This window comes from Rhodoflexus sp. (assembly GCF_053489755.1).
The window spans coordinates 1-56,756 of record NZ_JBRCHD010000009.1 but is presented as its reverse complement, the minus strand read 5'-3'; the positions used below and the strand labels follow the sequence as shown (position 1 = coordinate 56,756).

55 protein-coding genes (1 of these 55 running past the window's edge) are annotated in these 56,756 nt (G+C 45.8%); 29 read left to right on the top strand and 26 right to left on the bottom strand.

What is annotated here, in order from left to right; translation table 11 throughout:
- Both ACWIP2_RS01480 and ACWIP2_RS01475 read right to left on the bottom strand, forming a co-directional pair.
- Positions 1-614, bottom strand: the 5' portion of a protein-coding gene (locus ACWIP2_RS01480; RefSeq protein WP_448518117.1) for a glycosyltransferase family 4 protein. The gene continues 592 nt to the left of window position 1, outside the view; the window shows 614 of its 1,206 coding nt (coding positions 1-614); its start codon is at positions 612-614; its stop codon lies beyond the left edge, outside the window.
- Positions 614-1,831, bottom strand: a complete 1,218-nt coding sequence (locus ACWIP2_RS01475) for an NADH-quinone oxidoreductase subunit D (protein ID WP_448518116.1) — start codon at positions 1,829-1,831, stop codon at positions 614-616. The genes ACWIP2_RS01480 and ACWIP2_RS01475 overlap by 1 nt, the downstream gene beginning before the upstream one ends.
- 78 nt (positions 1,832-1,909) lie before the next feature.
- On the opposite strand from ACWIP2_RS01475, the gene ACWIP2_RS01470 reads away from it, so the two are divergent.
- A complete protein-coding gene (locus tag ACWIP2_RS01470) occupies positions 1,910-2,401 on the top strand; it encodes a TlpA family protein disulfide reductase (protein WP_448518115.1) in 492 nt (163 codons plus the stop codon).
- Positions 2,402-2,452: 51 nt separating this feature from the next.
- The gene (locus ACWIP2_RS01465; protein ID WP_448518114.1) at positions 2,453-3,067 is read left to right on the top strand and encodes a thioredoxin family protein; all 615 of its coding nucleotides are present in this window, start codon (positions 2,453-2,455) and stop codon (positions 3,065-3,067) included.
- On the opposite strand, the gene ACWIP2_RS01460 is transcribed toward ACWIP2_RS01465, so the two are convergent.
- From ACWIP2_RS01460 to ACWIP2_RS01445, 4 genes are all read right to left on the bottom strand, one after another.
- Positions 3,068-4,786, bottom strand: a complete 1,719-nt coding sequence (locus ACWIP2_RS01460; protein WP_448518113.1) for a phospho-sugar mutase — start codon at positions 4,784-4,786, stop codon at positions 3,068-3,070.
- 36 nt (positions 4,787-4,822) lie between these two features.
- Positions 4,823-5,311 (bottom strand): DinB family protein, encoded by a 489-nt coding sequence (locus ACWIP2_RS01455; RefSeq protein ID WP_448518112.1) that lies wholly within the window; start codon positions 5,309-5,311, stop codon positions 4,823-4,825.
- Between the two features lie 127 nt (positions 5,312-5,438).
- Positions 5,439-7,148, bottom strand: a complete 1,710-nt coding sequence (ggt, locus tag ACWIP2_RS01450; protein ID WP_448518111.1) for a gamma-glutamyltransferase — start codon at positions 7,146-7,148, stop codon at positions 5,439-5,441.
- A 26-nt stretch (positions 7,149-7,174) separates the two neighbouring features.
- Positions 7,175-8,905 carry a GAF domain-containing protein gene (locus ACWIP2_RS01445; protein ID WP_448518110.1) on the bottom strand — a complete coding sequence of 577 codons (1,731 nt, stop codon included), beginning with the start codon at positions 8,903-8,905 and terminating at the stop codon, positions 7,175-7,177.
- 77 nt (positions 8,906-8,982) lie between these two features.
- On the opposite strand from ACWIP2_RS01445, the gene rfaD reads away from it, so the two are divergent.
- The 4 genes from rfaD (at position 8,983) to gyrB (ending at position 13,231) form a co-directional block, all read left to right on the top strand.
- The gene (gene rfaD, locus ACWIP2_RS01440) at positions 8,983-9,954 is read left to right on the top strand and encodes an ADP-glyceromanno-heptose 6-epimerase (protein ID WP_448518109.1); all 972 of its coding nucleotides are present in this window, start codon (positions 8,983-8,985) and stop codon (positions 9,952-9,954) included.
- A gap of 23 nt (positions 9,955-9,977) precedes the next feature.
- Positions 9,978-10,769 (top strand): alpha/beta fold hydrolase, encoded by a 792-nt coding sequence (locus tag ACWIP2_RS01435; protein WP_448518108.1) that lies wholly within the window; start codon positions 9,978-9,980, stop codon positions 10,767-10,769.
- A gap of 41 nt (positions 10,770-10,810) precedes the next feature.
- Complete coding sequence (locus ACWIP2_RS01430) at positions 10,811-11,143, top strand: phage holin family protein (protein WP_448518107.1); 333 nt, start codon at positions 10,811-10,813, stop codon at positions 11,141-11,143.
- A 114-nt stretch (positions 11,144-11,257) separates the two neighbouring features.
- Positions 11,258-13,231 (top strand): DNA topoisomerase (ATP-hydrolyzing) subunit B, encoded by a 1,974-nt coding sequence (gene gyrB / locus ACWIP2_RS01425; RefSeq protein ID WP_448518106.1) that lies wholly within the window; start codon positions 11,258-11,260, stop codon positions 13,229-13,231.
- Positions 13,232-14,088: 857 nt separating this feature from the next.
- Here gyrB and ACWIP2_RS01420 read toward each other — a convergent pair.
- Positions 14,089-14,913: a ZIP family metal transporter gene (locus ACWIP2_RS01420; protein ID WP_448518105.1), complete on the bottom strand. Its 825-nt coding sequence runs from the start codon at positions 14,911-14,913 to the stop codon at positions 14,089-14,091.
- Positions 14,914-14,974: 61 nt separating this feature from the next.
- On the opposite strand from ACWIP2_RS01420, the gene ACWIP2_RS01415 reads away from it, so the two are divergent.
- Complete coding sequence (locus ACWIP2_RS01415; RefSeq protein WP_448518104.1) at positions 14,975-16,138, top strand: SPFH domain-containing protein; 1,164 nt, start codon at positions 14,975-14,977, stop codon at positions 16,136-16,138.
- 95 nt (positions 16,139-16,233) lie between these two features.
- On the opposite strand, the gene ACWIP2_RS01410 is transcribed toward ACWIP2_RS01415, so the two are convergent.
- The 6 genes from ACWIP2_RS01410 to ACWIP2_RS01385 form a co-directional block, all read right to left on the bottom strand.
- The gene (locus ACWIP2_RS01410; protein ID WP_448518103.1) at positions 16,234-16,650 is read right to left on the bottom strand and encodes a hypothetical protein; all 417 of its coding nucleotides are present in this window, start codon (positions 16,648-16,650) and stop codon (positions 16,234-16,236) included.
- A gap of 103 nt (positions 16,651-16,753) precedes the next feature.
- Positions 16,754-17,542 carry a DUF1838 family protein gene (locus ACWIP2_RS01405; protein ID WP_448518102.1) on the bottom strand — a complete coding sequence of 263 codons (789 nt, stop codon included), beginning with the start codon at positions 17,540-17,542 and terminating at the stop codon, positions 16,754-16,756.
- Positions 17,543-17,569: 27 nt separating this feature from the next.
- Positions 17,570-19,018: a flavin monoamine oxidase family protein gene (locus ACWIP2_RS01400; protein WP_448518101.1), complete on the bottom strand. Its 1,449-nt coding sequence runs from the start codon at positions 19,016-19,018 to the stop codon at positions 17,570-17,572.
- Positions 19,015-19,674 (bottom strand): hypothetical protein, encoded by a 660-nt coding sequence (locus ACWIP2_RS01395; RefSeq protein WP_448518100.1) that lies wholly within the window; start codon positions 19,672-19,674, stop codon positions 19,015-19,017. Before ACWIP2_RS01395 ends, ACWIP2_RS01400 begins: the two co-directional genes overlap by 4 nt.
- A 125-nt stretch (positions 19,675-19,799) precedes the next feature.
- Entirely contained in the window at positions 19,800-19,931 is a 132-nt protein-coding gene (locus ACWIP2_RS01390) for a hypothetical protein (protein WP_448518099.1), read from the bottom strand.
- A gap of 43 nt (positions 19,932-19,974) precedes the next feature.
- Complete coding sequence (locus tag ACWIP2_RS01385) at positions 19,975-20,955, bottom strand: acyl transferase (RefSeq protein ID WP_448518098.1); 981 nt, start codon at positions 20,953-20,955, stop codon at positions 19,975-19,977.
- A 32-nt stretch (positions 20,956-20,987) separates the two neighbouring features.
- Here ACWIP2_RS01385 and ACWIP2_RS01380 point away from each other — a divergent pair, with 32 nt between their 5' ends.
- The 3 genes from ACWIP2_RS01380 (at position 20,988) to ACWIP2_RS01370 (ending at position 23,192) form a co-directional block, all read left to right on the top strand.
- Positions 20,988-21,551, top strand: coding sequence for a hypothetical protein (locus ACWIP2_RS01380; protein ID WP_448518097.1), 564 nt, complete (start codon positions 20,988-20,990; stop codon positions 21,549-21,551).
- Between the two features lie 98 nt (positions 21,552-21,649).
- The gene (locus ACWIP2_RS01375) at positions 21,650-22,585 is read left to right on the top strand and encodes a helix-turn-helix domain-containing protein (RefSeq protein WP_448518096.1); all 936 of its coding nucleotides are present in this window, start codon (positions 21,650-21,652) and stop codon (positions 22,583-22,585) included.
- A 4-nt stretch (positions 22,586-22,589) separates the two neighbouring features.
- Entirely contained in the window at positions 22,590-23,192 is a 603-nt protein-coding gene (locus tag ACWIP2_RS01370; RefSeq protein WP_448518095.1) for a hypothetical protein, read from the top strand.
- Between the two features lie 7 nt (positions 23,193-23,199).
- Here ACWIP2_RS01370 and ACWIP2_RS01365 read toward each other — a convergent pair whose 3' ends face one another.
- The 4 genes from ACWIP2_RS01365 to ACWIP2_RS01350 form a co-directional block, all read right to left on the bottom strand.
- Complete coding sequence (locus ACWIP2_RS01365) at positions 23,200-24,615, bottom strand: cyclic nucleotide-binding domain-containing protein (RefSeq protein WP_448518094.1); 1,416 nt, start codon at positions 24,613-24,615, stop codon at positions 23,200-23,202.
- 323 nt (positions 24,616-24,938) lie between these two features.
- The gene (gene der / locus ACWIP2_RS01360; protein WP_448518093.1) at positions 24,939-26,246 is read right to left on the bottom strand and encodes a ribosome biogenesis GTPase Der; all 1,308 of its coding nucleotides are present in this window, start codon (positions 26,244-26,246) and stop codon (positions 24,939-24,941) included.
- Positions 26,247-26,465: 219 nt separating this feature from the next.
- Positions 26,466-27,893, bottom strand: a complete 1,428-nt coding sequence (locus tag ACWIP2_RS01355; protein ID WP_448518092.1) for an aldehyde dehydrogenase family protein — start codon at positions 27,891-27,893, stop codon at positions 26,466-26,468.
- Between the two features lie 231 nt (positions 27,894-28,124).
- Entirely contained in the window at positions 28,125-29,234 is a 1,110-nt protein-coding gene (locus tag ACWIP2_RS01350) for a Nif3-like dinuclear metal center hexameric protein (RefSeq protein WP_448518091.1), read from the bottom strand.
- Between the two features lie 122 nt (positions 29,235-29,356).
- Here ACWIP2_RS01350 and ACWIP2_RS01345 point away from each other — a divergent pair, with 122 nt between their 5' ends.
- The 9 genes from ACWIP2_RS01345 (at position 29,357) to ACWIP2_RS01305 (ending at position 41,244) form a co-directional block, all read left to right on the top strand.
- Positions 29,357-30,613, top strand: coding sequence for an LVIVD repeat-containing protein (locus tag ACWIP2_RS01345; RefSeq protein WP_448518090.1), 1,257 nt, complete (start codon positions 29,357-29,359; stop codon positions 30,611-30,613).
- Positions 30,614-30,745: 132 nt separating this feature from the next.
- Positions 30,746-31,321: a YqgE/AlgH family protein gene (locus tag ACWIP2_RS01340; protein ID WP_448518089.1), complete on the top strand. Its 576-nt coding sequence runs from the start codon at positions 30,746-30,748 to the stop codon at positions 31,319-31,321.
- A 48-nt stretch (positions 31,322-31,369) separates the two neighbouring features.
- A complete protein-coding gene (locus tag ACWIP2_RS01335) occupies positions 31,370-33,265 on the top strand; it encodes a DUF349 domain-containing protein (protein WP_448518088.1) in 1,896 nt (631 codons plus the stop codon).
- A gap of 14 nt (positions 33,266-33,279) precedes the next feature.
- Complete coding sequence (locus ACWIP2_RS01330) at positions 33,280-34,506, top strand: acyl-CoA dehydrogenase family protein (RefSeq protein ID WP_448518087.1); 1,227 nt, start codon at positions 33,280-33,282, stop codon at positions 34,504-34,506.
- 78 nt (positions 34,507-34,584) lie between these two features.
- Positions 34,585-36,198, top strand: coding sequence for a hypothetical protein (locus ACWIP2_RS01325; RefSeq protein WP_448518086.1), 1,614 nt, complete (start codon positions 34,585-34,587; stop codon positions 36,196-36,198).
- Positions 36,195-38,234, top strand: a complete 2,040-nt coding sequence (ligA, locus tag ACWIP2_RS01320) for an NAD-dependent DNA ligase LigA (protein WP_448518184.1) — start codon at positions 36,195-36,197, stop codon at positions 38,232-38,234. Before ACWIP2_RS01325 ends, ligA begins: the two co-directional genes overlap by 4 nt.
- Positions 38,235-38,341: 107 nt before the next feature.
- Positions 38,342-39,592, top strand: a complete 1,251-nt coding sequence (locus ACWIP2_RS01315; protein WP_448518085.1) for a hypothetical protein — start codon at positions 38,342-38,344, stop codon at positions 39,590-39,592.
- Complete coding sequence (locus ACWIP2_RS01310; RefSeq protein ID WP_448518084.1) at positions 39,579-40,697, top strand: glycosyltransferase family 4 protein; 1,119 nt, start codon at positions 39,579-39,581, stop codon at positions 40,695-40,697. The genes ACWIP2_RS01315 and ACWIP2_RS01310 overlap by 14 nt, the downstream gene beginning before the upstream one ends.
- Before the next feature lie 61 nt (positions 40,698-40,758).
- Positions 40,759-41,244: a cytidine deaminase gene (locus ACWIP2_RS01305; protein ID WP_448518083.1), complete on the top strand. Its 486-nt coding sequence runs from the start codon at positions 40,759-40,761 to the stop codon at positions 41,242-41,244.
- 4 nt (positions 41,245-41,248) lie between these two features.
- Here the strand turns inward: ACWIP2_RS01305 and ACWIP2_RS01300 are convergent, their stop codons facing one another.
- The gene (locus ACWIP2_RS01300) at positions 41,249-41,734 is read right to left on the bottom strand and encodes a GAF domain-containing protein (protein WP_448518082.1); all 486 of its coding nucleotides are present in this window, start codon (positions 41,732-41,734) and stop codon (positions 41,249-41,251) included.
- 148 nt (positions 41,735-41,882) lie between these two features.
- On the opposite strand from ACWIP2_RS01300, the gene ACWIP2_RS01295 reads away from it, so the two are divergent.
- On the top strand, positions 41,883-43,064 hold the full coding sequence (locus ACWIP2_RS01295) for a trans-sulfuration enzyme family protein (protein ID WP_448518081.1): 1,182 nt from the start codon (positions 41,883-41,885) through the stop codon (positions 43,062-43,064).
- 7 nt (positions 43,065-43,071) lie between these two features.
- On the opposite strand, the gene ACWIP2_RS01290 is transcribed toward ACWIP2_RS01295, so the two are convergent.
- The 3 genes from ACWIP2_RS01290 to ACWIP2_RS01280 form a co-directional block, all read right to left on the bottom strand.
- On the bottom strand, positions 43,072-43,254 hold the full coding sequence (locus ACWIP2_RS01290; protein ID WP_448518080.1) for a hypothetical protein: 183 nt from the start codon (positions 43,252-43,254) through the stop codon (positions 43,072-43,074).
- Between the two features lie 580 nt (positions 43,255-43,834).
- Entirely contained in the window at positions 43,835-44,869 is a 1,035-nt protein-coding gene (locus tag ACWIP2_RS01285) for a nitrilase-related carbon-nitrogen hydrolase (protein ID WP_448518079.1), read from the bottom strand.
- Between the two features lie 57 nt (positions 44,870-44,926).
- On the bottom strand, positions 44,927-45,415 hold the full coding sequence (locus ACWIP2_RS01280; protein ID WP_448518078.1) for a hypothetical protein: 489 nt from the start codon (positions 45,413-45,415) through the stop codon (positions 44,927-44,929).
- 145 nt (positions 45,416-45,560) lie between these two features.
- Here ACWIP2_RS01280 and nth point away from each other — a divergent pair, with 145 nt between their 5' ends.
- The 5 genes from nth to ACWIP2_RS01255 all read left to right on the top strand — a co-directional run bounded on the left by nth (position 45,561) and on the right by ACWIP2_RS01255 (position 51,044).
- Positions 45,561-46,214, top strand: a complete 654-nt coding sequence (gene nth, locus ACWIP2_RS01275; RefSeq protein WP_448518077.1) for an endonuclease III — start codon at positions 45,561-45,563, stop codon at positions 46,212-46,214.
- Between the two features lie 52 nt (positions 46,215-46,266).
- A complete protein-coding gene (locus tag ACWIP2_RS01270; protein ID WP_448518076.1) occupies positions 46,267-47,268 on the top strand; it encodes a quinone oxidoreductase family protein in 1,002 nt (333 codons plus the stop codon).
- A 4-nt stretch (positions 47,269-47,272) separates the two neighbouring features.
- Positions 47,273-48,787 (top strand): DUF5723 family protein, encoded by a 1,515-nt coding sequence (locus ACWIP2_RS01265; RefSeq protein WP_448518075.1) that lies wholly within the window; start codon positions 47,273-47,275, stop codon positions 48,785-48,787.
- 42 nt (positions 48,788-48,829) lie between these two features.
- Positions 48,830-50,197 carry a tRNA uridine-5-carboxymethylaminomethyl(34) synthesis GTPase MnmE gene (gene mnmE / locus ACWIP2_RS01260; RefSeq protein WP_448518074.1) on the top strand — a complete coding sequence of 456 codons (1,368 nt, stop codon included), beginning with the start codon at positions 48,830-48,832 and terminating at the stop codon, positions 50,195-50,197.
- A 295-nt stretch (positions 50,198-50,492) separates the two neighbouring features.
- Complete coding sequence (locus ACWIP2_RS01255) at positions 50,493-51,044, top strand: hypothetical protein (RefSeq protein WP_448518073.1); 552 nt, start codon at positions 50,493-50,495, stop codon at positions 51,042-51,044.
- Between the two features lie 3 nt (positions 51,045-51,047).
- Here the strand turns inward: ACWIP2_RS01255 and ACWIP2_RS01250 are convergent, their stop codons facing one another.
- Together ACWIP2_RS01250 and ACWIP2_RS01245 are read right to left on the bottom strand one after the other, a co-directional pair.
- Positions 51,048-51,464, bottom strand: a complete 417-nt coding sequence (locus ACWIP2_RS01250) for a globin domain-containing protein (protein WP_448518072.1) — start codon at positions 51,462-51,464, stop codon at positions 51,048-51,050.
- A 52-nt stretch (positions 51,465-51,516) separates the two neighbouring features.
- The gene (locus ACWIP2_RS01245; RefSeq protein ID WP_448518071.1) at positions 51,517-52,113 is read right to left on the bottom strand and encodes a DUF4494 domain-containing protein; all 597 of its coding nucleotides are present in this window, start codon (positions 52,111-52,113) and stop codon (positions 51,517-51,519) included.
- A 242-nt stretch (positions 52,114-52,355) separates the two neighbouring features.
- On the opposite strand from ACWIP2_RS01245, the gene ACWIP2_RS01240 reads away from it, so the two are divergent.
- Positions 52,356-52,967 (top strand): cytochrome c oxidase subunit 3, encoded by a 612-nt coding sequence (locus ACWIP2_RS01240; protein WP_448518070.1) that lies wholly within the window; start codon positions 52,356-52,358, stop codon positions 52,965-52,967.
- A 1-nt stretch (position 52,968) separates the two neighbouring features.
- Here ACWIP2_RS01240 and ACWIP2_RS01235 read toward each other — a convergent pair whose 3' ends face one another.
- Entirely contained in the window at positions 52,969-53,553 is a 585-nt protein-coding gene (locus ACWIP2_RS01235) for an LOG family protein (RefSeq protein ID WP_448518069.1), read from the bottom strand.
- 3 nt (positions 53,554-53,556) lie between these two features.
- The gene (locus tag ACWIP2_RS01230; RefSeq protein WP_448518068.1) at positions 53,557-54,315 is read right to left on the bottom strand and encodes a C40 family peptidase; all 759 of its coding nucleotides are present in this window, start codon (positions 54,313-54,315) and stop codon (positions 53,557-53,559) included.
- A gap of 341 nt (positions 54,316-54,656) precedes the next feature.
- Between ACWIP2_RS01230 and ACWIP2_RS01225 the strand changes: the two genes are divergently transcribed.
- The 3 genes from ACWIP2_RS01225 to ACWIP2_RS01215 are packed head-to-tail and all read left to right on the top strand — an operon-like array spanning position 54,657 to position 56,066.
- Positions 54,657-55,649: a glycosyltransferase family 9 protein gene (locus tag ACWIP2_RS01225; RefSeq protein ID WP_448518067.1), complete on the top strand. Its 993-nt coding sequence runs from the start codon at positions 54,657-54,659 to the stop codon at positions 55,647-55,649.
- Complete coding sequence (locus tag ACWIP2_RS01220) at positions 55,646-55,777, top strand: hypothetical protein (RefSeq protein WP_448518066.1); 132 nt, start codon at positions 55,646-55,648, stop codon at positions 55,775-55,777. The genes ACWIP2_RS01225 and ACWIP2_RS01220 overlap by 4 nt, the downstream gene beginning before the upstream one ends.
- Positions 55,761-56,066 carry a nucleotidyltransferase family protein gene (locus ACWIP2_RS01215; RefSeq protein WP_448518065.1) on the top strand — a complete coding sequence of 102 codons (306 nt, stop codon included), beginning with the start codon at positions 55,761-55,763 and terminating at the stop codon, positions 56,064-56,066. The genes ACWIP2_RS01220 and ACWIP2_RS01215 overlap by 17 nt, the downstream gene beginning before the upstream one ends.
- A gap of 264 nt (positions 56,067-56,330) precedes the next feature.
- On the opposite strand, the gene ACWIP2_RS01210 is transcribed toward ACWIP2_RS01215, so the two are convergent.
- Positions 56,331-56,570 carry a transposase gene (locus ACWIP2_RS01210; RefSeq protein WP_448518064.1) on the bottom strand — a complete coding sequence of 80 codons (240 nt, stop codon included), beginning with the start codon at positions 56,568-56,570 and terminating at the stop codon, positions 56,331-56,333.
- Positions 56,571-56,756: the final 186 nt, after the last annotated feature.

Below are 56,756 nucleotides of genomic sequence, written 5' to 3'. Positions count from 1 at the left end.
GGCAGAATACCTACGCGATACAGCAGCACTTGCTTGTCGGGAATGTGGCGGCGGATATATGCCACCGATTCTTCCGACTGCGCCATTACTACGTCTGCACTTTTGTAAAGGGAAAGTTCTACCTTTTTTGCCAATCTGAAAAGCCAATTTTTTCGACTGATTACACCCATTTGCGCCAGTACGTCAGGCCAAAGATCGGAAATATTCAACAGGAATTGTGCGCGATTCTCTTGTGCCAGCCATCTGCCCAGCAGCGCCAGCGGCAGCGGTGGCGATTGCACAAGCACCCATTCGGGAGCAAAGGCTCGGATCTTGCGGCTGTGCGAAAGCATAGAAAAAAAGAGCGTCATTACAGAAAGTAAACGCGGAAAAATCCGAATAGCGGCGGAAGGAAGCAGAGCACATCGCCAGACCTCATAGCCTTGGAAAAAATCGCGATGCAACCACTTGCCCCGAAAACCGGGCGCAATCTTACCTTGAGGATAATGTGGCAAAGCCGTTAGCACCAGCACCTGATGACCTGCCTGCACAAGCCCATCTACAATACCCTGCATGTGGCGCGGACACGCTCCTTTGTCGGGTGGAAAACTTGGCGTAATCAGTAGTACTCTCACTAACGGTCAATTTCCCCCAAAACTATGTCAATTGAGCCTAAAACGGCAATCAAATCGGCAATAAGCCCGCCACGAGCCATTTCTGCAAGTGCAGAAAGATTGGAAAATGAGCAAGAACGGCATTTGATCCGCCATGGCACATCGCTGTTTGGCTGACTGCGGAAAAAGAAACCCAGCTCCCCTTTGGGTGTTTCGGCGCGGGCATAAATATCTTTTTGTTGCTTAACGCGCAGGTTTTTGGGAACAGCCGCCTGCGGATCAAAGTCGCGGGTGCGGACACAATCGGTCGTCAGGCGCTGCAAACACTGGCTGATGATGCGAACACTTTCGCGGCACTCCAACATGCGCACGTAGGTTCTGTCCCAGCAATCGCCTTGCGTACCCATCAGCCCCTGCCCTGTCGGTATGTCGAACTCCAAATCGGGATACACTGAGTATCCATCTACTTTGCGCAAGTCGTATTTCAGCCCCGAAGCCCGCAACATTGGCCCTGTTACACCGTAATTAATAGCAGTTTCTAAGGGTAAGACCCCCACATTGGCGGTTCGCTGAACAAAGATTTTATTTTCTATCAACAGCTTTTCACACTCTGTAAGTTTTGGCTGCAAGTACCGGATAAATTCGGCGCATCGCTCCTCAAAACCAACCGGCAGGTCGTAGTACAGGCCGCCAATCCAGATGTAATTGTACAGCATTCGCGCTCCACTCACCCACTCCAGCAACCGCAGAATATGCTCGCGGTCGCGCATCATCCATAAAAAAGGCGTAACTGCGCCAATATCAATAGCATAAGTGCCGATTGCTACAAAGTGCGAGGCCAAACGGTTGAGTTCTGCCACCAACACGCGAATAAACTCGACTCTGCGCGGTAATTTTCCTTCCAGATCGAGCATTTTTTCAACACCCAAGACGTAGGCATGTTCGCAGTTCATTGCCGCCACATAGTCCAGCCTATCCACAAAGGGAATGATTTGATTATAGGGCAGATTTTCGGCGTGTTTCTCGAAACAGCGGTGCAAATAGCCCAAATGCGGGACTACATCTATTACTGTTTCACCATCAGTAATTACCTCTAAGCGCAAAACGCCATGTGTAGAAGGGTGCTGCGGGCCTATGTTCAAGATGAAATGGCCGGGCGCAAGCGCCTCCATTGCATACTTTGTAGGCTCGGAAACCCTCAGGTTGTCTTCTGCAAAATCGTAGGTAATAGCTGGCATAAACAAAAAATCTAAGTACAAAGTTAATGTGAGAACTATTCTAAATTTGACGGCTGATCTGCTCAAAACATGTATCTCATGAGAATCATACACTGCCTTTGGCTAGCAATTTTGTCTCTGTCGCTTCTTTCCTTTCGCGCACACAGCCAACAGGTTGAAGTAGTAGGCATAGACCAAGTAAAACAACTGCTTCAAAATCAGTCTGATACAGTACACATTGTCAACTTCTGGGCTACATGGTGCGCGCCTTGCGTCAAAGAGTTACCGGATTTTCTCCGCATCAGTGAAAACTACAAGAATAACAATGTACGCCTCTGGTTAGTTAGCATGGATTTTCAATCTGCGCTCAATACTAAGTTGAAACCTCTTTTACAGAAGAGAAATATTACACATCCGGTTTGGCTGCTGAATAACACCGACTACGACAGTTGGATTGGGCAGGTAGATGAACAATGGCAAGGCGACATCCCTATGACGCTCATTTTCAATAATCAACGCAACATGCGCATTAGAATCAATGGAGAAGTTGATTACGAGCGGCTGCTTAAAGTTTTGGAAGAAATGCTGTAACTTGGTACAGATTTAGAATACACATTATTAAACCCAAAAATCTAGAGAAAGATGAAAGCTAAATTTTTACTGCTATCTGTCCTACTGTCAGGGCTTTTGTCAGTGGCAGAGGCACAAAACATAGCAGGCTTGCAACCCGGCGATAACGCTTCTGATTTTCGGTTGAGAAATATTGATAACGAAATAGTTACATTAGCAGACTTCAAGCAAGCCAAAGGATTTATCATTGCCTTTACTTGCAATCACTGCCCTTTCGCCAAGTTGTACGAAGACCGCCTGATTGCACTGCACAACAAGTATGCACCTAAGGGCTTCCCCGTGATCGCTATTAACCCGAACGATGCCACCAAACAGCCTGAAGACAGTTTTGAGATGATGATCCAGCGCGCGCAGGAAAAGTCCTTTCCTTTTGTGTATCTACAAGACGAGACGCAGGAAGTTGCCCGCACTTATGGTGCAGCACGCACACCGCACATATGGATTCTGCAAAAAATTGATAACAACCTCAAAGTTGTTTACGTGGGCGGCATTGACAACAGCCCTGAGGATGCTGCCAAAGCCACCGAAAAATACGTAGAGCGCACCTTAGATGAAATACTCGCCGGACGCGTGGTTAGTAAAAATACTACCAAGGCAATCGGCTGTACCATCAAATGGCGCGAGTAGTTACTTCAAATGCATTTCTTCTATAATCCGCGCGATTTTATCCTTTAACTGCTGTTCTGTCGCATCAAAAGCTGCCTTGTCGCTCAGTTGGGTATTGACACTGAAATAGAATTTAATTTTAGGCTCAGTACCCGACGGGCGGGCAGAAATCTTACAACCATCGGCAGTGTAGAACTGCAAAACATCGCTTTTTTCCAGTGTAATAGGTTTTTCTGTGCCGGCTGCAAGGTCGTATTCTTTTTGTGCCTGATAGTCTAACATGCGTACAACAGGGCTTCCGTCAATTGTTTTGGGCGGATTGCTGCGCCAGTTTTGCATCATTGCTTTGATCTCTTCTGCACCGCTTTTGCCTTTTTTAGTTAATGAAACCAAACTTTCGTAGAAGAATCCGTAGCGGACGAAGTTATCTAACAGCATTTCAAACAATGTCATACCATTATCTTTAGCATAGGCACAGAGTTCAGCCAACATCCCACAGGCAGCTATTGCGTCTTTGTCGCGAACAAAGTCGCCAATCATATAGCCGTAGCTCTCTTCTCCGCCGGCAATAAAAGTCTCTACTCCTTCTTTTTCGCGAATGACCTGAGCGATGTACTTAAACCCGGTCAGCGTATTATAGCATTTTACGCCATTAGCTGCCGCTATGCGATCTATTAGTTCAGAAGTTACGATTGTTTTCACAATCATTTGATTGCCGTCTATTTTACCTGCATTTTTCCATGCCTGAATCATGTAGCCAATCAGCAGGCTGCCGGTCTGGTTGCCGTTCAATAGTACCCATTCGCCTTTGTGATTTTTCACGCCAATGCCTACGCGGTCTGCGTCAGGATCTGTTGCCATTACAATATCGGCATCAATGGCTTTGGCTTTGGCGAGCGCAAGACTCATTGCCTCCTGCTCCTCAGGATTGGGATAAACAACCGTTGGGAAGTTGCCGTCGGGGGTTGCCTGCTCTTCTACCACGTGTACGTTGGTAAAGCCCATTCTCTTCAAAAGTTCGGGAATTAGTGTAATCCCTGTACCGTGGATAGATGAGAAGACAATTTTCAAGTCCCGATGGCGGGCAATCGCATCTTTTGAAATCGAGAGTTTCAGGACTTCGTTCAGATAGACCTCATCTACGTCAGCCCCAATGATTTGTATGTTTTCAGGTTTACCATCGAAGTGAATATCATCTACTGAGGTAATGGCATTTACTTCTGCAATGATATTCTTGTCGTGTGGGGGCGTTACCTGTGCACCATCTACCCAATAAGCCTTGTAGCCGTTATACTCCTTCGGATTATGCGAGGCGGTGATTACCACGCCGCTGTGGCATCCTAAATGGCGGATAGCGAAAGACAGCTCGGGCGTAGGTCGCAGCGCTTCAAAGAAAAAGACTTTGCAGCCATTTGCAGCGAATACATCTGCCACAATTTTGGCAAATTCAGAGCTGTTATTGCGGCAATCGTACGCAATGGCAACTTTAATTTGCTCATTGGGAAAAGTTTTCTTCAAATAGTTGGCAAGCCCTTGCGTAGCAGCGCCAACCGTATATTTGTTCATGCGGTTAGAGCCTACTCCCATGATGCCGCGAAGCCCGCCTGTACCAAATTCAAGGTCGCGGTAGAAAGATTCGATCAGCTCTTCCTCGCTCATGGCACGAATAGCGGCTTTAGTTGGTTCGTCGTAGTTACCTGAAAGCCAAGTATTTATTCTTTGTTGAATTGTTGCATCCATACTTCAGAAGTATTTGTTATCGGTTATCAGTGTTTTTTAACTATAGTCGTAGATACTTGGAGGCTTGATACCCTCCATGCGAAGGCAGATGGTCAGCTGTCCACGATGGTGAATCGCTTCCTCCTGCAACACGTTGAGCATACGCAGCGCATTCATTGTGATGCCAAAAGTGGTAGCAATGGGTTTAACAGCATCCTCTTCGCTCATATTTTCTATGATTTGCTGCAAATGTGCCTTGACCTTACTGCCATATGCAACGATTTGCGCGGCGCTGTGCACTTCGTCTATTGGCAGCGGAATCAATTGAAGATCAGCTTTATCCATCTGTCCTGTTTGCATAGAATTACCTACCATGAGCGCCGTTTGATAGACGTGCATAGCAATTTGCTTGAAAGACATGTTATCGGGCGAGGGCTTCATGTCTAATTTTTCATCAGGCATCGCAGCTACAATCTTGTCGAAAGATTTGTAGATGTTATTCACCAGCCTGCCATAAGCCTGTTTTACTAATTCAAGTTTTGTCATTTCTATTTGAGTTTTTTGCTGTAGAATGCTAATTTTTGCAGATCAAACGAGTTTTGCAGATTTTTATCTTAAGCAACGAATCTGCGTCTATCTTTGCAATCTGCCCTTGTCAGCTGTTTAATTTTGCTTAATAACCGGCTGCTTGTCCGTCTTTACGGCTTTCAGATGCGCCATAGTAAACTTTTTTAGCCGCATCGTACATGATAGCCTGATAGCCACCATAGCCGCCAAAACCAAAGCCAACCTGATGTCCCATGCGCATCAGATCGCGGATAGTTTCATAGGCAAACCCACTCTCTAGCGTGATTTGCCCGCCGCGCGGCATACGAGGCTCTGCTCCTGTTGGGTCTGTGCTGCCGAGGTGGTCTATGCGCGGGGCATCTCCCGCCTCTTGCAAGCTCATACCAAAGTCAATCAGGTTCATTGCGATCAGCGTATGACCGATTGGCTGATAGTCGCCGCCCATTACGCCGTAGCTTACCCAAGGTTTACCGTCTTTGGTAATAAAAGCCGGGATAATCGTATGAAAAGGACGCTTGCCGGGCGCGTAGGCATTGGCGTGGTTTGCGTCTAAGTGGAAGAGTTCGCCGCGATCTTGCAGCATAAAGCCCAAGCCGGGAGGAACCATGCCGCTGCCCATGCCGCGATAGTTACTTTGGATGAGGGAAACCATGTTGCCGTCTTTATCGGCAGTTGTCAGGTAGATCGTTTCTTGTGCGAATCCTTCGCCTGCCTGAAAATTATAATTAGCGCGATTGGGATTAATCAGTTTGCGGCGCTCTGCTGCATACTCTTTGCTAATTAGTTGCTTCACAGGGATGTTGGCAAATGCAGGGTCGGCATAGTAGCGGGCGCGATCTTCAAAAACGAGTTTTTTGGCTTCTGTTACCAAGTGAATGTGTTCGGTGCTGCCGAATTTGATTTTACTGAAGTCGAAACCTTCCAAAATATTGAGCATTTGCAGCACGGCGATGCCCTGACCGTTGGGTGGCAATTCCCATACGTCGTAGCCGCGATAGTTGGTGCTCACCGGCTCAACCCAGTCGCTGGTATGCGTTGCAAGGTCTTCTACGCTCAAAAATCCACCTTGTTCTTGAATAAACTTTGCGATTGTCTGCGCGATTGGGCCTTTATAGAAAGCATCGCGGCCGCCTTTGGCTATTTGGCGCAAGGTATTGGCAAGTGCAGGATTCTTGAAAACATCACCTTTTTGCAGCGCCTTACCGCCGGGCATGAAAGTTTCGGTAAAGTTGGGATACTCGGCTTTGTTGCCAAATCTTGATGCAGCACCTTGTAAATAATAAGCAATCAGCTCGGTTACAGGGAAACCGTTTTCGGCGTAGCTGATAGCAGGGGCAAGAATGTTATCCATCTTCATTTTGCCGAACCTACGGTGCAGCATGAACCAGCCGTCCACACAGCCGGGTACACTCACAGGCAGCGGTCCGAAAGATGGAATTTTGTCCATCTTTTTCTCCTTGAAATACTCCATCGTCAGCGCTTTTGGCGAGCGTCCGCTGGCATTCAGCCCGTAGAGTTTTTGTGTTTTTGCATCCCAAACGATCGCATACAAGTCGCCGCCGATTCCACAACCCGTAGGTTCCATCAGCGCCAGCGCAGCATTGGCAGCAATAGCAGCATCAATAGCGTTGCCTCCACTCTTCAAAATGTCCAGACCTACCTGCGTAGCAAGCGGATGACTAGTTGCGACCATCCCGTTTTGGGCGATCACTTCCGAACGGGTCGCAAAGGTTTTACCCGTAATGCGATCTTGGGCTTGTAGATGTGTGGTAAGAGCGGCTATCAACAGGGAAGCGCCTAAGAGTAAATTTTTCATTTTCATAATAAGAACAAAACAGCCTTCTAATTGTGAGATTTTGCCATAAGCTCTTCGATGATATGTTCTTTTTCCTGAATGATTGCCTGCAAGCGCATTTGCTCGAGTCGCATTTTTTCTTCTCCTTGTTTCTTAGCATTTTCCACTTCTTTGAGCCGGTTGAAAAGTTCAGTCTGCGAGCGCGCCATTTCTTCCTGTGTAGCAGCCAGTTCTTCCATGTTTTGACGCATCTCTTCCTCGCGCGAACGCAAATCTTCTGCCAGCATCTGGCTTTGTGCGAGTAGTTGGCTGTTGATTTCAAAACTACGGATAGACTCGATAGCTGCCGCAAAAAGTGTGGATACTTTTTCGATCAGTTCTATTTGATGTTCTTCCATTGGTTTTACCGATGCAAGCTCAATTACACCTAAAATCTTGGTATTCAGCTTGATAGGCTCATAAATAATTGATGTAGGCTCGATATCGCCAATACCTGCGGGAATATAAAAAAAGTTGTGCAAACCGGTTTTGATGACAATTTTTTCACCTTCCAGATAACATTGTCCGGTTAGTCCTTCGCCGGGCGCAATGGTTTTCCGGATGCTTTTATCCCGACCGTAGGCATAAGCAGCTACCAGTTGAAGCTCAACGCTTGCAGTCTCTCCTCTACCCGTAGTATTTGCCAGGTAAACTCCGCCAATTTGTGCATCTACCTCACGGACAATCAGCCGCAAGAAATCACGTGTGAGTACATTCGCCGTTTTGGTAGTATCGCGTAGCAACTCTGCAAATTTAGCAGTAGTTTCGTTTACCCAGTTCCGCTTACTGTCTCTTACTGATAACTCGTAGAGAGCATCGCGCATTTGTAGTAGCGATTGGGTATAGTGATCTTCGTTGTTGAACTTTTCAAGTGAAATGTCGTACTTTCCTTTGCCGAGTGCATCCACGAAAACGACTGTTTGCCTGAGTTTTTCGGTAATCTGAGTAGCGACAGTATCCAATATCCGAAACTCATTTTTGAGTAGCTCGTCGTCGTCTTTGGCAAGTTTTCCGGAAAGGATATTGCGCAGTTTCTTAAATATTTTGGTAATGGAAAAGTTCACTCGACGCGCCAGCAAGTACCATGCAATCAGTATGATAGACGTAGAAATAATAAATATAACGATATTCAGCTGGATTGAAAGGGCTGTCATACGCGACTGACTTGCCAAAATGGCTAACCGCCTGTCATCAACGTAGTTTTTGCCAATATTGAAATAAAGCAAGCGCAATAGCATAGGCTCGGCTTCGTCTTCGATTTTATTGAGATATATTTCCTCGTAGAGCGTTTTGCGCAAAGCAACCGGCAGGGAATCTATGTTGGCGCGTTCAAAAATGTTATTGCCATAGCGGTCTATCTCACGGATAGTCATTGCGAGCGAATCGGTGATTATTCTGCTTTCAACAGTGCCTAAAGAATCGAAATTGGCTGCAATCGAACGCTGCAAGTCATTCATATTCAGGATATTACGTTTAAACTTCCCCTGCCAATACTGGCGATCTTCCTGCGAGAATCCTTGTATGAGATGCAGAAGCGACAACTTAGCATTATCAAACTCCGTTTCCATGTCTTTCAGACTTATTTTGATATTGTTGAGCAGTCGCAATTCGTCCGCCTGCGAGCGCATACTTGAGGTTGACAAAACTACAATACCAAATCTGACAACATTAAATGCGATCAGTAGTGTAAATCCTAAGTTGATTAGCCCTCTAAAACCTGTCAGATTGAAAAAGCGCATACGATTTGCTGATTTGTGGCCTAAATCTAAGTCTAAAATAGCATATTTGCTCGCTTGAAACGAAACTGTGCAAAATTATGCCTTACATAGTAGTAACAGGAGCGGCGGGTTTTATTGGAAGCTACCTCGTTGGCGAACTAAACCGCGCCGGATATGACAACGTTGTTGCAGTTGATTTATTCGATCATCCGGAAAAAAATAAAAATCTGCTTAACAAGCAAGTATCGCATCGAATCGAAAGAACGGTTTTCATCGAATGGTTTACTGTCAACGCGCCGCATATTGCCTGTGTGTATCATATTGGTGCAAGAACTGATACCACAGAATTCAACTATGGCATTCTGGAGCAGTTGAACGTAAACTATAGCCGGCAGGTGTGGAAAATCTGTGTTGAGCATGACATTCCATTAATATATGCCTCTTCAGCAGCCACTTATGGGCTTGGCGAATATGGCTACAAGGACGACGAGCAGATGATCTCAAAGCTAAAACCGCTCAATCCTTACGGCGATTCGAAGAATAATTTTGACAAATGGGCTGTTGCGCAGCAAGAAAAGCCCTCGCACTGGTACGGACTGAAGTTTTTTAATGTTTACGGCCCCAATGAGTATCACAAGGGCAGAATGGCTTCTGTGATTTTTCATGCTTACAATCAAATCAGCAAAACGGGCGGCATGAAACTATTTCGCTCGCACAACCCGCAGTATAAAGACGGCGAGCAACTCCGAGATTTTATCTATGTAAAAGATGTTGTCGCTGTCTGCCGTTTTTTGATGGATCAAAAGCCTAAATCAGGGCTTTACAACGTTGGCACAGGGCAGGCGCGCACCTTCCTCGATCTGACCAAAGCTACATTTGCCGCAATGGGTGTCCCTGAAAATATCAGCTTTGTAGATACGCCTGAAGACATCCGCGACAAGTACCAATACTTCACTCAAGCCGACATAGGCAAGCTGCGTCAGGCAGGCTACACACAGCCTTTCTACACGCTGGAAGCAGGCATAAACGAGTATGTCCGCGAATTTTTAATGAAAAACCGCTATTTTTAATTGATGACTCAACTGAAATAAATATGCCGACAGCACAAATCAACGGAACGGAAATCTATTATGAGATACACGGCAACAGCCCCGAAACAATTGTCTTTTCACACGGGCTGCTCTGGAGCGGCGAAATGTTTCGCGAGCAAGTACGCCACCTGAAAGATCGCTACACCTGCATCACCTACGACCATCGCGGACAAGGACGGAGCGCAGACAGCAAAGTGCCATTTGACATGGAAACACTCTACAATGATGCTGTGGCGCTTTTACTGCACCTGAAATGTACCCCTTGCCATTTTGCAGGGCTTTCTATGGGCGGATTTATTGCTATGCGCTTAGCCGCGCGCCGGCCAGACTTGCTTAAGAGTTGCATCCTAATGGAAACCTCTGCCGACGAAGAACCCAACAAGTTTAAATACACATTGCTCAATACGATTGTCAAATTATTTGGCGTATCAGCGGTATCCTCGCAGGTCATGCCGATTATGTTTGGGCAGTCTTTTATGAAAGATCCGCAACGGGCAGGGCTTCGCGCAGAGTGGACAGACCGCTTAGAAGCCAACCGCCGAAGCATTACCCGCTCAGTAGATGCAGTAATCGGCAGGCGTGGTGTTTTTGACGAGTTGAAGCGCATTCAGATGCCCGTACTGATTCTGGTAGGCGAGGAAGACGTGGCTACCGTACCAGAAAAGGCGGAACGCATCAAAAGTCAGATCCCCCATGCACAACTCTACCGCATTCCGGCCGCAGGACACACCTCGACCATAGAAGCGCCCGAAGAAGTAAATCGCTATCTGGATAAATTTCTGCAAAACCTCTGAAAAGCGTTCGCGTAAGAACTAAAACTTAAACTTTCTGCTTTATGTCTGCTATCATTGATTTTCTTATTTATTCAGTGGCAGTTTACATCACTGCGTTGATTGTTCCCGGTATCACAATCAAAGGCTGGGGCACAGCCCTCATTGTAGGTTTGCTGCTGATTCTGGCGCGCTACACAATCAAACCCATCCTTGTATTACTTACCCTGCCCGTAACTGTACTTACATTAGGACTTTTTTTGGTTGTTATTAACGCCCTGATTATCAAAATAGTAGCTGCTATCGTAAACGATTTCAAGGTAGAAGGCTTCCTACCGGCCGCGATTTACAGCGTCGTACTTTCTGTGGTTGCTGCTATTTTACAGTGGATCTTCTAAAGTTACTTTATTTGTGCGTACAGTGTTCTCCTAAGTCCAAGCTGTACGCACAAATCGTTTGCCCGACCGCCATTTTTTGCGTATCTTCGCAGGTAATTTTTATCTGAAAAAGGCATGTTGGAAACAACTCAGGCAACAGAAACCATTGCTAAATCACAGGCTAATTATTCAGCCGATAATATTCAGGTTTTAGAAGGCTTAGAAGCCGTTCGCAAACGTCCTGCCATGTATATTGGCGATATTGGTGTCAAAGGTTTACACCATTTAGTTTGGGAAGTAGTTGATAATTCTATTGACGAAGCCTTAGCAGGACATTGCGATACTATCCGCGTAACCATCCACCCCGATAATTCGATTTCGGTATTAGATAACGGACGCGGCATTCCTATTGATATTCACCCCAAAGAAGGACGATCGGCGCTGGAAGTAGTTATGACGGTACTTCATGCCGGTGGTAAATTTGATAAAGATTCTTACAAAGTATCCGGCGGTTTGCATGGTGTAGGCGTTTCCTGCGTGAATGCCCTTTCCAAATACTTGAAAGTCAATGTATATCGCGATGGTAAAATATTTGAACAAGAGTACGCCTACGGCAATCCTCTCTATCCCGTTAGAGAAGTAGGCACAACAGACATGAGGGGTACACGCGTACACTTTCTGCCCGATGATAGCATTTTCACGACGAAGGTTTACAAATACGAAACAATTGCTACCCGCCTGCGCGAGCTTTCATTCCTGAACTCGGGCATTCGCATTTTCCTTACAGACGAACGCGAAACCAACGAGGATGGCACTTTTCTTAGTGAAGAGTTCTACTCCGAACATGGACTGGTTGAGTTTCTCAAATACGTAGAGGGAACACGTCAGCAATTAATTCCTAACCCGATCTACATGGAAAGCGACAAAGGCGGCATTCCTGTGCAGGTAGCAATTACCTATAACACAGACTATGCCGAAAATATTTTTTCATACGTCAATAATATCAACACTTACGAAGGCGGTACCCACGTGACAGGTTTTCGCCGCGCTCTAACTCGAAGCATCAAAGGCTATGCAGATCGGAACGGGCTGTTAGAAAAAGCTAAAGTAGAAGTTACAGGCGACGACTTCCGCGAAGGTTTGAGTGCAATCATTTCTGTAAAGGTAGCCGAGCCTCAGTTTGAGGGACAAACTAAAACCAAATTAGGCAACTCAGAGGTTTCGGGTGCAGTAGATACCATCGTCGGCGAAATGATCACCCAGTATCTGGAAGAGCACCCCAAAGAAGCCAAAAACCTGATTGACAAGGTAATCAATGCTGCCCGCGCACGCGAGGCGGCGCGTAAGGCACGCGAAGCTGTTCAGCGCAAGAGTGTACTCGGCGGTACAGGGCTGCCGGGTAAATTGGCAGACTGCACCGAGCGCGACCCTGCCCTGTGCGAACTCTATCTGGTGGAAGGCGATTCGGCAGGTGGCTCGGCAAAACAAGGCCGCGACCGCAACTTTCAGGCAGTTCTCCCGCTGCGCGGAAAAATCCTCAATGTAGAAAAAGCTCAAGAGCATAAAATCTACGACAACGAGGAAATTAAGAATATAATTACTGCCTTAGGTATCAGTTTCGGCAAAGACGGCGACGAAAAGGCGCTGAATCTGGACAAACTGCGCTACCACAAAATCATCATTATGACCGATGCCGACATTGACGGTAGCCACATTCGCACCCTGATTTTGACGTTTTTCTTCCGCTACATGAAAGATCTGATTGATAAAGGGCATCTGTACATTGCCCAGCCGCCGCTTTATCTTGTAAAAAAAGGCAAGCAAGAAATATACTGTTGGACAGATGACCAACGCGATCGTGCCGTGCTGGAACTTGGCGGCGGTAAAACCGAAAACCTCAATATACAGCGCTACAAAGGTTTGGGCGAGATGAACCCCGAGCAATTATGGCAAACCACCATGAACCCTGAGCAACGTAGCCTCAAACGCGTAGATATAGAATCTGCTGCCGAATGCGATCATCTGTTCTCGATGCTCATGGGCGATGAGGTTGCGCCGCGCCGTGCCTTCATTGAGAAAAATGCCAAATATGCGCGCGTAGATGCTTAAACGCCGCAACTTCAGAGGTTATTTAAAAGTAAACCGGCATAGGATTGCCTTAACTGTAAAGCCCTAATTTAAAGATCTGTGGGCGACATCGGCAGAAAGCTATCCTATGCCTGTTGCGTCAAGCGGAAAAGGCTTGGCGAAGCCTTACAAGTGCAAAAAAAATTATTTAGCACTTCTCCCCCGCTTTTGCCGATGCAATCTTGGCTGATGTTTTTGCTTGCTATCGCACTCACTTTCAGAATATTAACCCAAGTACTTCTGTCAATTTCTTGTCTATGTCGCCTGAAAATGGTGCATACACAAGCACAGGTGCTTTGCGAGTAAGTTAAAGTCAATCGTTGCACGCGCAACCTACCATTCTGAAACGTAAAGTTACTAACGATTTCAGCCGTTGCACGTCGTTCCATTGTCCGCAGGTAAGAATAGTTGAAAAAATCCATTACACCTTGTTTGAAATTATGAAAACTTTTGTGCCAAAATGAATTAATTTTTTTTGAGCAGTTTCCAACGTTGCACGCCGCACCCGCCCTATCGGGTTGAGGTTAGGTGAATAAGGCGGCAGATACATCACTTGTACGTGAGGCTTTTTCCTGTATATACGCTTTGGGATGACGATTGACAACCCGCGCAAGTTCCTTTTGCTGTTCGGAAGTTAAACTGATATTTAGCTTCTCACTGATCAATTTGATAGTAAATATGCCAAATTTTCCTGTATATCAAAGAGCGTTTATTTCCTGAAGCCTAATCAGGCTATAGCTATTTGATCATCAAGAGATTAGCAAATCACAGACTAAAGTCCGTGTTATTTTTTGGACAGCCTCAAAATCTACGTGGTATATGATTCATTTTAGTCAAACTCACCCCAGCGCAACGTCTAACACCATCATCACTACAAAGCCCATAATAAAGCCCAGCGTGGCAATATCGGTGTGTTTGTCTAACTGCGTTTCCGGTATTACCTCTTCGACAACAACAAATATCATCGCTCCGGCAGCAAACGAGAGCGCATAGGGTAGGATGGGTGTAAAAAAAGTAACCGCAGTAGCGCCCAGTACACCTGCAACAGGCTCTACCAGCGCCGAGGATTGTCCATAGAGAAAACTTTTGCTGCGGCTCATGCCCATGCGGCGCAGTGGTATAGCAACGGCAATACCTTCGGGAAAATTTTGCAGTCCAATGCCAATAGTCAGCGTTACAGCACCCGAAATGCTGGCTTCGGGAATGCCCGCTGCAACGCCGCCAAACAAAACGCCTACCGCCAATCCTTCGGGGATATTGTGCAGCGTAATTGCCAGTACAAGCAGGGTTGTCTGCTGCCACGGCGATTTGATGCCTTCTGTATCCTTAAAGTTGATGTGCAGGTGGGGCAGTGTCTTATCTAATAGAAATAGAAAAAATGCGCCCGACAGAAAACTTACTGCTACGGGCAATACTTGCATAAACTTGCTGCCGCTCGATGCGCTCATGGCAATAGCAGGAGCAAGCAAACTCCAAAAACTTGCTGCAATCATTACCCCGCCTGTAAAGCCGAGCATTCCATCTAGCACAACGCGATTCATCTGCCGGAAAAAAAATACCAAAGATGCTCCCGCAGCCGTAACCAGCCATGTAAAAGAGGTAGCCAAAAAAGCAGCTTTTAAAGGGGACTGTTGCGACAAATAGGCAACCAGCGTATCGAACATATGAGCAGTTGATTACTCGCAAATGTAGTAAAAAACATTTATCGGGGCTTTTATTGTATCAATGGATACATATTTTCTGTTGGTAACTTCGTATATTGCCGTCAAACAAACACAACCGAAGATGGGTATTTTCAATTTCCTCAGTAAGCAATTTATTGATATTATTGAGTGGTTAGACAACAGCCGCGACACACTTGTATGGCGTTTTGACCATGCCAACAATGAAATCAAATACGGTGCAAAACTCATTGTGCGCGAGTCGCAAGCGGCGCTGTTCATCAACGAGGGACAGCTCGCCGATGTTTACATGCCGGGTACACACACGCTTACGACACAGAACATGCCGATCCTAAGTACCCTCAAAGGCTGGAAATATGGTTTTGAAAGCCCCTTCAAAGCGGAGGTGTATTTTGTTAATACAAAGGTTTTTGCCAACTGGAAGTGGGGAACGAAGAATCCCATCACGCTGCGCGATCCTGAAATTGGGCCGGTGCGCCTGCGTGCTTTTGGCAATTATTCCATTCGGGTAAGCGATCCTGCCAAATTCGTCAAGGAATTAGTAGGCACAAACAGCCAGTTTCGCGCCGAAGATGTTGCCGATAATCTCCGCAACATGATCGTTACCCGATTTACCGATATTATCGGCGAGGCCAAAATTCCAGTGTTGGACATGGCAGGTAATGTCAATGAATTTTCCAATTATATCAAAGAAAAAATCGCTCACGATTTTGACCAGTACGGCGTAGAGATAGTCAAAGTATTGGTAGAAAATATTTCCCTGCCGCCCGAAGTGGAGGCAATGCTCGACAAGCGCAGCAGCATGGGCATCTTGAGCAACTTAGATCAGTACACCAAATTTCAGGCTGCCAATGCCATTGAAAAAGCAGCAGATAATCCTTCGGGAGGTATGGGCGCAGGCATGGGAGTTGGAATGGGCTTTGGCTTGGGTAATCAGATGATGAATAATGTAGTCGGCAATACGGCGAATCCTACTCCGCCGCCGATTCCGCCAACACCGCCACCTGTGCAGTTCTTCGTAGCCGTCAACGGGCAACAGCAAGGCCCCTTCGATCTGAATCAGCTTACGCAAATGGCAGCAAGCGGACAATTTAACCGCGAGTCATTGGTCTGGATGCAGGGGATGAGCAACTGGACACAGGCAGGGCAGGTACAGGCGCTCGGCAGTGTGTTTGCAGCCATGCCACCACCGCTGCCACCGGTATAGCCATTACCAAAATCTCACATAAAAAAGAGGTTGTCTAAAAAGTAATATAGACTAAAGTTGTGCTACGTTCATCCTTTTTGGACAGCCTCTTTTCTCTATAATGATTTCAGCCATTCTTTGGCATGAGCCACATTATCGAAGTATTTGACCTGTACCACCTGTGCCTGATCTGTAATTGATTCGATGGACAGTCTGCCAAAAATATCTTCTGAAAGTACAATCGCATTGTATTGCAACCCTGCTGCGATAGCGCGTTTTGCCCAATCACTATTAGTCCACTCATGATCTTCTACTGAAATCACCTCGCTTTGGCTGGTATTCCCCAACATTTTGTTGGTGTCGTATCTTTCCAATAGTTCTATCGCCTTGTTGAGCAAAGCATGATAGTTAGTGCCTTCACAATAGCCTGTCAGTGTCACGCATACGCAGTCGGTTTGTTCATCGTAGTACACACTGCCATTTTCATTGTGAAAATCAGTAAAGGCAGAAGTCTTTTTTTCGTCGGGTTGCATTTTTTTGTTTGGGTTATCTAAAACGACTGAAAGACATTTTTTGTAGAGGTTTTTTTCGTAAAAATAATACTTAAATATGTGCAAAAGTTGATAGTTGGCAAGTTTATTTGCCCTGTTGCAGTTGCGCAATTTCCGTCAGATCTCTGGGCGGGTTGAGCCAAAGTGGCGCTTCGTTGCGGATATGCGAGCGAATAGGCTCGGGAATTTTTTCAAAATCATCTATCCGGTAACAAACTAATTGGATGATACCCTTTTTACCCTGCCCGAAAAACGGCGGCAAATCTCCATAGCGTACCCAGCTCAATTGAAAGCGATGTTCTAACTTTGTTTCTTTAGGAAAGTAGTAGAAGTCGTAATTTTCATAAGCCTCGTATTTGCCGCGCGGGGTATCCCAGTCTAAGAAAACAGGTGATGTAAATACGTAACTATCGCCCATTTTGCGGGCAAGGGTCTTGTAGCCGGGGCCCATCTTCGTGATGCGTTCTCCGCTCCCTTGCTCTACATAAGTAGCTACTCGATCGCCCTGTAACACATAGGTAATCTTCTGGTAGGGATATTCTATGTGATCAACCTTCTGACCGTTGTACTCTTTCAGTACCTGATTGGTCTGAGCATCGGTGTAAACAAAGATTTTGCGGTTCAGTTGGATGACACTGTCCTTTGTAACGCGAATCAGGTTAGCCGCATCAATGCCCTCCATGCGGCTGAGCAGTTTACCGTCGGGATAGGAGTAAACTTCTCCATAGCAATACCAATACACGGGTTTTTTGCCATCGCCGACGCGCATTTCTACGAACTTGTCGAAAATATCCTGATTGAAGGTGATGTTTTGCGCAAGTGTACTAAGTCCGAGCAGTACAATTGCCAGAGTAGATAAGCTGATTTTTTTCATCTTTTTAAGAGTTAATGGACTTGTTAATTATTTATTGAGTATTTGAATAATTTCCAATACAGCGCGTTCAGCAGATTGTGCTGCGCCTTCCATGCCTGTATGCGTCAGGCAGGTATGTTCGCCGGCAAACGAAATATTACCCACAGGTTTTATTATTTGCGGCAGCCAGCGGCTAATCTGGCCCGGTGCATACTGATGATAAGCGCCGCCGTTGAATGGATTATTTCCCCAAGAATTGATGTAGAGAATTTCCAGATTTCCTTTGGAAGCGGGTCGTATTCTGGCCATTTCAGACAAAACGAAGGAAGGCATATTTTCTTTGCTTAATTTGTCAAAATTAAGCGCATTATTACCCACCATCCAGCAGGTCAGGCGTTCTACTTCGCCTTTTTCGTTGTAGATAGCGAAAATACGTCCCAGCGCGCTGTCTGTCCACATAGCGGGAGGCATTTTATCCTGTTCCCAAAAGGGTGCTAAAGGGGACAGATGTACCTGCGAAATCGGTATGTAGGGCATCTGACGGATTGCTTCTCTGTGCAAATCGGTAAGCGGTAGTTCCAAGCTAATATTGCGAAGGGCAGGCAAAGGCAGGGTGCATATCAGGGCACGTGCTTTGTGCTTGCTGCCGTCTTGGCAATAAACCTCTACTCGATTATTTTTTTGCACAATGCGCTTAACTACTTTTCCCGTTTCGGGCGCATTTTTAAGTCGCTTACCGATTGCTTCGGGAAGTCTGCTGCTGCCGCCTGCGATACGTAGGGTAGTGGTGCTGCCGCCAATTGTGCGCAGACTCAGACTGCGCAATACATGTAAAGCAGAAGTACGGTGTACGTCATTAATATTGGCATTGGCATTAATGAGTCTGATAGCTTCATCTGAAGCGCCTTTTTGACGCAAAAAATCGGAATAAGGAATATCTAAATGATTAAAATTTCCGCTGTACCACTCTTCTAAGCTACCAAATGGTATATTTTTCATAGTATAATGACTTTCTAACAGGCTTGGTAGCATATTTTTCTCTTCTGCCGATAATAAATTATTCTCAGCTGACTGCCAATCTTTCACACTTGTTATCTTTCCATTGACAAACAGCGTTACTTCGCGGGCTTGTGGTGGTGATGGATGAGGAGGTATGATAGGTACATCAACTTTTTTTGCCAGGGCTAAAAAAGACTGATACCCGTTACCTACTTCAACACCTCCAACTTCGGGCTTACCGGGCAAGTTATCCAGCGTGTGCAGCCTCCCACCTAAGCGATTGTCAGCTTCCAACACGCGCACGGTATAGCCTTTTTCTTGCAAGATCAGCGCGGCATATAAACCGGATATGCCGCCGCCCAATACGATCACATCTGTACGACTATCTGCTATCCAGTTACCTATAAAGTCTGGAGCAAACAATAAGGCTGCACCCGATACGCTTAGTTGTCGAATAAACTCGCGTCTTCCTGTGTCGGATAGATTGAAATTTTTCATAAGCCAATCTCAAATTTCTTTAGATCTGTTTCTACTAATCTGTTAATCAGTTCTTTACCCTCAGGTGAGACGATAATGAATCGCGCAGATGCTTTTACGGGCCCAATGTTTTTGGCAAAATGATACACGTTGATGCTTTGTGCTTGTCTGCCGTCTGCAAAAGTCCAATGCGTGTTAAAATCTACGCGCAGGCACTTTAAGTATTGCTTGCCATTGCTAAGGATAACATCTTCAAAACCAGCAATTTTTTGGCTTAAAGTAAAAATGCCTTCGGTGATGCGTCCGTCGGTTTCGTATTTCTTGTAGGGCGTGCGTACAAGAAGGGTGTCTCCTTTGGCTTGGCGTGCAGCGAACCAGTAGAAAGGCTCTTGAAAAATTACTTTTGAGCGGTCATTAAATATTTCGCCGCTGTACAAAATGCCTTTCTTGCGGTCGTAGCGCAATATTTTAGCAGCATTAGTAGCGTCGTAATGCCATACCGTGCCTGCTGTTTCGCCTTGTTCGATGCGCGATATGTAATCGGGCTTATCGGGCGGGGGGGTATATGTCCAGCGGGTACCGGGCTTAAGCGGGTAGTAGTCAGCTATCCTGACCTTCTGAGCAGCAATGCCCAGAGGCAATAACAACAACAGCAGAAACAGGCGGAACTTTGTCATATCTCCCTGATTTATGGAAAGGTACAAAATTACTTTTAAAAAAGTAGTTAATGAGGTTAATTATTTTTAGAGACACAAAAAACCCGCCCAATTCAGTTGCTTAGGCGGGGTGTATTCGGGTGTTACTAACCTCTTACCACTTTGGCTTCCTTTAAGGGGGGCGTTTGCTGGGCATACGTAGGACAGGTCTTGTAAGCGCATGAAGCCATAAAAGTTACAGCCAGAAGCGCGCAGGCGATTAATCCTTTGGTTTTCATAAGCGTGATTTTTGGGAGTGTATGTTCAAATATAGTTCCAATCTTAATGTAAAAGCAAGTTGCAGCCGCGAATATCGCTGTTATCATAACGCCCCAGCACGCGAAATGTTGTATCTGAGACTTTCTGACCTATATCTTGCGTTTCTACAAAGCAACAGGAGTCTATGTTTGCCAGATCAATAATATTAATGCCTCCTGTTTCGCGCTCGGCAGGCGAGAAAGGATCGTTCAGGTCGCGGAGCAGTACGCGCACTTGCGGTGGTGTTTGGAAAACATCCGAATTGATGGCGTAGCATTGCGAAAGCAGCTCCGTCATCCCGTACTCTGAGTGAATGCGGCAACCGAATGCACGTTGCAATACCTCGTGTACCTCTTGGCGAACCATCTCGCGGCGGCGACCTTTCATTCCGCCCGTTTCCATCACGATCAGTTCGGGGAGTTGCATGGGAAACTGTTCGGCAAAATCGAGCAGCGCATAGGTTACGCCGAGCAGAATGATTTTCTTGCCGCTGCCGTAAGTCTGCCGGATCATTGCTGCCAGTTTCTCGAAGTTGTGCAGGAAGAAGCCCGAAGGTTGTGCCGTTTGTTGCATGAAGTCTTCTGCCATAAATACCAGCGACGAATTGCCTTTTTCCAAATAAGAAGGCAACAGCGCAAACAAGTGATAATTGCTAAGGCTTCCGTAGAAATATTCAAAAATGCGGCGGGCATTGGCACTATAGAAAGCCTTGTCTGCTACATAGTGGCGACTGTTGATGCTGCCTGTTGTCCCGCTGCTTTCAAAAATTACCTCAGCCGCCTGTCCACTGCTGCTAATGAGATGGTATTTGAAAAAACTGATTGGCATGAAAGGTATCTGACTGATAGTTTGAATATTAGCAGGTTTTATCCGAAGTGCAGCAAGGTACTCGGCATAGGTGCGGCAGTGTGTTGCCTGATAGTGAAATGCCTCCATAGCTGCTGTTTCAAAATCATTTGTACTGATATGTTGCAGCCTTGTTTTAAATCTTTGCGTAAATTGCATAGTAAACGAGCTATTAAACCCAAAAATACTCCATGCTGCTAAGAACCATTCTCTGTGCCTATATTTGTCTTTTGGCACTGATGCTGACATCTTGCTTTAGAGAGCCTGATTATTCTATTGTACCCGAGATCGGATTTAAAGAAATTACGGTTAATCCTGCTAGATTTCCGCAGACAGATTCTATCGCAATTATTATCACCTACAAAGACGGCGATGGAGACTTAGGTCTTGGAGATCAGGATATTGATCCGCCGTTCAACATCACTAATCCAGATGGGACACCAAACCGCTTTTTTTATAATTATTTTATCACAATTGCTAAAAAAGAGCAGGGGCGCTTTATTCCCGTTGTATTTACTGATCCCAACGTAACACTAAACGCCCGTTTCCCGCGCCTTAATAATTTGAATACGCGAACAGCCATTGAAGGCACACTGCGCTACAGTTTCAATTTTTTCTATGCATTTTCAGAAGCCTACAACCCACGTATCAGGCGCGGCGATACCGTGCGTTTTGAAATTCAGATAGCCGACAGACAAAAGCACCTGAGTAATATTGTACAAACCGACGAAATTGTAATCGGACAAGTTAGATAAATATTCCAATTAATCATTTGTCATCTATTGGCGTTTGTGCATTTTCACATTAGATTTGTCTAATTATTGTGTGCAAACTCGTTTTGGATTTACCCACTATGGAAGATTTTAATAGGATCATTGAATCGCTGAGTGTTCGCTTCATTCGCTGTAGGCACTTAGATATTTTACACCCCGTTACGGTTAATAATGCTTACGACGTTGAAAATACATTAATTGTAGTTGGAGATGATTCAACTGTAACGCTTGAAACAACAGCTGAAACGATTCACACGGGCGATATGCTGTTCATTCCTGCCGGACGGCCTTGTCATTTAACGTTTGGTATACGCGAGCGTGCTATACAGATTGGCAACGAAGAGTTTATTAACAATCGCGAACATTATTTTCGCAAGCATGTACCTAAAGAAGAGCTAAAAAACGGCAATAAATTTCAAAACTACTTTCACATCAACTTTGAAGTAAAAGTTTTTGACTCTGTCAGTTTTTTTACCTCATTAGACATTCCTCCTTTTGTCATCAGAGGCAACTCGCGTTTGCTACAAATTACAAAAGAGATTATGCGGGAAAGCGAGTCTAATATTGCCGGCAGGGAGCGAGTAATCCAGTTGCAAACCGATCTGCTCGTAGTGGAAATTATCCGACATATCCTAGCAAGTCATCAGTTCATCGAAAAGCTGGCGACTAACAATACCTATTTCCGCGACCCGCGATTGATAGATATTTTTACCTTTATTAAAAATAATCTTAACGGCGATTTGTCTAACCGCGTCTTAGCCCGGGTTGCTAACGTGTCCGAAGACTATGTAGGTCAATACTTTAAGATGCTTACCGGCATTAATCCACAGGATTATATCGAGTACCAGCGCATGGAGATGGCAGTTAATCTGTTGCGAACCACCAAAAAGAGCATCCGCGCGATTGGCAACGAGGTGGGCTATAAAGACACAGCGTATTTCTGCCGCCGGTTCAAGATGATGTTTGGCATTCCGGCAGGCAAGATGCGCCGCCGCGAAAGTTTAATGAACCTGTGAGTTTATGCAAAGAATCATAATGGTAAAATATATCGGCATATCTCTGTTGCTGACGATATTATTAGGCGGTTTTTTGGCCTGTCAGTCTATCCGCCAGATGCGCAATTTTGCACAGTGCGCCTTTCGTCTGCAAGATTTGAACCAGTTTACTGCTGCCGGAATTGATTTCTCCGGCAAGCGCAGTATTACAGATTTTGGCTTGGCAGATGCCGCACGGCTGACTTCGGCATTGAGCGGGAACAATCCTTTTATCTTCAGCTTTATAGCAAACGTAGAGGTGAGGAATCCGAACCCGGAGCCTGCCTCGCTGACACAGATGGACTGGATTTTGGCTATTGATGGCAGGGAGGTTCTGAATGGGGCAGTGAACAATCGGGTTCAAGTAGCCCCCAACGGCGGACTGGCAACTGTGCCCGTATCGGTCAATTTGGACTTGCGGCGGGTATTTGCCGATCAGGGACGCGACGCGCTGCTGGGCTTTGCCTTCGACACAGCCGTTAGTGGCAACAACAGTACCCGACTTGCATTCAAGGTAAGACCCTACATGAATATTGCAGGATTGATAATACCCTATCCCGGCTACATTACTATAAAAAAGGATTTTTGAAGCGGCGTTAGATCAGCGTTAGCTTCTTGTTAATTTCCATCGCCATTGCTTCTTGGCGCAGTTCCTTTTTGAGGGATTTTACGTATTCGATTACTTCGTCCAGATGGCGATTCATGTCGTGGTGCGTAACGTAGGTATAGACTACGTAAACTGTTTCTCCGACAAGCCCCGCCTGTTCGCTATTCCAGACTCCGTCTGCCTGTTTGCTGGTTGCGCCGCCAAAGCGCTCGGCAAGAAAATTGAGCGTACGCTCTACATACGGCCGAGCATCTATTGCCTTATTTACATCTATTGTTGTGGGAATGAATATGCCAATATTGTTATTGCGTTCTAATCGGTCAATCAGCATTTCAAAAACATTGTGTAGGACAACCGGCACAGGCAATTTTTTGTGTAGCCCTTCTTTTAGCGATGGAAAGTCTGGAATAAAAGGAATGTAAAAGTCAATGCCTGCATCAGCGGGGTAGTGCTGCAACTCTTCGTTGGTGCTATTGACCAGCGTAAATACTTGTACCTCGTCGCGGCGGATGTGTTTGCGCAGCATTTGCTGTACTTTGGTCAGTAGCGGATCTTTGACCTTATCAGGTGGCGTAAGTAGGATAATTTGCTTCACATAATCAAGCAGCATGACAATGTCCTGATCCAGATTGCCGTCTGCATCTTCGTCTAACGACTCGTTCAGTGTAATAACTACATTTTCGTATTCGGTAATAATGTTGTCGAGCATGAAAGTAGTTTTGACAATGTCGGGCAGCGAGGGGTCGTCCATAGAGATCAGGAAGTCGCAGCCCTGTTTGTTTTTGTACAATTTGGTGCGTTTCTCAAGCCCTAGATCTGCGATGAGTTTCTGTGGAATAGGGTATTCGGTATAAACGGTGCGGGCATTGGTTTTCTCTGCCAATGCGTTGGCAAGCATTACGCCGATACTGGTTGCACCCTGTCCTTCAAAGATATTGATAATCAGTATCATACGTGCCTTTGCTGAACGTGCCATGCGGCGGTTGGCATCTATCAGGTAGCGTCCAAGCATTTTAGCCAGTTCAATGGCAACGATTGGATACTGGTGCAGTATTTCCATAAAATGGTCGCGTTTGATCACGCGGACATCTACGTCAGTAATGGCGCGAACTGTTGCCGAACGCGGCTGATTTTCTAAAATCCCTACCTCGCCAAAGGTGTTGCCGGGCATCAGATAAGCCAGCGTTTGTGCCTGATGGTTTGCCCCCATGCGCTGGATGGCTACAATGCCGTTGGTAACTACATATAGGCTATCGCTCGGATCGCCCTGCCAAACAATGGTTTCATCGGGGAAAAATTGTCTTAGCTTGGTTCTAGCCGCTACCGTTTGCAGAATGTCCTTGGGCAGGTGCTTAAAAAGTGCCGACTGGCGCAAAGCTGCAATGGCATGATTGTTCGTTTGCATAGGGTAAGTAAGTTAGGTAGGCTAAATTATACAAAATGTTATGATCGGAAAATCTTAAAAACTCGCATCCAAACAAAAAGCCATCTCACTTGAGATGGCTGACAGATAAAATTTCCTGAGACACAACTCCGCTTACCTCGTGGGGTTGATTCTTTCAACGTTGGCTTTTTGCTGTGTACCTTGGCGGTAACATGCCACAAAAATGAGCATTGCTCCAATGCAAATGAGTAGAAGTAGCTTTTTCATCATTTTTCCTAATTATGTAATTTGTCAGCAGATTGAAAAATGCCACACGAAGATAAGGAATTTTTTGAGATTTGCAACTATTTTTGCCTGAAAAACAGGCGGATAGGCACACCTTCTAGGTCGAAATGTTGCCGCATTTTATTCTCCAAATATCGCTGATACGACTCCTGAATGTATTGTGGAAGGTTACAATAGAACGCAAAAGTAGGGCACTTGGCTGGAAACTGCGTAATGTATTTGATCTTGATGAATTTGCCTTTGACAGCCGGCGGCGGATAGTTCTCTATTTCTTTGAGCATCACATCATTAAGCTGCGAGGTGGCAATCTTCTTGAACTTGTTGTGATAGACCTTTACTGCTTTCTCCATTGTCTGGAATATTCGCTGCTTGTTGATGACAGAGGTAAACAGAATTGGCATATAGTCAATAGGGGCAAGTCGCTTGCGAATATTATCTTCGATCTGTTTGGCAGTTTTACTGTCTTTTTCTACCATGTCCCATTTATTTACCATTAGTACGATGCCTTTGTTGTAGCGATGAGCCAGCGATATGATGCTGACATCCTGCGATTCCAAGCCGCGGGTAGCATCTACAATAACGATACATACGTCCGAGTCTTCCAGTGAGCGAATAGAACGCAGCGTTGAGTAAAACTCGATATTGTCTTTGATCTTTGATTTGCGGCGCAGGCCGGCTGTATCCGTAATAACAAAGTCCTGCCCAAAAAGTTGGTAGCGGGTATCAATGCTGTCGCGAGTAGTACCTGCCAGATCGGTAACAATGCTGCGCTGCTGCCCCAATAGCGCATTTAGGAATGAGGATTTACCCACATTTGGACGACCCAAAATAGCAAAGCGCGGCAAACCGGCATTGGGGTCTTCTTCTTGTTCTTCGACGAAGTGCGAAGTAACTGCATCTAACAGATCGCCTGTTCCCGAGCCGTTGATTGCCGAGATAGGATAGACATTGTCGAAACCAAGTGCATAAAACTCACCTATGTAGTTCATTTTCAGGGGAGTATCCGCTTTATTGACCACTACGTACACAGGCTTGTCGGTGCGGCGAATAACATTGGCGAAATCTTTATCCAGATCTGTAACGCCTGCATCTAAATCAACCACGAAGATGATCACGGATGCCTCTTGGATGGCAATTTCTACCTGTTCGCGGATGGCACCCTCAAAAATATCGTCCGAGCCATGTACATAGCCGCCCGTATCTACAACTGTAAAAAATTTATTGCCCCATTGTGCTTGCCCGTAGTGGCGATCGCGGGTCACGCCGCTTTCGTTGTCCATAATGGCCTTTCTGGACTCAATCAGCCGGTTGAAAAGGGTAGATTTGCCTACATTTGGTCTGCCTGTAATGGCGACGATATTTGCCATGATTCTTATGATTTAAAATTATGCCCGCATAAGCAGATTGTCGCGAATTTTTACATGATGTTTCTTTTCTGATTGGAAAACAATCAAGAAAACCGCGTTATTCTGTGTTATCTGCCTGTATCCGTGTGCTATCTGAATTTTTGAGATGAATCACGCGCGTTGGCAGGGCTTCACCTATCACAAAGCGGGCGCGAAGTTACGGAAAAAAATTGAGATCGCCTACTGTGCCTGATCGAACCACCACGGCGAGGGGACAGGCTGCTGTTTGATTAAGAATACTTTTTGGCGCATGAAACGCTTGATTGCCGAAGGGCCCATGCGCGTACCGCCAATTCCTGACATTTTGAAAGAGTTTTTTTCGCCTTCGTGTACAACTGCAGTGAGCGCTGAGTCGTTGATGCTAATAGCCCCGCCCTTAATACGTCTGCCGATGGCTATTGCCTCCTCGTTGGTGCCTGCAAAGACTGCACCGCTCAAGCCGAAAACTGTGCTATTGGCTTTGGCGATAGCATCTTCAATGCCGTGAAAAGGCATAACAGGCATCAGCGGGCCAAAGGTTTCTTCGCTCATCACTTTCATATCGGCTGTAACATTCGTCAAAACGGTGGGGAAACACCAACTACCACCTCCGATATTTTCTACATGACCGGCACCGGTCAGGATGTTTGCCCCTTTTTCCTTTGCATCGCGTAGGTGTTCGTTGATAATCTCAACTTGCTTGTCGGAGATAATCGGACCAATTTGCCCACTTTCGTAATCGGGATAAGCAAACCGCAACTGCTTAGTTTTCTGCACCAAAAGCTCTACAAAGCGATCAAACACACTGTCTTCCACATAGATGCGCTCGATGGATAGGCAGGATTGCCCCGCATTGACCACCGACCCCCAGAGCAGTGAAGAAGTAGCCTGATCCAGATCGGCGGTTGCTGTAACAATTGCAGGATCTTTGCCGCCCAGCTCCAAAAATACAGGTTTGAAGTGGCGGGCTGCTGATTCGTACACCTTCAGCCCGGTGGCAACGCTTCCCGTAAAGCATATAATGTCAGTGAGTTCGACTAACTGTGCGCCTGTTGCTCCTGCGCCCTCAATGTATAACAGCACATCGGCAAGTTGAGGAACTTGTGCGATAGATGCCATCATCGGCTTGATAAATCGCGGCGTTACCTCGCTGGGCTTAACGATGACTGCACAGCCTGCCAATAACGCGGGAATAGTGTCTATCAGCGAAAGCAGCAATGGAAAGTTCCAAGGGCTGATGACACCCACCAACTGGTAGGGTTCCAGATCCTGTTCAATTCCGATGAAGGGCATACTACTCTGTTTCTCAACTTTTTGGCTTAAAAAATCAGTGGCAATGTCGCACCATCGGTCAATAGATGAAGCAATCAGTTGTGCTTCCAACACCGACTCAGACTTGCGCCCTGTATCGGCGGCAAGTGCATCTATTAGTTGGGGCAGCATAGCTTGCGACGCGGCTTTCCATTGCTGCATTGCGGCTACTCTTCCCGCTACTCCTATTGCCTGCCACCGCGATTGTGCGTCGCGCATCTTTTGGCAAATAGCAGCAAGTTGTTCTTTATCAGGTGGAAAGATCTGATAGTCGTATTGCCCATTTCTGGGATTGCGAACCAATAGGGGCTGAGTCATAGCTTTTGGGTTTCTAAAAAATTTTCCTAAAATACATCATAATGATGATACAAGTCATCATTCCTGAATAAAGCACATCATAGCTTTGTAGTCAAAAAGAGGGATAGCATACACAGAAAAATCCAAGTGGCGCTGGAAACGATTTTTAACGTGAAGCATTTTTTGCGCCAAAGCCCCGATACGAGTTATCGGGGTTTTTATTTTAACTGCCTGCCCGTCAATTTGTTCGCCTTATACAAAATAAAAAACAGGATTAGTGCTTTGCTTTGTAATCAGCAATGGAAGCGCTTGCGGCAGTTGCGGGCGCAGATAATCGTACAGTAGCTCTGTCGTACAAATTTCGCTTTCGTAGTGTCCAATGTCTGCAATTACAATTTTATTGTCCGCATCAAAAAACTGATGGTATTTGTAATCTGCGGTAACAAAAAAATCAGCGCCTGCACCTATCGCATGGTCGAGTAGGAAGCTGCCCGAACCGCCACAAGCCGCTATGCGGCGCACAGGCTTGTCCAATAGCCGCGTATGGCGAATACAGGGCGTGTGGAATGTGTTTTTTAACAGCGTCAAAAACGCTGTTGCCGCCATTGCCTCAGGAAGTTCGCCAATGATTCCCGCACCTGTTTCCGGATTTTCGTTGGCTAAATTATAGATGTCAAAGGCAACTTCTTCGTAAGGATGTGCCGCCCGCATGGCTGCAATGATTTTGCCTTGCAGATGCGTTGGGAAGATGGCTTCCAAGCGGTCTTCGGCGACGCGTTCCAACTGGTTGGCTTGTCCGATGAAAGGATTGGCTTTGTCATTGGGTTTGAAGGTGCCCTCGCCGCGCAGCGTGAAGGTGCAGTGGCTGTAGTTACCGATTTGCCCTGCGCCTGCCGCAGCTATCGCATCGCGCACCGCGTCTGTATGCGACAATGGTACGAAAACCGATAATTTTTGAAGATTGCCACGCTTAGGTGCCAGTATTTGCTGATTTTTCAAGCCTATTTTATTGGCTATCTGCTGGTTAACACCTTGCCGCACATTATCCAAATTGGTATGGATGGCATAAATGGCAACATCGCTTTTGATAGCTTTGATAATGGTGCGTTCGACGTAGCTGCGCCCGTTGATTTTTTTCAACCCTGAAAATATGATCGGATGATGGGCTACAATCAGGTTACAATTGTTTTGGATAGCTTCCTCCACAATCTCCTCAGTGGCGTCCAGACTGATGAGAACGCCTCTGAGCGCGTCCTGCTCGCTGCCAACAATCAGCCCGGCATTGTCGTAAGATTCTTGCAAGGCAGTAGGCGCAAGTGTTGCCAACAGCCGCGCAACATGTCCGATAGTAGTTGTTTGCATGAACTTGAACTTATGTTTTGTCAACATGGAAAGTTATACCATCCGCACAAATTTTTTTCTTTCGCGCGGCAACCTTTCCCGAAAAAGCTCCTCTATACAAGCAAACAAACCTAAGAAAAGCCATGAAAACTATGATCAGATATGCAACAGCACTCATCGTCATGCTGGCGGTAGCGATTCAGTCGCCTGCGATTTTTGCACAAAGCAGCCTTTCACAGGCAGGAAAAATCTGGTACGACGATGGATTTTTGTATGTCAATATCATTAACGAGGGCGTACTTGTCATCAATAACTTTGACCCCAAAGCTCCGCGCAAAGTTGGATTTATACAAATTCCCGGCAATGTGGATATGGCCATTCGAGGCAATATCATGTATGCCAACGCGCATCAGGATCTGGTTGCATTAGACATTTCCGATTTGAACGCGATCAAAGAAACACGACGCATACCCGCCGTATTTACGCATCGTCCGCGCCCTTCAGCATGGGATAACAACAATACAATTGCATGGCGCACGGGGAACGACCTGCAAAGCATCATCCGCAATGCTTTCAGTTTCAGTGGCTTTGGGCTGATGGGCAGTACTATCGGCGGCATGATGGGTACCACCTTTGGTATGAGCAGCAATCCCCTGATGATGAGCGCTGCTCCAACTGCCAAAGCGCCTGCCAATCGTCCTGCCGGCGGTGGCAAAGGTGGTTCGATGGCCTGCTTCGTACTGATGGATAACTTTCTGTATGCTATTGATTCGCGCAATCTGCTGGTATTCTCTATCAAAAATACAGCTGCCCCCGAACTGCTCGGTCAGAAAATACCCGTTAATAGCGATATTGAAACGCTGTTTGGCTACGAGAACCGTTTGTTTGTAGGTTCACAAACGGGCATGTATATTTTCAATGCGACAGAGCGCACCCGCCCGCAATTGGAAGGAACTTATCGCCATGTGCGAAGCTGCGATCCGGTGGTAGTGGAAGGCAACTTTGCCTATGTAACCCTGCGCAATGGAACGGACTGCGGCGGTAACGTCAATCAGTTAGACGTAATTGACATTAGCAATCCTTCGCGTCCGCAAAAGGTGCGCACCTATGCTATGACCAATCCTCACGGGCTGGGCATAGACAACGGGCTGCTGTTCGTTTGCGACGGCCGCGACGGGCTGAAAGCCTTCGACGCAAGCAATCCACGCAGTTTACAGCAGGTAGCACACTTCCGCAATATTCAGACCTATGATGTTATTCCAGACACCGATCGGAAGATTCTGATGATGGTTGGAGGCAATAAAATCACTCAGTACGACTACCACGACCCATTCAAACTTTCCGAGCTGAGCGTACTTGACCTGAGCAGCATAACCGACATAGAGACAATCAACCGTTAAGAATATTTTCAGCCAACCTTAGTTTTTGGGTAGAATACTGCAAACTTTCCTACTGCTTTGTGGCAGGAAAGTTTTTGTTTTTTTCAAAATCAATTCATTAGTTTACGGGTCAAAGTACTTCGGAGGTTGCTAATGATTTTTAACGACAAACTGAATGCAGATAATACCGTTGCAAAGGGAAATATTCTGATCGCTGAACCGTTTTTGCCTGATGGCAATTTCGAGCGAACAGTAATCCTGCTTTGCGAGCACAACGAAGAAAACGGCTCATTTGGTTTGATATTGAACAAACCTACTTCACTTGCTGTAAGCGAAGCTACTGATATGTTTGATATTGATCAAAAAATATACATCGGCGGGCCTGTAGAGCAAAATACCTTACATTTCATCCATACTTTTCCTGATCTTAAAGGCTGCATACCTGTCAAAGACGGTATTTACTGGGGCGGAGACATCGAGCAATTGAGTCATTACAGTAATTTACGCCAACTAAATCCATCGAATTGCAGATTTTTTGTAGGCTATAGTGGTTGGGCAGCTCGTCAGTTAGATGGGGAAATTAACCAGAACTCATGGATTATCTACCGCGAGTCTATCGGGGCGCTATTTGACTGGCCCACAGATCGGATGTGGCAAAGCATACTTAAAAACATGGGGGGAAAATACAAGGCCTATTCAAATTTTCCCGAAGACCCGCGTTTGAATTAACGCGAAATTGCTACCTTTGCAAGGTATGCAGTCTCTGTAATTTGAAGCATGATTGATCCAACTGAAAATCGCAACGAAGCCTCTGAGCTTAATCAAGAATCGTTAGTCCCCGTATCTTCTTCGGAAGAGAACCATTTGCCAGCCGATGAAACAACCACGCATGATGAGCACATCGCTGAAGATGATGACCATGATTTGGATATCATTGGCGAGCAAGATTTTTCTCAATACACCAAAGAGCAACTTGTAGAAGCCTCTGCCAAACTCTTTGCCGAGAGTAACTTCAAAAAAGTTGATGAGCTACTGCGCTTGATGAAGGCAGAGGTAGATCGCATCAACAAGGAAGAACGGGAAGAAGCCTTGCAGAAGTTTTTGGCAGCCGGTGGCGAAAAAGATGCCTTTGAGTATAAGTCTGATGCGCAAATTGAAAAGTTTTATGCCAATTATAAAGCGCTCAAAGACAGAAAGGCAAAATATTACAACGAGTTGGAGAAACGTCGTCAGAAAAATTACGACGATAAACAGGCAATCTTGCAGGAAATCAAAACACTGGTAGAAGGTGGGGACACAGGAAAAGGCAGTTTTGAAAAATTGAAAGAGTTGCAGCAAAAATGGAAAGAGATTGGCCCCGTACCACCCCAGCAGGCAGACGTATTGTATAGTACATATGATGCTTTGTTGGATCGCTTCTACAGCCAGAAAAGCATCGAGATTGAACTCATCGAGTTGGATCGTCGCAAAAATTTGGCAGCCAAGCAAGAGATCTGCGAAAGAGCAGAGGCGCTTGCTACAAGTGAAAATATCAATGCAGCAATTTCTGCACTGAACAAACTCAAAGAAGAATATAAGTCGGTAGGTCCTGTGCCAAAAGACCAGCAGGAGGCTATATGGCAGCGTTTCAAAGCAGCTGCAGATGTAATATACGAGCGCAAGCGCAAGTTTGCCGATGAAATGCGCCGCATTCTCGAAGAGAACATGAAGGCAAAGCGGGAACTGTGCGTAAAAATAGAACCCTACGCAGAGTTCAATTCCGACCGAATCACAGAGTGGAACGCCAAGACCAAAGAGATCATGGCAATTCAAGCCGAGTGGGAGAAAATCGGTCCAGCCCCTAAGGAAGTCGCCAAAGATATCAACAAGCAGTTCTGGAGCAACTTCAAGCAGTTTTTTGCTGCTAAAGGTCGCTTCTTTGATCAGTTAGAAAAGTCTCGCCAAGATAACCTGAGCCAAAAAGTGGAACTTTGCCTGCAAGCCGAAGCCCTGAAAGAAAGTACTGATTGGGATGGTGCTACAGCTGCCCTGAAAAAACTACAGGAACAGTGGAAAAAAGTAGGTGCGGTGCCAGAGTCGCAGCGCGAAGCAATTTATCAGCGCTTCAAAGCTGCCTGCGATTATTTCTTTGAACGTAAACGAAACCGATCTCAAGCACAGGATAAAGAATTTGACAACAATCTGGCAAAAAAACGCGCTATCTGTGAACAAATAGAAGCGCTGGCAGCAGCTAAAGAAACAGATCTGGCCAAGTTAGAAGAACTGCACAAGGCCTTTCTGGCAGTTGGTTTTGTACCGCGCAACCAGATTGAAAAAATTGCTGACCGCTTAGATAACGCTATTTCTGCTTTCCTGAAAAACTTAAACAAGTCTGAAGAGGAGCGCGAAAAAATCAGATTCCAGTTGCAAATACAATCTTTGGAAGGAAACCCCGATGCAGGCAGAATTATTGCAAAGCAAGAGCAAACGCTGCGCAAGAAAATTGCAGCTATGGAAAATGACATTTCTCTTTGGAAAAACAACCTCGACTTCTTTGCCAATTCCAAAACAGCCGACAAACTGCGCAGCGAGTTCCAACTCAAAATTCATGCTGCCGAAGAGCGTTTGGAAAAGTTGCGTTCCCAGTTGAGGGCCTTAGTAAACACTGTCAATAAAAGTAAACAACAATCTTAAATATCCGGCAAACAATGGAAACTCTTCTGGCAGACAACATATTAGAGACAATTCAGCGCAAAAATGCCGCCGACTTGTTCGAACATCCGGATTTTTACGGCGTAGATGATTTGCTGACACCTGAGCAGCGCATGATTCGCCAGAGTGTGCGCGATTTTGTCAAGCGCGAAATCAGTCCAATTATTGAGGACTGTGCTCAGCGAAATATTTTCCCTTCATTCATTGTGCCTAAGTTTGGTGAGATTGGCGCTTTTGGCCCTACGATCCCTGTAGAGTACGGCGGCGGAGGCTTGGACTATATCTCTTACGGCATTATCATGCAGGAAATTGAGCGCGGCGACTCCGGTATGCGCTCTACCGCTTCTGTACAAGGTTCGCTCGTCATGTATCCAATCTATAAATTCGGCACCGAAGAGCAGCGCAGGAAGTATCTGCCTAAATTGGCTTCTGGTGAATATCTCGGCTGCTTCGGATTGACTGAACCCGATCATGGATCTAATCCTTCGGGCATGACGACCAATTTTAAAGACATGGGCGACTATTACCTGCTCAATGGCGCAAAAATGTGGATCAGCAATGCGCCTGAGGCGGATATAGCCATTGTTTGGGCTAAAAATGAGGCAGGCAGGATACACGGATTGATCGTTGAGCGCGGTATGGAAGGCTTTAGCACGCCTGTTACACACGGAAAGTGGAGTCTCAGAGCCAGCATCACCGGTGAGTTGGTATTCGACAACGTAAAAGTTCCCAAAGAAAACCTCCTGCCCAATAAGAGTGGTTTAGGTGCGCCAATGATGTGCTTAGATTCGGCTCGCTATGGTATCGCATGGGGCGCTATCGGCGCTGCGATGGACTGCTACGATACTGCGCGTCGCTATGCAATGGAGCGCATCCAGTTTGGTAAGCCGATCGCATCTTTTCAGTTGGTACAAAAAAAATTAGCTGAAATGCTAACCGAAATCACTAAAGCGCAGCTGGTAGCATGGCGATTGGGTGTTTTGATGAACGAAGGCAAAGCAACTACTGCACAGATTTCGCTTGCTAAGCGCAACAACGTAGCTATGGCGCTTGAGGTTGCCCGCGAGTCTCGCCAAATTTTAGGCGGTATGGGTATCACTGGCGAGTATAGCATCATGCGTCATATGATGAATCTCGAATCTGTTGTTACTTACGAGGGCACGCACGACATTCACCTGCTCATTTTGGGCAAAGAAATTACAGGAATTCCTGCCTTTGTCTGATCTTGCGTGTTAATCAACATGAGTTAAAACCCATCCCTGAGGGCTTTTGCCCTTAGGGATTTTTTATACAAAATAAAATTGTTGCAGGCAGTTGATTTCAGAGATGCGGCCTACTGGAGCAGTGCCGAGGCAGATATACGGGAAAAATTACTGTTTTTCCGTGAAATGCTGCGTGCTTGTCTGCACCCTTCGCTGACCAATCGCATCGCAGGAGATATTTTGCAGACCATGCAGGAAGCACTGTCAGCAGGTAAAAATACTCTACAGCAAACACCCCTATTTGCAGATGCAGCCGGGCTATTATCGGTTTCACAAGGCGGCACATGCGATGCTGTGAGTGAAGCAGAACGCCTATCATTGCCATTCCAGACACAGTCGGATGCTTTGCTTATCAATACGCTGCCTATCAAAGATGCTAAGTCGGTAAATATTATATGCACATCAGTAGCTGATTATATACAGGTCGCAAGTAAATTATCGGCATCAGAGATAAAAAATATTGGATTAGCAGATGTGGCTGCTTCGCCTTTGTTCCTATATGAACTTACGCAGCCCGATTTGTTTCACGCAATGGCAGCTAATGAGAAGTTGGTGCGGCAAATTGCTTCCCGAAAATATGCGCAGGTTATTGCAGAACTGCCGCGCAAAAAGCACTTGTCCGGACACCATTACACAGGACGTAACTTTCTGGCAACATGGTTTCAGTCTATAGAGCGGCTGATTCATCTGGAGGGATCAATCGTTCTGATAGCCGATGATAGACTATTGACGCACGTAAAGTTCCAACCACTGCGGATTTATCTTGCAGCGCGTTTTAGGACTTTACAGGTTTACAGAATCAATCGAGGTGGTAAAATTGCCATATTTTGTTCGTATAAAGGTGATTTCAGAAACTTTTATTGTCATTTTTATGCAAGTACTGAAAGTTTAATTGTTACATCGGGAGGGGAATGGCTTGCTGCTTCCGAGCAGGCCTTTTTTGAAGGTATGCCGCTTGTTGAGGTGCTGAATTGTAATTACAAGCTGCAAAAGTCTGATGATCAGCTTCTTATGAGCTTTGATCTACATGAGTATGATTGGGAAGCAACTGTTACAGATATGGCTTTACAGTATTTTAAGGCACATTACAAATTTGAAGAGCGCTACGAACAGGAGCAGGCAAGGCTTGTAGAAGCAGCACAGGGTTTGACCAATATAGACGATTTATTACAGTGTCGCTTGCATCCTGAATTAGTGCAGGAACTACGCCGATGGGTGCAGTGGGCAGAAAGCAAAGATGCAATACAATTAGTCAAAAAAATAGAAAAGCCCGACTATAATTTATCAAAGCAATTTGCCACTATAGCAAGACTTTTTGCAGACATTCATCGAAAATTTGAACGAATGGGTGCAAAGGCTGCCTTAGACAAAGAGAGTATGTCGGTAATTGAGTACTGGTTTGATCAACGTCTTAAAGAAATAGCTGTATTAGAGGCTTTCTTTGGGCATCCGGACTTTGACGCACCCGCATATACCATCAGTAAGGCAGATGTATTTTACTATACTTTTGCACTGGTACAATCGAAGGAGTATTTAGCCGCTTGCAGATTTCTTTTACGCCATTATCCCCCCCGAATTTACCCTGTGAATGATTTCAGAGCAATGGTCGAAGTCGGCAAGCAGTTGTGGAAACAATATATGCAACCAACATGACAACAGAGCAGGCAAAAAAGCGTATTTTAGAGCTATCTGAGCAGATCAATTACTACAATCATCGCTACTATCAGGACAGTGTATCGGAAATCAGCGATTTTGCTTTCGATCAGCTCATGAACGAACTGATTGCCTTAGAGCATCAGTTTCCTGAATTGATCCTGCCCGATTCGCCTACGCAGCGCGTTGGTGGAACAATCACAAAAGAATTCGTACAGGTCAGGCACAAATATCCGATGCTTTCGTTGGGGAATACCTACAACGAAGGCGAACTACTCGATTTTGACCAGCGTATCCGAAAAATGCTTGGTAATCAGCCGTTTGAATATGTATGCGAGCTAAAATGGGACGGCGTAGCACTAAGCATGACTTATCGCGATGGTTTATTTGTGCAAGGGCTTACCCGCGGCGATGGAGAACAGGGCGATGATATCACGGCAAACATTAAAACGATTCGGTCGCTGCCCCTACGCGTACAGGCAGATTTGCTGCCCCGTGAGTTCGAGATACGCGGCGAGGGCTTTATGAGCCGCGAAGTTTTTGACAGCCTTAACGAAGAAATTGCAGAAGAAAACGAAAAACGCGAAAAAGAAGGCAAGAAAGCGTTGAATTATTTGGCAAATCCTCGAAATGCAGCATCGGGTACGCTGAAAATGCAAGACTCTGCCGCTGTTGCTAAGCGACGAATTGATGCCTACATTTACGACTTGCTATGCGAGGATAACCCTTTTACAAGTCATTTGGAATCATTAGATTATCTCAAAAAAATCGGCTTTCAGGTTTCGCCATATTATCGCAAATGCGGCAATATGGAAGAGGTTTTTGCATTTATCAAAGAGTGGGAAAAAAAGCGTGTACACTTGCCGCTTGATACAGACGGCGTAGTCATTAAAATTAACAACTATGCACAGCGGGCAGAGTTGGGTTTTACTGCCAAGAGTCCGCGCTGGGCTATTTCCTACAAGTATAAGGCTGAAAGTGCAACAACGCAGTTGTTGTCTATTAGTTATCAGGTAGGGCGCACCGGGGCTGTTACCCCTGTCGCAAACTTGCAGCCTGTGAAGTTGGCAGGAACAACTGTCAAGCGGGCTTCCCTACACAATGCCAATGAGATTGCCCGATTAGATTTGCACGAAGGCGATGCGGTTTTTATAGAAAAAGGCGGAGAAATTATTCCCAAGATTACAGGGGTAGATATCACAAAGCGCAAGGCTGATGCCTTGCAAATTCGTTTTATTACCAACTGCCCAGAGTGCGGTACAGGTTTGGTCAGGAATCCCCGTGAAGCGGCTTTTTACTGTCCAAACGACAAGGGCTGTCCGCCACAACTCAAAGGCAAAATAGAACATTTTATTAGCAGAAAAGCCATGAATATAGACAGTATTGGCAGTAAAACAGTAGATCTTTTCTTCGAACGTGGGATAATACGTACACCTGCCGATTTGTATTTGCTCAAGCAAGAAGATATTTTACAGTTAGAGGGCTTTAAGGAGTTATCTTCACGGAATATTCTGAAAGGTATAGAAGCCTCTAAAAATCAGCCATTCAACCGCGTATTATTTGCGCTGGGTATTCGTTTTGTCGGAGAAACTGTTGCCGAAAAGTTGGCAGACTACTTTAAAAACATTGATGCGCTGGCTGCCGCAGATAGAGAGGCGCTGACAACCATACCTGAAATTGGCGAAAAAATTGCAGACAGTATTATTGCATGGTTTGCCGATGCTGATAACCGTGCGTATGTGCAGCGGTTACGGGCCGCCGGGCTACAATTCGAGGTTTCGGGTAGTCGCGAAACTCTTAGCAATAAATTGGCCGGTAAAACTTTTGTCATTTCGGGGGTATTTGCAAAATACGAGCGCGAAGAGTTGAAGAAACTCATTGCGCAACACGGTGGCAAAAATATAGGCTCGGTTTCATCTAAAACGGATTTTCTGCTGGCAGGTCAGGGGATGGGGCCTGCCAAACTGGAAAAAGCTGAAAAGCTGGGAGTTAAAATCATTTCTGAAGCAGATTTTGAACAAATGATTGCAGGCTAATGGGTTTTCAGGACTTACTTATAGCCCCTATTTACGGTATCGTAATTTTGGTAGTTATGTATTCGCTACGCAAGCGGATGTCACCACCACACCTGCGTAAATTTTTTATGCCGGCCCTGTTGCTGAAATTTGTAGGCGCTATCTTCTTAGGGCTGATCTATTTCTTCTACTATGGCGGCGGCGATACAGAACTTTATTACACATTAGCGCGCTATATAAGCCGTAGTTTTTACGAAAACCCTGCTGCATTTTTCAAATTGATTTTTGGCCCGCTGGAATACGACCCCGAGACTTTTCCGTACCTTTCGGTCAATATGTTTTACTATAGAAAGGATCACGATACCTATTTTTTGTTGCGATTAGTAAGTGTAGCTAATTTATTGACAGGAAATGTGTATTCAGCAAGCGCTCTGATTTTTGCTACATTTAGTTTTCTGGGCAGTTGGGCGTTTTATCTGGCCGTTGTGCATATTTATCCTACCTACTATCGTGCATTAGCATTGGCTATATTATTTATGCCATCTGTGATTTTCTGGGGATCGGGCATTATGAAAGACAGTGTAACATTTGGCGCAATGGGATTAGTCGTCTATAGTTTTTACTTTGGCATCATTCGTCGCGAAAATTTGCTAAGCAATGCGCTTATTGGTGGCTTAGGACTGTTTCTGATCATTTCTATTAAGATCTACATCATCTATTGCCTTCTTCCTGCGCTGATGCTGTGGCTCTTTCTTCGCTTTCGCGATCGGATGCGTTCCGGATTTGCCAAAGCGCTTTCTGTTCCCTTTTTGGTCGTCATAGGGGGTACACTCAGTTTTTTTGCAGTGCTCAAGCTGACCAGCGATACGGCATATAGCATCGAAAATATTGCCAATAAAGCTGAGGTAACTGCAACCTACTTGCATCAGCAAGCAGAGGGGCAGGGGTCTGCCTACGAGATACCCGAATTTGACGGCTCGCTGGGCAGTTTGGTGAGCTATGCGCCGCGAGGGATTACTATTACACTGTTTCGCCCGTTTTTGTGGGAAGTGAAAAGTCCCGTGCAGTTGATTGCTGCCTTAGAAGCTACTGTTTTTATCTTTCTCACGCTGCGCGTACTTTACAAGGTCGGGATTAGAAAAACACTGACGACAGTTTTTGCAGAGCATTTTGTATTTGCTGCACTTGTTTTTTCCATTGGATTTGCTTTTGCAGTGGGCGTAACTTCGGGTAATTTCGGTACACTTGTGAGATACAAAATTCCGATGATGCCCTTCTATGTGGCTGCGCTGATGATTATTTTGGAAAAAAATAAGAAGCCAAAAGTAGTAAGGGGCTTTAAATTTGCGCCTGCTAATGCTGCCTATGCGAAAGCCTAAGATACTTTTTGCAGTAAACCATCGCCTTGGACGTTCCCCCGGGCAGCGTTTTCGTTTCGAACAGTATTTAGCGGCGCTCGAAGCAGCGGGCTTTAGCTATGAGATTTCGCCGCTGATTCCTACAGCTGAAGACGATTTGGTTTTCTACGCTTCGGGTAATTATATCGGCAAACTGCGTATCATGCTACAAAGTCTTAGGATTCGCCTGCAAAACTTGCTACACATCAAATCATACGATATTGTTTTCTTGTATCGAGAAGCGCACTTTACGCGATTAACGCTGTTTGAAAAACTTTTTCGCCTGTTTGGTGTAAAAATAATTCTGGATTTTGATGATGCTATATGGCTTCCCGTGATCTCTGAGGGTAATCGGATGTTGGCATGGTTAAAAAATGCAAAAAAAATTGACTATATCATTCGCCTGAGCGATTTGGTGATTGTGGGCAATAGTTACCTAGCAACCTATGCCGCCCAATTCAACGACCGTGTGGAAATTATCCCCACAACCTTAGATACGACTATTTTTTATCCCGAAAATCCGCGCTTTGCGCAAGCACGACTGATGTATAAAACAAATAATCAGGCAGTTGTTATCGGCTGGACTGGTAGCTTCAGCACGATTGAGCATTTTGAGTACGGCATTCCCGCCTTACTTGCTATCAAGAAAAAATACGGCGATAAAGTGCGCTTCAAACTCATTGGCGACAGCCGCTATAAGAATGAAAGCCTTGATATTCAGGGTATTGCTTGGCATCCGGACACAGAGTTGGAGGAGCTGGGCGAGTTGGACATTGGTATCATGCCCCTGCCCGATACAGAGTGGACGCGAGGTAAATGCGGCTTCAAAGGATTAACATACATGAGCCTTGCTATTCCTGCGGTATTATCGCCTGTAGGTATAAATAAAGACATTGTGCAAGATGGTAAAAACGGCTATCTGGCAGCAACAACCGAAGAATGGATTGAAAAACTTTCGCTTCTAATTGAAAATGAGGAACTTAGAAAGCAGATAGGCGAGGCTGGCAAGCAGACAGTATGGGAATGCTACTCGCAGGCATCGCAAAAAGAGCGCTATGTAAATTTATTTAAGAGTCTGGTCAAGTAAGCATGGCAGTTTTGATATTCTCTGCTTTTTCGACTAATTTATGTGCTCTTTTTTCAAAAATATGGCACAAAAAATTCAAATAAATATTAGCCTGACCGCATACCAAAGCATAGATGAACTGCCCGCGACAGAGCGTCATTTATTAGAGCAAGCCAGACTGGCTGCAGAGAATGCTTATGCGCCCTACTCTAATTTTTACGTAGGTGCGGCACTTCTCACAAAGGAAGGCATCATAATCAAAGGAAACAATCAGGAAAATGCTGCTTATCCCTCAGGACTGTGTGCCGAGCGCACCGCCTTGTTCGCTGCAAGTGCTAATAATCCTGATTTACAGGTGCTTATGCTCGCTGTAACTGCACGTCGGAAAGGTGAAATGCACTACACGGCAGCCAACCCTTGTGGCGCGTGCAGGCAGGTAATAGCCGAATACGAGGACAAACAACAAAGCCCTATCCGCATAATCATGGAGGGGATTGATGGTGAGATCCGCGTTGCAGACGGCGTAGACGTGCTGCTGCCGTTTCGCTTCAGTAAAGACAGTTTGTAGATAATCAAACTAATTTATCAGCAATCCAGTGCGCTAATTCTTCTAAGTATTGGCGGTCTGTATCGTCGTAGTCGTTCAGTTCGGTGCTGTCCACGTCAAGTACCATCAGCACCTCGCCGTTTTTGATCACAGGAACCACGATTTCGGATCTGGAAAGCGAGCTACAGGCAATGTGTCCGGGGAACTGCTCTATATCGGGAACAATGACGGTTTGGGCTTGCTGCCATGCGTAGCCGCAAACTCCTCGTCCGAAAGGAATGCGCGTGCAGGCGATTGGCCCCTGAAATGGCCCCAATACCAGTTCGTTGTTTTTCACTAAGTAAAAACCTACCCAGAAGAAACCTAATCCTTGTTTGAGCGCGGCGGCGATATTTGCCAAATTAGCCGTCAAATCAGATTCGGTTTCGGTCAATGCCTTGATTTGCGGGAGGAGCGCTGCATATTTTTCTGCTTTGCTCGAAGAAATATCTATTGTGAGTGTTTCAGCCATATTGCAAAGTTAGTAAATATTCGAATGCAGATTTTCATTTAAAAGATATTCCACATTTGCTGTTGAACTTTTTAGCGCGAAGAACGCAATGTTTTACGCGGAAAACACTGAGGTTAAATTCGTTTAGTACAAATTATTAACTTGCGGTATGGAAAATCAAGACTGCCATTTTGAAACTTTAGCCATCCGCACACGGGCAGCACAGTCCGACTTTAGGGAGCATTCTGTGCCGCTGTACCTCACCTCCAGCTTTACATTTGAAGATGCGCAGCAGGCACAGGCGCTTTTTGCAGACGAAATTTCGGGCAATATTTATACCCGATTTTCCAATCCGAATAATACGGAGTTGATTGATAAACTTTGTCTGCTGGAAGGAACCGAAGACGGCATCGCTACAGCTTCGGGAATGGCAGCGATGTTTACCAGTATGGCGGCTTTGCTTCGGGCAGGCGATCATATCGTGGCTTCGCGCTCGGTTTTTGGCTCCACGCACCAAATTCTGACACAAATTTTGCCGCGCTGGGGCATCTCGCACACCTATGCAGATTTGGCACAGCCCGAAAGTTTTGAGCAAGCCATTCGGCCAACTACCAAAATGTTTTTTGTAGAAACGCCTTCTAATCCTGCATTAGATTTAATTGATCTGGAATGGCTGGGAAAATTAGCAAATTCGCGCGGTATTATCCTCAACGTAGATAATTGTTTTGCTACTCCTTATTTACAAACCCCAGCCAAATATGGGGCACATCTGATCACGCATTCGGCTACAAAATTTATAGACGGGCAAGGGCGCGTCATTGGCGGTGCCATTTTGGGAGCAAAGGAACTGATCAAAGAAATCCGCTTTTTTGCACGGCACACCGGACCTGCCATGTCGCCTTTTAATGCGTGGGTACTTTCCAAAAGCCTCGAAACGCTGGCTGTCCGCATGGAGCGCCACTGCGCAAACGCACAGGCAATCGCTGAAAGATTACTTGAAAATCAAGAGGTTATATGGGTAAAATATCCATTTTTGTCCACACATCCGCAGCATGAATTGGCACGTAAGCAGATGCGTTTGGGTGGTGGAATAGTTACTTTTGAACTCAAAGGCGGCATGGCGCGGGCGCAGCGATTTATGAATGCACTCCAAATGTTTTCGCTTACCTCCAATCTGGGAGATACGCGAACAATCGCGACACATCCTGCTACAACTACGCATTCTAAACTAAAAGAAGAGGAACGCGCAGCGGTTGGTATAACACCCGGATTGATAAGAATTTCTGTTGGTTTGGAGCATTCTGACGATATTTGGCGCGATATAGCACAGGCAATCGAACAATCTGTCTGATCTTTTATCAAGTAAGCCATAGAATAATGCCATTGACAATGGTGGTAAGCACCGGTGGGATCAGGTGGGCATAGCTCTTGGCCTTCTGCTTCCATTTACCGACCTCACTGATGCGTAGGCTATCGGCGGAGTGATCGGGTAGCACTGCCTTCTCAGGATTGTTGGGGTCGTAGAATAGCAAGTTCTTCATCGTCCATGAGTTATTCGCTCTGTGCGAACGGGCGCAGGTATCATGCCCCCTACCCTTGCTCTGCTCAAAAAATTATCGGAGCTTGTAATCCGATTCACAACCTCGCTAAGTCCTCCTACACCGTAGCAATTAGGAAAGGATCATCTCCCAACAAATCTAACCAATCAGATGGGCAATGCTACTCAAAATAACTTCACTGACCAGACTGATAGGCTGCTTGCGAGGCATGCTATTACCTTAGTTCATCGCAATAAAAAGATTTCAGGTGCGCCTACCTTAGAATCTGTTCTGTGATATATCCTGTTGTCCCAATACACTGACCATTGCGGTAAGATTGTATAAAAAACTGACGATAGCCGCAAGAAGTTGCTACCTGCATACACAAGTCATGGCTGTGGGATTCAAAAACCGGAAAACCCAGATAAAGTAGGCGGAAAGTCATTTTGGGTTTGCTTAACAAGTCTGTGTACGGCATATCACGTGTCCTCCTCTATTACCTTTACGCAGTACAATTACTGTACCCTTTACAATGATATACGTATTATGATGACAAAATGTCGCTCGAATCGTCAATAAATTTTCAGAATGAAATGGATTTTAAAATGCCCAGTTTATCTAAACGCTCAATAACTGAAATTTGTGTACGTACAAAGTGCTGACGGTCAGGATCTTGCACGAGTAATGTGTTGGGCGGATAAAAGCTGTGTTCAGCATAGCTTTGTGCGTAAAGCTCAAAACGTTGTCGGGCCAGTAAGTTGCCCATCGCAGGGCGATGGCGGAAATGGCGCAGGGCATTCAGGTCAATATCTGCATTGGCAACCATGCTCTCACCGTAGCCGGCTTCGGCAAGTACCAATCCATTGTAGTTGATAATTTTCGATACCCCATCGGTAGATGCAAACGGGATGGGCGTACCGCCCATGCCAGCTGAATTAGCAGAAACTACGTAGGCCATATTTTCGATCGCACGCGCCAGTTTGGCTACGTTCTTCTGCGTGAGCAGCGGACTGCCTACTTCCGAGGTATTATGCAAAAATACTTCCGCACCGCGCATAGCAAGGCAGCGGGCAATCTCCGGGTATAAGATTTCCTCAGAAGCAATACAAGCTAAGTTGCCTATGTCGGTTTTTGCAACAGGAAACACACCTTCCAAGCCATAAATATCAAGATATTTATCCCAAACATCGTGTGGCGTAGGGGCAAACATCGAGTTTAGTCGACGATAGCGCAGCACTACATCACCTGAAGGGGCAATGATAAAACTACATTGAAAATACAGATTAGGAAAGTGCTTATCGGTTTCGTAGGCATTGCCGCTAAGGTAGATGTTGTTGTCCTGTGCAATCTGTCCCAGCCATTCATACTCCTGACCATCAGGAGCTATACAAGCCTTGTACAGCCAGTTTTCGATACTTTCGCCCAGTGGAAAACCAGTCAAGAAGTACTCAGGCAATACCACTAAGCGCGTGTCTTTTCCAATAAAGCCAATCGAAGCACGAATCTGTTCGCCAATGCGCTGGATTTCGCGCCGGATATGTGCCGTAACGTCTTCGCGGGTTTGCAGACCGTTGACTGTATGGCAGGTGGTCTGCAAGGCAAGTGCTTTGTAGATCATGAGCGATAAATGTTTACGACAAATAACTACTTTTTACTGTAAACATCAAGACAGTAATTAACCTGTTTTGATAGTTTTCATAATGGCATGTGCGATGGGCTGCCATTCTTTGCGCACACTCGAAGGACAGGTGAAATTCACAATGTAAACACTCTCGCCTATGACGGTGTAAAGGATGTAGGTATAATTTACTATCGCGGGGCGACTAATAATTGCCTTCGGATCGCTGCGCACTTCAGAGATGAACTCAAAAACGGCATACTTGCGTCCGTTGATCGTTGTTATTTCCTCGTTGAGCATAGTTACGTTGGTAAACATTTCCATAATGCTCGACTTGTAAAAACTTTTAAGAATTGGCAGGTCCTCGTATTTCCATGAAGTTGTAGATACGTTTAAGCCAAAACTAACCACGGCGCGGCGGTCTGTAAAAAGAGCAACAGGCTTGCGATAGGTAAAGTAACGCTGTGCGATTTCATCATCCGTCATCGGGCGGAAATCCTCCGGGACTTGGGCAAAAATAGCTTCTGCCAGCTTAATCTTTTTCATTTTAGGCAGATCAGAGGCAGTCGTAAAAAGTAACCAGCCGAATAAAATCCAAGTAATATTCATAGGCAGATAACGGGTAGGTGTTTGATTAAAAGTGAGATACCTTTGCAAAGGTAGTTTTGCAAATCTGATACCGATTCTGAAAATGACCAAAAAACAAAAGGCGCGGGAAATTGCTGCAATCTTAGAGAGTTTATATCCCCAAACACCTGTACCGCTACAGCATTCAGACCCTTACACGCTCCTGATTGCGGTACTACTGTCTGCGCAGTGTACTGATGAGCGTGTAAATCAGATTACCCCACACTTGTTCAAACGCGCCAATAATCCTTTCGATATGGCAAAATTACCGGTAGAAGAAATCAGGGAAATTATCAAACCCTGTGGGCTTTCCCCGAAAAAATCGGTAGCGATTTCCGAGTTATCAAAAATTTTGATAGATAAATACAACGGCGAAGTACCGCAGAGTTTTGAGGCACTGGAAGCCTTGCCGGGGGTAGGGCACAAGACGGCTTCTGTTGTCATGTCCCAATGGTTTGGTGTGCCTGCATTTCCTGTGGACACGCATATTCACAGGCTGGCTGCGCGTTGGGGACTCAGCAGCGGCAAGAGTGTAGAAAAAACCGAAGAGGATCTAAAGAAACTTTTCCCCAAAAAAATGTGGAACAAGTTGCACTTGCAGATCATCTTTTTTGGACGGCAGTATTGTCCCGCACGTGGGCACGATCCTGCACAGTGTCCGATCTGCAGCCGCTATGGAGTCGAAATAAAGCCGGCGAAAAAATCGAAGACCAATTAACACACCCTAAAGGGCGTGCTACATTTTAACACAGGTACTTAAATCAATGAAAATGAGAGCTTTACAACTGACTGATCACCCCGAAGAGCGCATCCGGCTATTGGATGTGCCGCAACCTGTGCCGCAAAGCGGACAGGCCTTGGTGCGCCTGCTGGCAGCCGGACTGAACCACCGCGACCAGTGGATTCGCGAAGGAAAGTATCCGCACACGCGCCCGTTTTGCACTTTGGGCTCCGATGGCTGCGGTATAGTAGAAACTGTTGCCGATGCTGCTGATGCGCATTGGATAGGTAAAACGGTCATTATCAACCCCAACAAAGACTGGGGAAATAATCCCGCTGTGCAGGGCAAAGATTACCGCATTTTAGGCAATCCGGTAGATGGGACATTTGCAGAATTTATTGTCATTGAAACGGACAGATTGCATGAAAAACCAACGCATCTGACAGTAGAGCAAGCGGCGGCGCTGCCTTTGGGCGGATTGACCGCATACAGGGCTACTTGTAAATACGGCGCTGTAAAAGCAGGCGATAAAGTACTCATTACAGGTATAGGCGGCGGAGTAGCGCAGCTGGCGATGCTTTTTGCGCTGGCAGTTGGTGCAGAAGTATGGGTGAGCAGCAGCGACGAAGATAAAATCCGCAAAGCTGTTGCAATGGGTGCGAAAGGCGGAGTGAACTACCGCAGTGAAGACTGGGACAAACAAGTGATGACACAGACAGGCGGGCTGAATCTGGCCATAGACAGCGGTGGAGGAACAGGTTTTAGCCGACTGATTCGCCTAATGCAGCCCGCAGGCAAGATCGTTTTTTACGGTGCAACAGCCGGGCTGCCAACTACATTAGATTTGCATCGCATATTTTTTTATCAAATCACTATTCAAGGCAGCACGATGGGCAATGATGCAGAATTTGCCGAAATGCTGCAGTTCTGTAGGCAACACAGCATTGCACCTGTCATAGACTCGGTGCGACCCCTCTCGCAAATTATTTCTGCCTTCGATGAGATGAAATCGGGTAAACAATTTGGTAAATTGGTCGTCTCAATGACCTAATCGCATGAAATCAACCTTACTGAGCCTGCTGTTATGGATAGTTCCTTGGTGGCTGCTTGCACAAGCCGAGCGCAGTGTTTTTACAGCGGTCGGGCGTGGAGTAGCCACTACTTTTACTACTGATTATCAAACGATTGGTATTAATCCTGCCAATCTGGGCTTTAGAAAAAGTTTTCGCGACCCGAAGTTCACACTGGGGCTGATAGAGGCCAATGTATCCATGTTTTCCGGTACACTCAACCGTCGCGAACTGGTGCGAACTGTCTTTACTCCGCAAAATATCAACCTGTCGCAGGAGGAAAAAATAGAAGCCGCTCGTCGTTTTACAGACACACCCTTTGGATTCAACTTCGATGCGATGCTGGTTGGAGCAAGCATCTATGTTAAAAAAATAGGGGGATTTGCTTTTAGTATCAACGATCGGGTACAATTTTTCTCGCGACTCAACCAAACGGCCTCAGAAATTGTTTTTTTGGGCAATAATGCCTCCTACTTTCCATTTTTGTTGCTCTCCAACGGGCAAACAATCGCCAATCAGCCTAATTTAAGTCCCCGTATTCGCGAGCGAGTAGTAGCAGGATTCATTGACGAGGCAAACGCACAGAGCTACGGGCAGGTGTTAGACGGTTCGCGAGTTTCTTCTAACTGGTATCGCGAGTTTAACATCGCCTATGGTACAAGACTCGTGGACGAATATAATTTTGCGCTGCATATTGGTGGTGGAGTCCGCCTGCTGCGCGGTCTAGCACTGATCAATCTGGTAGCACAGAATGGGGAACTGATCCGTAATCATATTTCCATGTCTCCTACTTTTAATATGGATTTTGGCACGAATGCGCAAAGCAGCAATCCGAGTTTTGTAGGCTTGCAGGAAAATGTTTCGGATTTTCGCAAGGTGTTTGGCGCTACGCCCGTAGGAACGGGAACAGCCTTTGATATCGGCATCAACATAACAATTAAGCGCAATTTTTATCTGGGAGTTGCAGCTACAAATATTGGCAGCATCAATTGGACAGGCAATGCGTATAACCTTGCAGACAGTAAATTGCGTGAAATTCAAGGTAGCGGGATTAATACTTACAACCTATTGGTTACCTCGCAAAACAACCTCCAACTGGCAGGCGAGCGGGCGGCGCTGGAATGGCGCGGCACAAATAATATCCGCCAGCAACTGCCCGGCGTGCTGCGCATTGGTGCGAGTTATGAGTACTTCCGCACCTTCCATGTAGGGCTTGACGTGATTATGCCACTAACAGAGGCTGCAACCAATATCGAGCGCCCGATTATTGCTATCGGCGGCGATTACAGACTCAATCGCTGGCTGAAAATTTCAACAGGCTTTAATCTGGACGGCTACCAGACAGAAAAAGTAAATTTTCCTGTGGGAATTGCCTATATTGCCAGCCGTCGCTTCTTTGAAATGGGTGTTTCAACCCGCGATCTGATGACTTTTTTTGCTGCTCCCCCCGGTGGAAGTAATGTATCTTTTTCAATGGGCTTTGCGCGGTTTAAGTGGTAAGCCCTTCAATCTTTTGTAAATTTGTTACTCACTTAGAAGCCGATGCTCAACGATACCATCATAGCGCTGGCAACACCGCAAGGCATAGGAGCGATTGCTGTCATCCGTCTTTCAGGGCAGGATGCTATCAGTGTTACCGATCGTTTTTTTCAGCGGGCAGGCAAGCATAAAAAATTACTTGCTGAACAAAAAACACATACTGCCCATTTTGGTAATATAGTCGCCGAAGATGGAGAAATTATTGATGAAGTAGTGGTTACAGTTTTCATTGAGCCACAATCTTTCACCAAAGAAAACGTGGTAGAAATCTCCTGCCACGGCTCGCCGTTCATTGTGGAGCGCATCATCAGGCTTTTTTTGACGGCAGGAGTGCGCCTTGCTAAACCCGGAGAATTTACACAGCGGGCATTTCTCAACGGACGCTTTGATTTGGCACAAGCCGAGGCGGTGGCAGACCTCATCGCCGCTGATACTGAATCGGCTCGACGCAGCGCCCTCCACCAAATGCGCGGTGGCTTTTCCAACGAAATCAAAAAATTGCGCGAAGAGTTAATCAATTTTGCATCGCTGATAGAATTAGAACTGGATTTTGGCGAAGAAGATGTAGAGTTTGCCGACCGCGCACAGTTAGCCCGTTTGGTTCAGCAAATTGTTGCCTTTTTGGAGCGACTGATGCAGTCCTTCTCACTGGGCAACGTACTCAAGAATGGTGTGCCAACTGTAATTGCAGGCAAGCCCAACGCAGGCAAATCTACCCTGCTCAATGCGCTACTCAACGAGGAAAAAGCCATCGTCAGCGAAATTCCGGGTACTACCCGCGATTTCATTGAGGATACGCTGGTGATTGAGGGCATCAACTTCCGCTTCATTGACACCGCCGGACTGCGCGAAACCGACGACCGCATAGAGGCGCTCGGAGTAGCCCGTACCCGCGAAAAGATGGCGCAGGCAGCGCTCATTATCTACCTTTTTGACATATTGGAAACTTCTGCCGATGAAGTAGCAGAAGCAGCAAGAGAATTACAACAGATGGGTAAATCTTATTTGCTGGTGGGTAATAAAGTAGATAAAGCTACCCCTGATTTCCCTCATCATCCTGATATTATTCGCATATCAGCGGCACAAAATATCGGTTTGGATGTGCTGAAAACTGCCCTGCTGAAAGCCGCCAATGCCCGCCCCGTAGCTGTTGGCGAAACCGTTGTTACCAACCTACGGCACTACGAAGCCCTCAGCAACGCCCACCGCGCCCTTTCTGACGTGCTCAAAGGGCTGCAAAGCCACGTTACCGCCGACTTCGTAGCGATGGACATCCGCCACGCACTCCGCGCCTTAGGTGAGATTACAGGTGAGATAACAACCGAAGATTTGCTGGGAAATATTTTCAGCAAGTTTTGCATCGGAAAGTAACCAACACAAAACAACCCAATACAAAAACAGTTAAGCAACCTACTAAAGCCCTGAAACAAGGGCTTTTTATATTGCTACGAATTATTTTGTGATGCTATGCGTTTATTAGAGGGTGTCCAAAAAGTAACACGGACTTTAGTCCGCGATTTGTTAACCACTTGATAATCAAATAGCTACAGACCAAAGTCTGTGCTAAATTGAGCTTTTTTTGGACAGTCTCTACAGGGCAATAATTATACTACCTTCAAAAATGTATCGTTTACGAACATTTCAGAATGCTCCAAGTTTAAACAACATGAAAAATCTGCTTTTCATCGGATTGTTGATCGGCTGCTTCGCCTGCAATCCTGATAAAGACACTAAGGTAAATAGCGAAGAGGTGCATTTTAATACTTCGGCAAGTTCGGTGCTGTTCTTCAAAAATGTCCGACAACTCTACTACGAACGTCAGGAAAATCAGGCCGCTAAGGCGATTATCTACCGCATGAGAGAGCGGGTACGCGACAAGAACATCCCGCTGCTTTATCCTTCGATTGTACTTTTATGGGCACAGGACGAAGCAGCGGTTATTCTGGAAAAAAATGAATTTTTAGCTGATACAGACACCCTGCGTTTGGTATGGACAGATACCATACAGCATATCGAAGGTGAGTATCTATTTCCCAACGGCGATAAACGGACACACTACAAGCTGGCAGCACAGATCTACCGAAGCATTCAGGAGAACCATCAACTTTGGCTGGTAACAGATTCTGCAAGGATTCCATTTCTTGCGAATGAACGGCAACGCGAACCATTTCGCAAGACAATGATTGATTATTTCCGGTTGGTCAATGTGTTGAGATAGTGTCTATCTACTAAGTGCCGAAATATGATTTGCAATTGCATCGCCTACAGCTTTCATTACCTCGTGCCATGCTTTAGAATATTCGGGCTTCCAACGCTCAGCGCGCGCACTGGCGATAGTTTCTACAAACAGGTCAATAAAAGGCTGGAAGTATTCGGGCTTTACACCGTATTTGACGTGTCTACTGGCGAGTGAACGAACCTCTTCACTAATATGATCGAGTTTATCGAGTTTAGTAACCACAAGCGTAATTGCAAATGCAAGTTTCTTGTGCTGATCTTTATCATTTTTAAATAGTTTTTTGTATTCAGGATGTCGCCTGAAGAGTTCATCGTAAAATAGCCGGCCTATCTCAGGCCCATGACCAATTAGATCGCCCCACGTCTCTTTGACGATCTGAATGCTCTTTTGACTTACCATTAGCATGTTTGTGATTGCAATGTTTCTTTAAACTAATTTATGTGTGATGCTGCTAAACAGCTGCGGAGGCTTCACCGGGCCGCCCCTCGCCTGAAAAGTCTTCCTTAGTAGGCTGTTCGATGTCAAACTCCTCGATGATTTCTTCCTCCTCCTCGGCGAAGGTGTCGTCTATTTCCGGAGCCTGTACGCGCTTTAAACGCCCTGCGTTGATTGCTTCCTCTTCCTCAGAAACATAAGGAATTACCTCGATAATCGGGCTGAGATTTACGTCGGTTATATCGTAGGGAATAATCCATGATTGGAGTTGTTCGTCTATGCGCTCAATCGCTTGTCGGCAGTTTTGCGCAGAGACCAACATGAGCGAGGTGAAACGCTTTTCCTTTCCGTTGGATTCGTCCATGTCATAATAGGCAACCTTACATTTGTACCACGTTTCGCAATCTTCGTAATTAAAAATTTCCTTGAATCCGGTTTTGGAAACACTTTGAATTAAAAAATCGGGAATAGTGCTGCCCAAGCTTCTGTAGAGCCGTGCCTCAGCATCGGTAAAGGAAACAGCATCTACCAGATAGGTTTCAGAAACCATTTTTACTTTGTCGTTTTCCAAAAACTTTGCATATTGAATCTTACATTGAAACCAAGTTGCCATGATGGTGGGTTTAAAATCGAGGTGCCAAATTATCAGATCTTGCAATCAAATGCAAATTAATAAAAATTGATTATATGCCCAAAGTGTCGTTAAAATTAGGCTGATTCTTGTTTGCCCATTGGCAAATAGACACGCGCCAATCGCCTGTTTTTACGTCAGACTCCACAAATGCAGGAAATTACTTACCAAGCAAAACAAACTTGAAGTTTAAACCTTAGTTCTAATCTTATGGTTTTATATAAATGAAAGCAGCAGAAAAAGATTCCCCTTCACTTATCAAACGTCTGGAAAAGATACATCCGCACATGATGCTGATGTATGTGAGTGTTATTGGCAGCTCGCTGATTTTCTTCTTTCTTTCGATACTATTCATTGGTGCGGCACTGCAACAACAAGTTAGCATTTCGCTGCCCAAGTCTTTTGTTTTCAGTACTGCTGTGCTGCTGATGAGCAGCTATTTTGCTCATCAATACATACAGCACTTCAAGAACGATCGCCCTCGGGAACTTAGCCACGCCGTCAACGGACTGCTCATTACAGGTATTATTTTCACTTTGTCGCAGTTGATTGGCTGGATGGAGCTTTCAGGGAGTGGCATACATTTTACAGGCAAACCCGCAGGAGCTTATTTGTATATTCTCTCCGGGCTGCATGTTATCCACTTGGTTGGCGGTTTGATCTACACTTTTGTACAGGCGAAAACAGCCATGCGTATCAAGAAGGATGCCGTACAGGCGCTGATTGTTATGAGCAGCCAATACGAATTGGTTAAAGCGCGTATGCTGGTTGTGTATTGGCACTTTTTGGATATTGTATGGATAATATTGTTTGTTTTCTTCCTGCTGCTGCTCTAAATCAGGTCTCACTGCGGTTTTTCATTAGTTTTTGTACTGTAAACGGATGATACGCCTGCATTTTGTAGTATAATTGCTCAAGATCAGTATCGTCTAAAAGCATAGCTCTGTGTTCGGGTTTATAAAAGCCCTGAAGCACGGCATGGTCAAGAAAATCCAGCAGTTTGTCGTAGTAACCATTTACATTAAGCAAGCCAACAGGTTTCTGATGCAGTCCCAATTGTGCCCAGGTCAGCACCTCGCACAACTCCTCAAAAGTTCCCATCCCTCCGGGGAGGGCAATAAAACCATCGGACATTTCAAACATACGGATTTTGCGCTCGTGCATACTTTTGACAACAATGAGTTCGTTGAGCCTGTTGTGTCCAACTTCTGCCGTAAGCAGAAATTCGGGAATAATACCCGTTACTTTCCCTCCACATCTGAGCACCTCATCGGCAACAGTACCCATCATCCCAACGCGCCCTCCGCCGTAGATCAGGCGCAGATGGTTAGCAGCAATCATTCGCCCGACAGCCGATGCAGCCTGTAAATAGACCGGATCATTGCCGCCGTTGGCACCACAATACACACAAATTGATTTCATAGCTCAAATAACACGACGCGCTCCGCGATAGCGCGGGGCAAAATAACTGGTAAAAATCGGTTGTTCGACAACCCCTCGGGAGGTGCTGGCATGAATAAACGTCGCCTCTTGCGGCATACCGCCCTTAGTAACAATTCCTACGTGCGAAATGCGCTGCGGATCGCTGTCTGTTGTTGCAAAAAACACAAGGTCGCCGGGTTGCAGATTGTCCACACTGACAGAAACTCCTTGCAGGATCTGATCGCGGGAAGAGCGCCCCAGACTGACGGGAATCCCCGCCTCCCTGAATACTAATTGCGTGAAAGAGGAGCAATCCAGTCCGGTAGCACGCGTAGTGCCGCCAACGCGGTAAGGTGTACCAATCAGCGTTCTGGCATGGGCCAACAGCCGGTTAATCATTTCGGCGCGTTGTGCATTGGTCGAATTATTGGGCGGCACAATCACAGACTGGCGGTTAGCCTCTATCAACGCATTGAAAAAGTCATCGAAAACCTGCTGATGGATGCGCAGGTCTATCTGGCAGGCAACCACGTTGCCTTTGCTATCTTTTATAAATTGCAGCCCTCGCGTATTGCCCGCACCGATCAGCTTGTCAAAAAAGCGCTCGAAAGCCTGCTGGTGCATGACTATATCAACCTGTGCTCCCCAGAGATTGCCCTTGCTGTCTTTTAGAAAAGTAATGCCCGGTATGTTCATCTTCAGATCATTGGTAGTTATGATGAAAAAAATCGCAGCGCGTTTCTTATTTTTACCAACAAGCATGCGCCTGTTATGGCAGTTAATTTAGCAATTTTTATATAGATGAAAAAAATCAGCCGGCAAGGTATCTTCCAAATCTTTTTTTCTGATGTTGATAACAGCCTGTACAACCCTCTGCTCCCGATACGGCAGAGGCATCACAACTCGATCATGTAGCAAAAGCACCTGATAACTTGCTCGATAGCAGATGGCTCTCCGAACTGTGCAAAGAATCGGTTTATTATTCCAAAGGAAAAATAACAAGAGCTTCTACTACCTGATCTATGATCCCGAAGAAAGGCAGTTTTTTACCTTTACTATTGGCTATGAATGACTACTTTCGCGCTCAAAAATAAGCTCCTGATATGCCGCAGCGCCTGCTCATCATACAAACTGCCTTCATTGGAGATGTGATTCTTGCTACTGCATTGGTAGAAAAAATCTACCGGCATTTTCAAGGACAGGTTGAAATTGATTTCTTGCTGCGCAAAGGCAACGAGAGTTTGCTGGAAGCGCATCCACATATCCATCGCCTGTGGGTGTGGGACAAGCAAGCGGGTAAGTATCGCAACATGTGGCGGCTCATCAGTCAACTGCGCAAGCAAGGCTACTCTCACGCCATCAATGTGCAGCGATTTGCTGCATCGGGAATATTTACAATCTTTTGCGGCGCAAAGGAAACCATCGGCTTTGCCAAAAACCCGATGAGCGCGTTTTTTACACGCAGCTATCCGCACCCTTTCGGCGATGGTACGCACGAAACAGAGCGCAACCAGCAGCTAATCAGCACCTTAACTGATGCCACGCCCGCCAAGCCGCGCCTGTATCCGCTGCCCAAACACTATGAGCAGGCAGCGACTTTCGGACAAACGCCTTACGTTTGCATAGCGCCCGCCTCGGTGTGGTTTACCAAGCAATTTGCTGTTGACAAGTGGATCGAGCTAATCGGTAAAATCCCTGCCGACGTACAGATACTCTTGCTCGGCGGCAAGGACGACTCTGCACTTTGCGAACAAATCAGTCGACAGGCAGGGCATCCCAAGGTGCAAAATCTGGCGGGTAAGTTAGGACTATTGGCTTCTGCGGCACTCATGCAAGGTGCGCAGATGAACTATGTCAACGATTCGGCACCGATGCACTTAGCCTCTGCCGTCAATGCGCCCGTTTGTGCGATTTACTGCTCCACCGTTCCCGAATTTGGCTATGGACCGCTGTCAGATAAAAAATTCATCATTCAGACTGCTGAAAAACTTGACTGCCGCCCGTGTGGTATGCACGGACACAGCAGTTGTCCCAAAGGACATTTTAAGTGTGCCACAACAATTTCAAGTGATGAAATAATCCGTCAGACACTATGAAGCTGGGTATTACTTACTACGGCATCAACTTTGCACAGGAAACATTGATTTTATTGCCTGATTTCATCAAAGATGCGCAGGCTATTACCGATATAATCAACCAGTTGAACGATGCTGCTGAGAGATAAAGACCGACGAGCACTCTGCGAAATTTTCAAGACCTCGCCCGTTCCAATAGAAGTCTGGGCGTATGGCAGCCGCGTAAACGGAACCGCACACGATACCAGCGATCTGGATTTGGCGATTCGCACTTTTGACCTGACACCTTTGCCTTTGGCTGTTTTTACAGACTTGAAAGCGCAAATTCGCGAAAGCAATATACCAATCCTCGTAGATTTATTTGACTGGACGAAGTTACCCGAGTCTTTTCAGCACAGCATGAGGTGCTTTTTACTACCGATGTTTGATTTATTTTAAGATAGGACGCAGACAGGCTAAAAAGAACTTACAAACCTTGCTAAAAGCCTTTTGTTTTCCGTAATGATCTCAGCATGTGCGGTCATTCCTTCTTTGTAGACCAGTGTTTTATGGTATGTTGTTGAAAGCCCTTGCGGCAACACTACCCGACCTAAGAAGATACTATCCTGAATAGGAACTTCAGAAACAAAAGATAGCTCCCCTCAACTGTACCAAACTCCTGATGTGGATAGCCATGAAACTTGATTACAACTCATCTCAAAACTATCTAAGTAGCATAATCATGGCAGCCAGTTTGACAAATCCTGCAAAATTGTCTAAATGATATTCGTATTTGGTTACGCATCGTCTGAAGTTTTGTAGCCAGGCAAAAAAACGCTCTACTTTCCAACGTCTTTTATAGCGGCGTAACTTTCGACCGTCTTGACTGGCTGGCTTCTTACGACTACTACGATGAGGGGCAATCAGGTCAATATCATATCGTTCACTTAAGTCCTTGTCCATTTGCCCTGACTTTTGTCAATGACCTGCACACTGATCAGGCTGCTCTTGTTGGGCTTTTTGCGTACAAACATGCCTCAAAGGTATGAATCCAAACCTCTGGGACACCCAAAATACAAATTGAAAAATCGCAAATGTCTAATTATCAAATAGTTGTAAATTAGTGTCATTTTTTCTGCGGAAGTCAGG

What these genes read in the sequence shown, in the direction of transcription:
- ACWIP2_RS01475 (WP_448518116.1), bottom strand. Translation starts at nt 1,831, where the DNA reads ATGCCAGCTATTACCTACGATTTTGCAGAAGACAACCTGAGGGTTTCC.
- ACWIP2_RS01470 (WP_448518115.1), top strand. Translation starts at nt 1,910, where the DNA reads ATGAGAATCATACACTGCCTTTGGCTAGCAATTTTGTCTCTGTCGCTT.
- ACWIP2_RS01465 (WP_448518114.1), top strand. Translation starts at nt 2,453, where the DNA reads ATGAAAGCTAAATTTTTACTGCTATCTGTCCTACTGTCAGGGCTTTTG.
- ACWIP2_RS01460 (WP_448518113.1), bottom strand. Translation starts at nt 4,786, where the DNA reads ATGGATGCAACAATTCAACAAAGAATAAATACTTGGCTTTCAGGTAAC.
- ACWIP2_RS01455 (WP_448518112.1), bottom strand. Translation starts at nt 5,311, where the DNA reads ATGACAAAACTTGAATTAGTAAAACAGGCTTATGGCAGGCTGGTGAAT.
- ggt (WP_448518111.1), bottom strand. Translation starts at nt 7,148, where the DNA reads ATGAAAAATTTACTCTTAGGCGCTTCCCTGTTGATAGCCGCTCTTACC.
- ACWIP2_RS01445 (WP_448518110.1), bottom strand. Translation starts at nt 8,905, where the DNA reads ATGCGCTTTTTCAATCTGACAGGTTTTAGAGGGCTAATCAACTTAGGA.
- rfaD (WP_448518109.1), top strand. Translation starts at nt 8,983, where the DNA reads ATGCCTTACATAGTAGTAACAGGAGCGGCGGGTTTTATTGGAAGCTAC.
- ACWIP2_RS01435 (WP_448518108.1), top strand. Translation starts at nt 9,978, where the DNA reads ATGCCGACAGCACAAATCAACGGAACGGAAATCTATTATGAGATACAC.
- ACWIP2_RS01430 (WP_448518107.1), top strand. Translation starts at nt 10,811, where the DNA reads ATGTCTGCTATCATTGATTTTCTTATTTATTCAGTGGCAGTTTACATC.
- gyrB (WP_448518106.1), top strand. Translation starts at nt 11,258, where the DNA reads ATGTTGGAAACAACTCAGGCAACAGAAACCATTGCTAAATCACAGGCT.
- ACWIP2_RS01420 (WP_448518105.1), bottom strand. Translation starts at nt 14,913, where the DNA reads ATGTTCGATACGCTGGTTGCCTATTTGTCGCAACAGTCCCCTTTAAAA.
- ACWIP2_RS01415 (WP_448518104.1), top strand. Translation starts at nt 14,975, where the DNA reads ATGGATACATATTTTCTGTTGGTAACTTCGTATATTGCCGTCAAACAA.
- ACWIP2_RS01410 (WP_448518103.1), bottom strand. Translation starts at nt 16,650, where the DNA reads ATGCAACCCGACGAAAAAAAGACTTCTGCCTTTACTGATTTTCACAAT.
- ACWIP2_RS01405 (WP_448518102.1), bottom strand. Translation starts at nt 17,542, where the DNA reads ATGAAAAAAATCAGCTTATCTACTCTGGCAATTGTACTGCTCGGACTT.
- ACWIP2_RS01400 (WP_448518101.1), bottom strand. Translation starts at nt 19,018, where the DNA reads ATGAAAAATTTCAATCTATCCGACACAGGAAGACGCGAGTTTATTCGA.
- ACWIP2_RS01395 (WP_448518100.1), bottom strand. Translation starts at nt 19,674, where the DNA reads ATGACAAAGTTCCGCCTGTTTCTGCTGTTGTTGTTATTGCCTCTGGGC.
- ACWIP2_RS01390 (WP_448518099.1), bottom strand. Translation starts at nt 19,931, where the DNA reads ATGAAAACCAAAGGATTAATCGCCTGCGCGCTTCTGGCTGTAACTTTT.
- ACWIP2_RS01385 (WP_448518098.1), bottom strand. Translation starts at nt 20,955, where the DNA reads ATGCAATTTACGCAAAGATTTAAAACAAGGCTGCAACATATCAGTACA.
- ACWIP2_RS01380 (WP_448518097.1), top strand. Translation starts at nt 20,988, where the DNA reads ATGCTGCTAAGAACCATTCTCTGTGCCTATATTTGTCTTTTGGCACTG.
- ACWIP2_RS01375 (WP_448518096.1), top strand. Translation starts at nt 21,650, where the DNA reads ATGGAAGATTTTAATAGGATCATTGAATCGCTGAGTGTTCGCTTCATT.
- ACWIP2_RS01370 (WP_448518095.1), top strand. Translation starts at nt 22,590, where the DNA reads ATGCAAAGAATCATAATGGTAAAATATATCGGCATATCTCTGTTGCTG.
- ACWIP2_RS01365 (WP_448518094.1), bottom strand. Translation starts at nt 24,615, where the DNA reads ATGCAAACGAACAATCATGCCATTGCAGCTTTGCGCCAGTCGGCACTT.
- der (WP_448518093.1), bottom strand. Translation starts at nt 26,246, where the DNA reads ATGGCAAATATCGTCGCCATTACAGGCAGACCAAATGTAGGCAAATCT.
- ACWIP2_RS01355 (WP_448518092.1), bottom strand. Translation starts at nt 27,893, where the DNA reads ATGACTCAGCCCCTATTGGTTCGCAATCCCAGAAATGGGCAATACGAC.
- ACWIP2_RS01350 (WP_448518091.1), bottom strand. Translation starts at nt 29,234, where the DNA reads ATGCAAACAACTACTATCGGACATGTTGCGCGGCTGTTGGCAACACTT.
- ACWIP2_RS01345 (WP_448518090.1), top strand. Translation starts at nt 29,357, where the DNA reads ATGAAAACTATGATCAGATATGCAACAGCACTCATCGTCATGCTGGCG.
- ACWIP2_RS01340 (WP_448518089.1), top strand. Translation starts at nt 30,746, where the DNA reads ATGATTTTTAACGACAAACTGAATGCAGATAATACCGTTGCAAAGGGA.
- ACWIP2_RS01335 (WP_448518088.1), top strand. Translation starts at nt 31,370, where the DNA reads ATGATTGATCCAACTGAAAATCGCAACGAAGCCTCTGAGCTTAATCAA.
- ACWIP2_RS01330 (WP_448518087.1), top strand. Translation starts at nt 33,280, where the DNA reads ATGGAAACTCTTCTGGCAGACAACATATTAGAGACAATTCAGCGCAAA.
- ligA (WP_448518184.1), top strand. Translation starts at nt 36,195, where the DNA reads ATGACAACAGAGCAGGCAAAAAAGCGTATTTTAGAGCTATCTGAGCAG.
- ACWIP2_RS01315 (WP_448518085.1), top strand. Translation starts at nt 38,342, where the DNA reads ATGCCGGCCCTGTTGCTGAAATTTGTAGGCGCTATCTTCTTAGGGCTG.
- ACWIP2_RS01310 (WP_448518084.1), top strand. Translation starts at nt 39,579, where the DNA reads ATGCGAAAGCCTAAGATACTTTTTGCAGTAAACCATCGCCTTGGACGT.
- ACWIP2_RS01305 (WP_448518083.1), top strand. Translation starts at nt 40,759, where the DNA reads ATGGCACAAAAAATTCAAATAAATATTAGCCTGACCGCATACCAAAGC.
- ACWIP2_RS01300 (WP_448518082.1), bottom strand. Translation starts at nt 41,734, where the DNA reads ATGGCTGAAACACTCACAATAGATATTTCTTCGAGCAAAGCAGAAAAA.
- ACWIP2_RS01295 (WP_448518081.1), top strand. Translation starts at nt 41,883, where the DNA reads ATGGAAAATCAAGACTGCCATTTTGAAACTTTAGCCATCCGCACACGG.
- ACWIP2_RS01290 (WP_448518080.1), bottom strand. Translation starts at nt 43,254, where the DNA reads ATGAAGAACTTGCTATTCTACGACCCCAACAATCCTGAGAAGGCAGTG.
- ACWIP2_RS01285 (WP_448518079.1), bottom strand. Translation starts at nt 44,869, where the DNA reads ATGATCTACAAAGCACTTGCCTTGCAGACCACCTGCCATACAGTCAAC.
- ACWIP2_RS01280 (WP_448518078.1), bottom strand. Translation starts at nt 45,415, where the DNA reads ATGAAAAAGATTAAGCTGGCAGAAGCTATTTTTGCCCAAGTCCCGGAG.
- nth (WP_448518077.1), top strand. Translation starts at nt 45,561, where the DNA reads ATGACCAAAAAACAAAAGGCGCGGGAAATTGCTGCAATCTTAGAGAGT.
- ACWIP2_RS01270 (WP_448518076.1), top strand. Translation starts at nt 46,267, where the DNA reads ATGAGAGCTTTACAACTGACTGATCACCCCGAAGAGCGCATCCGGCTA.
- ACWIP2_RS01265 (WP_448518075.1), top strand. Translation starts at nt 47,273, where the DNA reads ATGAAATCAACCTTACTGAGCCTGCTGTTATGGATAGTTCCTTGGTGG.
- mnmE (WP_448518074.1), top strand. Translation starts at nt 48,830, where the DNA reads ATGCTCAACGATACCATCATAGCGCTGGCAACACCGCAAGGCATAGGA.
- ACWIP2_RS01255 (WP_448518073.1), top strand. Translation starts at nt 50,493, where the DNA reads ATGAAAAATCTGCTTTTCATCGGATTGTTGATCGGCTGCTTCGCCTGC.
- ACWIP2_RS01250 (WP_448518072.1), bottom strand. Translation starts at nt 51,464, where the DNA reads ATGGTAAGTCAAAAGAGCATTCAGATCGTCAAAGAGACGTGGGGCGAT.
- ACWIP2_RS01245 (WP_448518071.1), bottom strand. Translation starts at nt 52,113, where the DNA reads ATGGCAACTTGGTTTCAATGTAAGATTCAATATGCAAAGTTTTTGGAA.
- ACWIP2_RS01240 (WP_448518070.1), top strand. Translation starts at nt 52,356, where the DNA reads ATGAAAGCAGCAGAAAAAGATTCCCCTTCACTTATCAAACGTCTGGAA.
- ACWIP2_RS01235 (WP_448518069.1), bottom strand. Translation starts at nt 53,553, where the DNA reads ATGAAATCAATTTGTGTGTATTGTGGTGCCAACGGCGGCAATGATCCG.
- ACWIP2_RS01230 (WP_448518068.1), bottom strand. Translation starts at nt 54,315, where the DNA reads ATGCTTGTTGGTAAAAATAAGAAACGCGCTGCGATTTTTTTCATCATA.
- ACWIP2_RS01225 (WP_448518067.1), top strand. Translation starts at nt 54,657, where the DNA reads ATGCCGCAGCGCCTGCTCATCATACAAACTGCCTTCATTGGAGATGTG.
- ACWIP2_RS01220 (WP_448518066.1), top strand. Translation starts at nt 55,646, where the DNA reads ATGAAGCTGGGTATTACTTACTACGGCATCAACTTTGCACAGGAAACA.
- ACWIP2_RS01215 (WP_448518065.1), top strand. Translation starts at nt 55,761, where the DNA reads ATGCTGCTGAGAGATAAAGACCGACGAGCACTCTGCGAAATTTTCAAG.
- ACWIP2_RS01210 (WP_448518064.1), bottom strand. Translation starts at nt 56,570, where the DNA reads ATGGACAAGGACTTAAGTGAACGATATGATATTGACCTGATTGCCCCT.